Annotated in this window: 61 protein-coding genes, 5 pseudogenes and 2 other annotated features (1 of these 68 cut by a window edge); of the genes and pseudogenes, 31 read left to right on the top strand and 35 right to left on the bottom strand. The window is 61.1% G+C overall.

All coding sequences use genetic code 11. From position 1 onward, the window contains the following. Together istA (ACIDOCELLA78_RS83695) and istB (ACIDOCELLA78_RS83690) are read left to right on the top strand one after the other, a co-directional pair. A protein-coding gene (istA, locus tag ACIDOCELLA78_RS83695) for an IS21 family transposase (protein ID WP_201727833.1) crosses the window boundary here: on the top strand, positions 1-425 show its 3' end. Its footprint begins 1105 nt before the window's first position; the window shows 425 of its 1530 coding nt (coding positions 1106-1530); its start codon lies off the left edge, out of view; it ends in the stop codon at positions 423-425. Further along, positions 415-1209, top strand: a complete 795-nt coding sequence (gene istB, locus ACIDOCELLA78_RS83690) for an IS21-like element helper ATPase IstB (RefSeq protein ID WP_013641220.1) — start codon at positions 415-417, stop codon at positions 1207-1209. Before istA (ACIDOCELLA78_RS83695) ends, istB (ACIDOCELLA78_RS83690) begins: the two co-directional genes overlap by 11 nt. A gap of 72 nt (positions 1210-1281) precedes the next feature. Here the strand turns inward: istB (ACIDOCELLA78_RS83690) and ACIDOCELLA78_RS83685 are convergent. After that, positions 1282-2192 (bottom strand): annotated as a pseudogene (locus ACIDOCELLA78_RS83685) (IS3 family transposase); the annotation flags it as partial. Beyond that, positions 1792-1908: a sequence feature (AL1L pseudoknot), on the bottom strand. (Overlaps the previous pseudogene by 117 nt.) A gap of 51 nt (positions 2193-2243) precedes the next feature. Here ACIDOCELLA78_RS83685 and ACIDOCELLA78_RS83680 point away from each other — a divergent pair. Then, positions 2244-2552: pseudogene (locus tag ACIDOCELLA78_RS83680) on the top strand (transposase); the annotation flags it as partial. Here the strand turns inward: ACIDOCELLA78_RS83680 and ACIDOCELLA78_RS83675 are convergent. From ACIDOCELLA78_RS83675 to ACIDOCELLA78_RS83640, 8 genes are all read right to left on the bottom strand, one after another. Further along, positions 2539-3573, bottom strand: coding sequence for an IS630 family transposase (locus ACIDOCELLA78_RS83675; protein ID WP_201727480.1), 1035 nt, complete (start codon positions 3571-3573; stop codon positions 2539-2541). The pseudogene ACIDOCELLA78_RS83680 and the gene ACIDOCELLA78_RS83675 sit on opposite strands and share 14 nt — an antisense overlap. 176 nt (positions 3574-3749) lie before the next feature. Beyond that, a complete protein-coding gene (gene istB / locus ACIDOCELLA78_RS83670; RefSeq protein ID WP_201727488.1) occupies positions 3750-4496 on the bottom strand; it encodes an IS21-like element helper ATPase IstB in 747 nt (248 codons plus the stop codon). Between the two features lie 17 nt (positions 4497-4513). After that, complete coding sequence (istA, locus tag ACIDOCELLA78_RS83665; RefSeq protein WP_201727680.1) at positions 4514-6040, bottom strand: IS21 family transposase; 1527 nt, start codon at positions 6038-6040, stop codon at positions 4514-4516. Between the two features lie 523 nt (positions 6041-6563). Next, positions 6564-6869 (bottom strand): ABC transporter permease subunit, encoded by a 306-nt coding sequence (locus tag ACIDOCELLA78_RS83660; RefSeq protein WP_201727849.1) that lies wholly within the window; start codon positions 6867-6869, stop codon positions 6564-6566. 6 nt (positions 6870-6875) lie between these two features. Next, entirely contained in the window at positions 6876-7328 is a 453-nt protein-coding gene (locus ACIDOCELLA78_RS83655; protein ID WP_249675089.1) for a hypothetical protein, read from the bottom strand. Positions 7329-7606: 278 nt separating this feature from the next. Continuing rightward, entirely contained in the window at positions 7607-7822 is a 216-nt protein-coding gene (locus tag ACIDOCELLA78_RS83650; protein WP_201727848.1) for a hypothetical protein, read from the bottom strand. Then, the gene (locus tag ACIDOCELLA78_RS83645; RefSeq protein ID WP_201727847.1) at positions 7819-8025 is read right to left on the bottom strand and encodes a hypothetical protein; all 207 of its coding nucleotides are present in this window, start codon (positions 8023-8025) and stop codon (positions 7819-7821) included. The genes ACIDOCELLA78_RS83650 and ACIDOCELLA78_RS83645 overlap by 4 nt, the downstream gene beginning before the upstream one ends. Positions 8026-8256: 231 nt before the next feature. Continuing rightward, positions 8257-8463, bottom strand: a complete 207-nt coding sequence (locus tag ACIDOCELLA78_RS83640; RefSeq protein WP_201727846.1) for a cold-shock protein — start codon at positions 8461-8463, stop codon at positions 8257-8259. Between the two features lie 129 nt (positions 8464-8592). On the opposite strand from ACIDOCELLA78_RS83640, the gene ACIDOCELLA78_RS83635 reads away from it, so the two are divergent. Further along, positions 8593-8769 carry a hypothetical protein gene (locus ACIDOCELLA78_RS83635; RefSeq protein ID WP_214006272.1) on the top strand — a complete coding sequence of 59 codons (177 nt, stop codon included), beginning with the start codon at positions 8593-8595 and terminating at the stop codon, positions 8767-8769. Positions 8770-8841: 72 nt separating this feature from the next. On the opposite strand, the gene ACIDOCELLA78_RS83630 is transcribed toward ACIDOCELLA78_RS83635, so the two are convergent. Both ACIDOCELLA78_RS83630 and ACIDOCELLA78_RS83625 read right to left on the bottom strand, forming a co-directional pair. Continuing rightward, the gene (locus ACIDOCELLA78_RS83630; RefSeq protein ID WP_201727483.1) at positions 8842-10575 is read right to left on the bottom strand and encodes an IS1634 family transposase; all 1734 of its coding nucleotides are present in this window, start codon (positions 10573-10575) and stop codon (positions 8842-8844) included. Positions 10576-10678: 103 nt separating this feature from the next. Further along, a pseudogene (locus ACIDOCELLA78_RS83625) lies at positions 10679-10828 on the bottom strand (transposase); the annotation flags it as partial. A gap of 173 nt (positions 10829-11001) precedes the next feature. Here ACIDOCELLA78_RS83625 and ACIDOCELLA78_RS83620 point away from each other — a divergent pair. Continuing rightward, entirely contained in the window at positions 11002-12678 is a 1677-nt protein-coding gene (locus ACIDOCELLA78_RS83620) for an IS1634 family transposase (RefSeq protein ID WP_201727475.1), read from the top strand. 235 nt (positions 12679-12913) lie between these two features. Here the strand turns inward: ACIDOCELLA78_RS83620 and ACIDOCELLA78_RS83615 are convergent, their stop codons facing one another. The 7 genes and pseudogenes from ACIDOCELLA78_RS83615 to ACIDOCELLA78_RS83585 form a co-directional block, all read right to left on the bottom strand. Further along, positions 12914-14623 carry an IS1634 family transposase gene (locus ACIDOCELLA78_RS83615; protein ID WP_201727845.1) on the bottom strand — a complete coding sequence of 570 codons (1710 nt, stop codon included), beginning with the start codon at positions 14621-14623 and terminating at the stop codon, positions 12914-12916. A gap of 247 nt (positions 14624-14870) precedes the next feature. Then, on the bottom strand, positions 14871-16547 hold the full coding sequence (locus ACIDOCELLA78_RS83610; RefSeq protein WP_201727475.1) for an IS1634 family transposase: 1677 nt from the start codon (positions 16545-16547) through the stop codon (positions 14871-14873). 117 nt (positions 16548-16664) lie between these two features. Beyond that, positions 16665-16928, bottom strand: coding sequence for a hypothetical protein (locus ACIDOCELLA78_RS83605; protein ID WP_249674923.1), 264 nt, complete (start codon positions 16926-16928; stop codon positions 16665-16667). Further along, the gene (gene tnpC, locus ACIDOCELLA78_RS83600) at positions 16889-18496 is read right to left on the bottom strand and encodes an IS66 family transposase (RefSeq protein ID WP_201727518.1); all 1608 of its coding nucleotides are present in this window, start codon (positions 18494-18496) and stop codon (positions 16889-16891) included. The genes ACIDOCELLA78_RS83605 and tnpC overlap by 40 nt, the downstream gene beginning before the upstream one ends. A gap of 81 nt (positions 18497-18577) precedes the next feature. Beyond that, positions 18578-18925, bottom strand: coding sequence for an IS66 family insertion sequence element accessory protein TnpB (tnpB, locus tag ACIDOCELLA78_RS83595; protein WP_201727519.1), 348 nt, complete (start codon positions 18923-18925; stop codon positions 18578-18580). Then, positions 18922-19347 (bottom strand): IS66-like element accessory protein TnpA, encoded by a 426-nt coding sequence (tnpA, locus tag ACIDOCELLA78_RS83590; RefSeq protein WP_201727520.1) that lies wholly within the window; start codon positions 19345-19347, stop codon positions 18922-18924. The genes tnpB and tnpA overlap by 4 nt, the downstream gene beginning before the upstream one ends. Positions 19348-19561: 214 nt before the next feature. Continuing rightward, positions 19562-19670: pseudogene (locus ACIDOCELLA78_RS83585) on the bottom strand (transposase); the annotation flags it as partial. Between the two features lie 141 nt (positions 19671-19811). Between ACIDOCELLA78_RS83585 and ACIDOCELLA78_RS83580 the strand changes: the two are divergent. Both ACIDOCELLA78_RS83580 and ACIDOCELLA78_RS83575 read left to right on the top strand, forming a co-directional pair. Next, complete coding sequence (locus ACIDOCELLA78_RS83580) at positions 19812-20246, top strand: glycosyltransferase family 2 protein (protein WP_201727844.1); 435 nt, start codon at positions 19812-19814, stop codon at positions 20244-20246. Positions 20247-20311: 65 nt separating this feature from the next. Then, positions 20312-20719, top strand: a complete 408-nt coding sequence (locus tag ACIDOCELLA78_RS83575) for a hypothetical protein (protein WP_201727843.1) — start codon at positions 20312-20314, stop codon at positions 20717-20719. A gap of 139 nt (positions 20720-20858) precedes the next feature. On the opposite strand, the gene ACIDOCELLA78_RS83570 is transcribed toward ACIDOCELLA78_RS83575, so the two are convergent. Continuing rightward, on the bottom strand, positions 20859-21416 hold the full coding sequence (locus tag ACIDOCELLA78_RS83570; protein WP_249675087.1) for a hypothetical protein: 558 nt from the start codon (positions 21414-21416) through the stop codon (positions 20859-20861). Here ACIDOCELLA78_RS83570 and ACIDOCELLA78_RS83565 point away from each other — a divergent pair. Together ACIDOCELLA78_RS83565 and ACIDOCELLA78_RS83560 are read left to right on the top strand one after the other, a co-directional pair. Beyond that, positions 21390-21527 (top strand): hypothetical protein, encoded by a 138-nt coding sequence (locus ACIDOCELLA78_RS83565; RefSeq protein WP_201727842.1) that lies wholly within the window; start codon positions 21390-21392, stop codon positions 21525-21527. The genes ACIDOCELLA78_RS83570 and ACIDOCELLA78_RS83565 overlap by 27 nt on opposite strands. A 130-nt stretch (positions 21528-21657) precedes the next feature. Continuing rightward, positions 21658-23334, top strand: coding sequence for an IS1634 family transposase (locus tag ACIDOCELLA78_RS83560; protein ID WP_201727475.1), 1677 nt, complete (start codon positions 21658-21660; stop codon positions 23332-23334). 63 nt (positions 23335-23397) lie between these two features. Here ACIDOCELLA78_RS83560 and ACIDOCELLA78_RS83555 read toward each other — a convergent pair whose 3' ends face one another. The 10 genes from ACIDOCELLA78_RS83555 to ACIDOCELLA78_RS83510 form a co-directional block, all read right to left on the bottom strand. Next, positions 23398-24225: an IS5 family transposase gene (locus tag ACIDOCELLA78_RS83555; protein WP_201727504.1), complete on the bottom strand. Its 828-nt coding sequence runs from the start codon at positions 24223-24225 to the stop codon at positions 23398-23400. A 326-nt stretch (positions 24226-24551) separates the two neighbouring features. Next, positions 24552-24722: a hypothetical protein gene (locus tag ACIDOCELLA78_RS83550; protein ID WP_201727841.1), complete on the bottom strand. Its 171-nt coding sequence runs from the start codon at positions 24720-24722 to the stop codon at positions 24552-24554. A gap of 52 nt (positions 24723-24774) precedes the next feature. Next, positions 24775-25869 (bottom strand): IS630 family transposase, encoded by a 1095-nt coding sequence (locus tag ACIDOCELLA78_RS83545; RefSeq protein WP_201727840.1) that lies wholly within the window; start codon positions 25867-25869, stop codon positions 24775-24777. 64 nt (positions 25870-25933) lie between these two features. After that, on the bottom strand, positions 25934-26812 hold the full coding sequence (locus ACIDOCELLA78_RS83540) for a type II toxin-antitoxin system RelE/ParE family toxin (RefSeq protein WP_201727839.1): 879 nt from the start codon (positions 26810-26812) through the stop codon (positions 25934-25936). Further along, on the bottom strand, positions 26809-27246 hold the full coding sequence (locus ACIDOCELLA78_RS83535; RefSeq protein WP_201727838.1) for a DUF6508 domain-containing protein: 438 nt from the start codon (positions 27244-27246) through the stop codon (positions 26809-26811). Before ACIDOCELLA78_RS83535 ends, ACIDOCELLA78_RS83540 begins: the two co-directional genes overlap by 4 nt. Further along, entirely contained in the window at positions 27243-27881 is a 639-nt protein-coding gene (locus ACIDOCELLA78_RS83530) for a hypothetical protein (protein ID WP_201727837.1), read from the bottom strand. Before ACIDOCELLA78_RS83530 ends, ACIDOCELLA78_RS83535 begins: the two co-directional genes overlap by 4 nt. 19 nt (positions 27882-27900) lie before the next feature. Further along, positions 27901-28413, bottom strand: a complete 513-nt coding sequence (locus ACIDOCELLA78_RS83525) for a hypothetical protein (protein WP_201727836.1) — start codon at positions 28411-28413, stop codon at positions 27901-27903. 121 nt (positions 28414-28534) lie between these two features. Then, the gene (istB, locus tag ACIDOCELLA78_RS83520; protein WP_201727488.1) at positions 28535-29281 is read right to left on the bottom strand and encodes an IS21-like element helper ATPase IstB; all 747 of its coding nucleotides are present in this window, start codon (positions 29279-29281) and stop codon (positions 28535-28537) included. 17 nt (positions 29282-29298) lie between these two features. Next, entirely contained in the window at positions 29299-30825 is a 1527-nt protein-coding gene (istA, locus tag ACIDOCELLA78_RS83515) for an IS21 family transposase (protein ID WP_201727680.1), read from the bottom strand. 138 nt (positions 30826-30963) lie between these two features. After that, the gene (locus ACIDOCELLA78_RS83510; protein ID WP_214006271.1) at positions 30964-31551 is read right to left on the bottom strand and encodes a hypothetical protein; all 588 of its coding nucleotides are present in this window, start codon (positions 31549-31551) and stop codon (positions 30964-30966) included. Between the two features lies 1 nt (position 31552). On the opposite strand from ACIDOCELLA78_RS83510, the gene ACIDOCELLA78_RS83505 reads away from it, so the two are divergent. The 4 genes from ACIDOCELLA78_RS83505 to ACIDOCELLA78_RS83490 all read left to right on the top strand — a co-directional run bounded on the left by ACIDOCELLA78_RS83505 (position 31553) and on the right by ACIDOCELLA78_RS83490 (position 35262). Then, positions 31553-32344: an IS5 family transposase gene (locus ACIDOCELLA78_RS83505; protein WP_201727834.1), complete on the top strand. Its 792-nt coding sequence runs from the start codon at positions 31553-31555 to the stop codon at positions 32342-32344. A 107-nt stretch (positions 32345-32451) separates the two neighbouring features. After that, positions 32452-33981, top strand: coding sequence for an IS21 family transposase (gene istA / locus ACIDOCELLA78_RS83500; RefSeq protein WP_201727833.1), 1530 nt, complete (start codon positions 32452-32454; stop codon positions 33979-33981). Further along, positions 33971-34765, top strand: a complete 795-nt coding sequence (gene istB, locus ACIDOCELLA78_RS83495) for an IS21-like element helper ATPase IstB (RefSeq protein ID WP_013641220.1) — start codon at positions 33971-33973, stop codon at positions 34763-34765. The genes istA (ACIDOCELLA78_RS83500) and istB (ACIDOCELLA78_RS83495) overlap by 11 nt, the downstream gene beginning before the upstream one ends. A gap of 77 nt (positions 34766-34842) precedes the next feature. Beyond that, complete coding sequence (locus ACIDOCELLA78_RS83490) at positions 34843-35262, top strand: hypothetical protein (protein ID WP_201727832.1); 420 nt, start codon at positions 34843-34845, stop codon at positions 35260-35262. Positions 35263-35298: 36 nt separating this feature from the next. Here the strand turns inward: ACIDOCELLA78_RS83490 and istB (ACIDOCELLA78_RS83485) are convergent, their stop codons facing one another. The 5 genes and pseudogenes from istB (ACIDOCELLA78_RS83485) to ACIDOCELLA78_RS83465 form a co-directional block, all read right to left on the bottom strand. Continuing rightward, positions 35299-36051: an IS21-like element helper ATPase IstB gene (istB, locus tag ACIDOCELLA78_RS83485; RefSeq protein ID WP_201727831.1), complete on the bottom strand. Its 753-nt coding sequence runs from the start codon at positions 36049-36051 to the stop codon at positions 35299-35301. Positions 36052-36062: 11 nt separating this feature from the next. Next, positions 36063-37604, bottom strand: coding sequence for an IS21 family transposase (istA, locus tag ACIDOCELLA78_RS83480; protein ID WP_201727830.1), 1542 nt, complete (start codon positions 37602-37604; stop codon positions 36063-36065). Between the two features lie 142 nt (positions 37605-37746). Then, positions 37747-38411: pseudogene (locus tag ACIDOCELLA78_RS83475) on the bottom strand (transposase); the annotation flags it as partial. Positions 38412-38516: 105 nt separating this feature from the next. Beyond that, the gene (locus ACIDOCELLA78_RS83470; protein WP_201727829.1) at positions 38517-39911 is read right to left on the bottom strand and encodes a hypothetical protein; all 1395 of its coding nucleotides are present in this window, start codon (positions 39909-39911) and stop codon (positions 38517-38519) included. Positions 39912-39972: 61 nt separating this feature from the next. Then, a protein-coding gene (locus tag ACIDOCELLA78_RS83465) for an IS3 family transposase (protein WP_201727828.1) occupies positions 39973-41204 on the bottom strand; the annotation gives its coding sequence in 2 pieces (ribosomal slippage) (positions 39973-40913 and positions 40913-41204; 1233 coding nt in all). Then, positions 40804-40920: a sequence feature (AL1L pseudoknot), on the bottom strand. (Overlaps the previous gene by 117 nt.) Positions 41205-41775: 571 nt before the next feature. Here ACIDOCELLA78_RS83465 and ACIDOCELLA78_RS83460 point away from each other — a divergent pair. From ACIDOCELLA78_RS83460 to ACIDOCELLA78_RS83375, 18 genes are all read left to right on the top strand, one after another. After that, positions 41776-43008: a phage integrase central domain-containing protein gene (locus ACIDOCELLA78_RS83460; RefSeq protein ID WP_201727922.1), complete on the top strand. Its 1233-nt coding sequence runs from the start codon at positions 41776-41778 to the stop codon at positions 43006-43008. A gap of 104 nt (positions 43009-43112) precedes the next feature. Further along, positions 43113-43304, top strand: a complete 192-nt coding sequence (locus ACIDOCELLA78_RS83455; RefSeq protein WP_201727827.1) for a hypothetical protein — start codon at positions 43113-43115, stop codon at positions 43302-43304. Further along, the gene (locus ACIDOCELLA78_RS83450) at positions 43301-43708 is read left to right on the top strand and encodes a hypothetical protein (RefSeq protein ID WP_201727826.1); all 408 of its coding nucleotides are present in this window, start codon (positions 43301-43303) and stop codon (positions 43706-43708) included. Before ACIDOCELLA78_RS83455 ends, ACIDOCELLA78_RS83450 begins: the two co-directional genes overlap by 4 nt. Continuing rightward, a complete protein-coding gene (locus ACIDOCELLA78_RS83445) occupies positions 43705-43956 on the top strand; it encodes a hypothetical protein (RefSeq protein WP_174503950.1) in 252 nt (83 codons plus the stop codon). Before ACIDOCELLA78_RS83450 ends, ACIDOCELLA78_RS83445 begins: the two co-directional genes overlap by 4 nt. 173 nt (positions 43957-44129) lie before the next feature. Then, complete coding sequence (locus ACIDOCELLA78_RS83440) at positions 44130-44603, top strand: hypothetical protein (protein WP_201727825.1); 474 nt, start codon at positions 44130-44132, stop codon at positions 44601-44603. 101 nt (positions 44604-44704) lie between these two features. Further along, positions 44705-44893, top strand: coding sequence for an AlpA family transcriptional regulator (locus tag ACIDOCELLA78_RS83435; protein WP_043509204.1), 189 nt, complete (start codon positions 44705-44707; stop codon positions 44891-44893). A 139-nt stretch (positions 44894-45032) separates the two neighbouring features. Beyond that, positions 45033-45296, top strand: coding sequence for a hypothetical protein (locus ACIDOCELLA78_RS83430; protein WP_174503948.1), 264 nt, complete (start codon positions 45033-45035; stop codon positions 45294-45296). Beyond that, positions 45296-46066, top strand: coding sequence for a bifunctional DNA primase/polymerase (locus ACIDOCELLA78_RS83425; protein WP_174503947.1), 771 nt, complete (start codon positions 45296-45298; stop codon positions 46064-46066). Before ACIDOCELLA78_RS83430 ends, ACIDOCELLA78_RS83425 begins: the two co-directional genes overlap by 1 nt. Then, on the top strand, positions 46063-47550 hold the full coding sequence (locus tag ACIDOCELLA78_RS83420; protein ID WP_201727824.1) for a YfjI family protein: 1488 nt from the start codon (positions 46063-46065) through the stop codon (positions 47548-47550). The genes ACIDOCELLA78_RS83425 and ACIDOCELLA78_RS83420 overlap by 4 nt, the downstream gene beginning before the upstream one ends. Next, the gene (locus tag ACIDOCELLA78_RS83415) at positions 47547-48020 is read left to right on the top strand and encodes a hypothetical protein (protein ID WP_174503945.1); all 474 of its coding nucleotides are present in this window, start codon (positions 47547-47549) and stop codon (positions 48018-48020) included. Before ACIDOCELLA78_RS83420 ends, ACIDOCELLA78_RS83415 begins: the two co-directional genes overlap by 4 nt. Positions 48021-48352: 332 nt before the next feature. Further along, positions 48353-48577: a hypothetical protein gene (locus ACIDOCELLA78_RS83410; protein ID WP_201727823.1), complete on the top strand. Its 225-nt coding sequence runs from the start codon at positions 48353-48355 to the stop codon at positions 48575-48577. 11 nt (positions 48578-48588) lie between these two features. Then, complete coding sequence (locus ACIDOCELLA78_RS83405; protein WP_174503943.1) at positions 48589-49236, top strand: hypothetical protein; 648 nt, start codon at positions 48589-48591, stop codon at positions 49234-49236. Further along, on the top strand, positions 49233-49538 hold the full coding sequence (locus tag ACIDOCELLA78_RS83400) for a hypothetical protein (RefSeq protein WP_174503942.1): 306 nt from the start codon (positions 49233-49235) through the stop codon (positions 49536-49538). Before ACIDOCELLA78_RS83405 ends, ACIDOCELLA78_RS83400 begins: the two co-directional genes overlap by 4 nt. Before the next feature lie 90 nt (positions 49539-49628). Continuing rightward, the gene (locus ACIDOCELLA78_RS83395; RefSeq protein WP_201727822.1) at positions 49629-51470 is read left to right on the top strand and encodes a hypothetical protein; all 1842 of its coding nucleotides are present in this window, start codon (positions 49629-49631) and stop codon (positions 51468-51470) included. A gap of 103 nt (positions 51471-51573) precedes the next feature. Continuing rightward, on the top strand, positions 51574-51834 hold the full coding sequence (locus tag ACIDOCELLA78_RS83390; RefSeq protein WP_012039945.1) for a hypothetical protein: 261 nt from the start codon (positions 51574-51576) through the stop codon (positions 51832-51834). Between the two features lie 79 nt (positions 51835-51913). Further along, positions 51914-52120 carry a hypothetical protein gene (locus ACIDOCELLA78_RS83385; RefSeq protein ID WP_155856378.1) on the top strand — a complete coding sequence of 69 codons (207 nt, stop codon included), beginning with the start codon at positions 51914-51916 and terminating at the stop codon, positions 52118-52120. 4 nt (positions 52121-52124) lie between these two features. Further along, positions 52125-52451 carry a hypothetical protein gene (locus ACIDOCELLA78_RS83380; RefSeq protein WP_155856377.1) on the top strand — a complete coding sequence of 109 codons (327 nt, stop codon included), beginning with the start codon at positions 52125-52127 and terminating at the stop codon, positions 52449-52451. Further along, positions 52444-52635: a hypothetical protein gene (locus ACIDOCELLA78_RS83375; protein WP_043509195.1), complete on the top strand. Its 192-nt coding sequence runs from the start codon at positions 52444-52446 to the stop codon at positions 52633-52635. Before ACIDOCELLA78_RS83380 ends, ACIDOCELLA78_RS83375 begins: the two co-directional genes overlap by 8 nt. A 19-nt stretch (positions 52636-52654) precedes the next feature. On the opposite strand, the gene ACIDOCELLA78_RS83370 is transcribed toward ACIDOCELLA78_RS83375, so the two are convergent. Beyond that, positions 52655-52915 carry a hypothetical protein gene (locus tag ACIDOCELLA78_RS83370; protein ID WP_012039943.1) on the bottom strand — a complete coding sequence of 87 codons (261 nt, stop codon included), beginning with the start codon at positions 52913-52915 and terminating at the stop codon, positions 52655-52657. Positions 52916-54106: the final 1191 nt, after the last annotated feature.

Below are 54106 nucleotides of genomic sequence, written 5' to 3'. Positions count from 1 at the left end.
ACCGGACGCACAACGGCCCAGGGCGCACTGTGTATGACTGGCGGCATTATCTGGCGGTGATCCAGCGCAAGCCGGGCGCCTTGCGCAACGGTGCGCCGTTCCTGGAATTGCCCGATGCCTTCAAGCGGCTGCAGCAACATCTCCTGCGCCGTCCTGGCGGTGACCGGGAGATGGTGGAGATCCTGGCCCTGGTGCTGCACCATGACGAGCAGGCGGTGTTGGTGGCGGTGGAACTGGCGCTGGAGGACGGCGTGCCGTCCAAGACGCATATCATCAACCGGCTCCACCGGCTGATCGACGGCAAACAGGCTCCGCTTCCGGTCATCACCGCGCCACAGGCACTGACATTGGCCAATGAACCCAAGGCTGACGTCGAGCGCTACGATAGCTTGCGCCAATCTGAGGAGGCCCGCCATGCGTCATGATCCCGCCACCGGCGCGCTCGTCATCATGCTGCGCAGCCTCAAAATGCACGGCATGGCACAGGCCGTCGATGAACTGGCCCAGCAGGGTGCCCCGGCCTTCGAAGCCGCCATCCCGGTACTCTCCCAGTTGCTCAAGGCCGAGACCGCTGAGCGCGAGGTCCGCTCCATGGCCTATCAGTTCAAGGCCGCCCGCTTCCCGGCCTATCGCGACCTGGCCGGCTTCGACTTCGCCAGCAGCGAGGTCAATGAGGCCCTGGTCCGCCAGTTGCATCGTTGCGACTTCATCGAACCCGCCGACAATGTCGTGCTCGTCGGCGGCCCGGGCACGGGCAAAACCCACATCGCCACCGCGCTCGGCGTGCAGGCCGTCGAGCATCACAAAAAGCGCGTCCGCTTCTTCTCCACCGTCGAGCTGGTCAATGCTCTGGAGCAGGAAAAAGCTCAGGGAAAGGCTGGGCAAATCGCCGGCCGTCTGATCCATGCCGACCTCGTCATCCTCGATGAGCTTGGCTATCTGCCCTTCAGCGCCTCAGGCGGAGCTTTGCTGTTCCATCTGCTCAGCAAGCTCTACGAGCGCACCAGCGTCGTCATCACCACCAACCTGAGCTTCAGCGAATGGTCCGCCGTCTTCGGCGACGCCAAGATGACCACCGCGCTCCTCGATCGCCTCACCCACCACTGCCATATCCTCGAGACCGGAAATGACAGCTTCAGGTTCAAAAATAGCTCCGTGCAGAAATCCCAAAAACGAAAGGAGAAAAATCCAGCCTTGACCCCATCATGAAACTCAAATCATAAACTATGGGCGGGTCAAATCTCGATGGAATTCCCGGGTCAGATCTCAGCGGAAATCAACAACGAGACCGCCGCTACGTACCGGGCGTCTGTCGTGAAGAGCCTGTTCCAGGGCATCGAGGACGAAACCGGCATGCGCGGTGCGGCTTACCCGCCAGCCAACGATACGCCGGGCGAATGTATCGATGACAAACGCCACATACACAAAGCCCTGCCAGGTCGCGACATAAGTGAAGTCGGAGACCCAGAGCATATTCGGCGCCGGCGCCTGGAACTGGCGGTTGACGCGGTCCTGTGGGCAGGGTGTCGCCCTGTCGCTGATCGTCGTCCTGACCGGCTTGCCGCGGATCACGCCCTGCAGGCCGATGATCCGCATCAACCGCTCCACCGTGCAGCGGGCAACAGCGCATCCTTCCCGCTGCAACTGCCGCCAGACCTTGCGAGCACCGTAGACCTCGAAATTCTCCGCGAACACGCGCCGGATATCCGCCTCGAGCGCCTCATCCCGCCGGGCCCGTTCTGACCGCCTCTCGGGGTTGGCCCGCTTCGCGACATGCTCGTAGTAGGTCGATGGGGCGATCGGCAGGACCCTGCAGATCGGCTCGACCCCATAAGCCCCGCGGTGATCATCGATGAACGAGATCATGGTTTGAACCGGCGGTCGAGCTCCGCCTGGGCAAAATATGCCGACGCCTTGCGCAGGATCTCATTCGCCTGGCGAAGCTCGCGGTTCTCGCGTTCCAGTGCCTTCAGCTTCGCCGACACTTCCGACGGAACACCAGGCGAGCGGCCGCTGTCGCGATCCACCTTCTGCACCCATTCACGCAGCGTATGCGGTGAGCAGCCAAACTTCGCGGCTATCGACACCATCGCCGCCCACCGCGAGGGATGTTCGCCCTCGTGCTCCAGCACCATCCGCACCGCCCGCTCGCGGACTTCAGGAGAAAACTTGTTCGTCGTCGGACTCGTCATGGCTCCATCCTATTTGGGAGTTGGAGCCTCCGGTAAACCCAGGGCGGTTCAAAAGAGCGGAACGTGGAATGGCATTACATCGCGCCCGGCAAGCCCCAGCAAAACGGGTTCGTCGAAAGCTTCAACGCCCGGCTCCGGGACGAGTGCCTGAACGAGACCTTGTTCACGAGCCTGCCTCAAGCGAGGTCCGTGCTGGCCGCCTGGCGTCACGACTACAATCATCACCGCCCCCATTCGAGCCTGGGCAACAAAACCCCGGCAGAGGTGGCGGGAAAAATCAGCGGCGCGCCGGGTTGGGGGTTAACCTGCGGATTCCGGAGAATTCGCCCATGGATTCCGATTTTACTCAGCAGTCGGTAATATAGGCGACAGTTGGTGCTTTGAAGAATGATTGCACGAGACGTGGTTTGCGCTTGATGGCGGCGAGTTGGGCTTCGATTTTGTCCTGAAGCTTTTCGCCTTGGCGTAGCGGAGTCCGGGCGACGCCCGTCCGCTTCATGTGGCTCCAGACCAGTTCATCTGGGTTCAGGTCAGGGGCGTAGCCTGGCAGAAAATGCAACGTCAGCATTCCATTGGTCGACGCCACGTAGGCTTTCACCAGCGCTGTTTTGTGGGCAGGCAGCCCGTCGAGGACCAGGTGCACCGGCCTCGTGCGGTGCCGCATCATCCGGCGTAGCAGCGCTACGAACAACTCAGCATTCAGGCCGCCTTCATAAGTGCAATACCAGAACCCGCCGCGGGCTGTCACCGCCGAGGCGGCGCTGATCGATTGCCGTTGGCCCGGACGCTCGACGATCGGCGTCTGTCCCTTCACGCCCCAGGTCTTGCCATGCACGGCGTCGGCCCGAAAGCCGGACTCGTCCCAGAAAAAGACCTCGCCGCCACAGGACTTGGCCTGCCTGGCGATTTCAGGAAACCGCTCACGTCGCCATGCCTCGATCGCCTCCGGATCGCGCTGATAGGCACGCTGCAACGGCTTTTGCGGCGTCAGGCCCAGTTTCGACAGCAGTTCGCCCACAGCCGTCACACCGAGTTTGATACCAAACTTGCGCTCGATCAGTTCGGCCACAACGTGCCGGGTCCACAGCCCGAAATCCAGGCCGTATTGGCGCGGATCGCGGCCATTGATCCAACGCAACACCTGCTGCTCCTGGCGCGGCGTCAGACGCCGCGGCCGGCCGGTTGCCGGCCGTGACCGCAAGGCTTTCACCCCGACCCCAGGCTTCGATGCCGCGCTGAGCCATTTATAGATTGTTGTGCGGCTGAACCCGTATGAGGCAATCACCAAAGAGGCCGCTTCGCCCTCGCGCACCCGCTCTACAGCCATCAGCCGGATGGTTTCCAGGGTGCGATGATCAAATCTGCGACCGTCCCGTTTCATGCCAGAATTATATCATCCCCGCAAACATACGACTAGCAAAATGTCGTCTTAATTACCGACTGGTGAGTAATTCGCCCACGATTCCGACGTTTATTCGCCCGGGGATTCCGAGATTTATTCGCCCGGGTAGCGGTCTCTGTGGCTGTTGATTTCGTTGCTCTCCTGTTCTCGTTGGGTCAAGCGGTTTTTGGGGTTTGCTTGCGGATCTTGCGCAGGCTTTCGCCGGTGAGTTCGATGCGGTGGGCATTGTGGAGCAGACGGTCGAGAATGGCGTCGGCGTAGGTCGGATCGCCGATCAGCTCATGCCAATGCGCCGGGGGGATCTGGCTGGTGATGATGGTGGCGCGGCGGCCGTAGCGATCCTCGACGATCTCGAGCAGGTCGTGACGGGCGCCGGCGTCGAGTGGAGCAAGGCCGAAGTCGTCGAGGATCAGTAGATTGACGGCACCGAGGGTGCGGATCATCCGGCCGTGACGCCCTTCGGCGCGGGCGACCGCGAGTTCTGCGAAGAGTTTGGGGGCGCGCTGATAGAGCACGGTCCTGTCATCGCGACATGCCTTGTGACCGAGGGCACAGGCCAGCCACGATTTTCCGACCCCTGTCGGCCCGCTCAGGACGAGATTGTCGTGCGCGTCGATCCACTCACCCTGGATCAGCTTCTGGAACAGAGCCCGATCGAGGCCGCGGGCACTCCGGTAATCGACATCCTCGATTGCAGCGTCATGGCGCAGCCTGGCATGGCGCAGCCTTGTGCTCAACCGCTTGTCACGTCGGACGGTGATCTCGCGGTCGAGCAGAAGACCGAGCCATTCGGCGTGACTGAGGCTGGGGGTTTCGGGATTGGCGTGCAGCTCGGTGAACGCGCGGGCCATGCCTGCAAGACCGAGCTGGTGGATCTGATCGAGGGTCGGATGGTTCAGCATGAGGCTTCTCCTTGTCATCAGTGGAAATATCCGCCGCCCCGGATGTTGGGGTGGCGGATCGGGGTGGGATCGGGACTGGCGGTGCCGGCGGCTCGCTCCAGCCGGTTATCGAGGATGGATTTGACCGAGCCGTAGGTCAGGGTGCCGATGGTGAGCGCGCGCTCGGCCGCGGCATCGAGCCGGTCGGCGCCAACACTGCGGGCCAGGCGAAGGATGCCGATGCAGGCGCGGAACCCCTGCTCCGGATGAGGCCGGCGTTCGAGGATCAGGGTGCAGAGTGTCGCGACCGAGGGACCAAGCCGTGCGGCTTCCTGATGGATCCGTGCGATGGTCCAGTCGCCATAACGCCGGTGGCTCGAGGGCATGTGCTCGGCGATCGTCGTGTGTTTGCCGTTACCCGGCCTGCGTGCGTGCACGGCGATCCGTTCGCCACGGAGAAAGATCTCGACCGTGCGCACGGTGAACCGGGCCTCGACCTCGGCGCGGGCGTGCCGGTAGGGGACGGAGTAAAAATGCTTCTCGATCTCGACGTGATAATCGATGCCGACCCGCCGGCGCCGCCATTGCGCCAGCACATAGGGTTCGGCCGGCAGTTCCTTCAGCGCGGGACGATCGAGTGTTTCCAGCAGATGCCGTCTTGTCGCCCCCAGGCGACGGACGACCCGCTCCTCGTTCAGCCAGCGGCAGAATTCAGCGATCGCGGCATTCAGTTCGGCGAGGCCGTAAAATGCCCGGTTGCGCAGCTTGCCCAGCAGCCACCGCTCCGCCAGCAAAACCGCCACCTCGACCTTCGCCTTGTCACGCGGCCGCCGCGGCCGCGCCGGGAGAATGGCCGTGCCGTAATGGCGCGCCATATCGGTGTAGGTCCGGTTGACCTGTGGATCGTAGAGGCAGGCGCGGATGATCGCGACCCTGGCGTTGTCGGGCACCAGCAGCGCCGGCACGCCGCCAATTGCTGCCAGAGTGCGATTATGCGCCTCGATCCAGTCCGGCAGGGTCTGGGTCCAGGTCGCCTCAGCATAGGTGAAGCTCGATGCGCCGAGAACGGCGACGAAGATCTGGGCCGCACGCGTCTCGCCGGTGAGCCGGTCGATCACCACCGGCACCGTGTCGCCGGCATAATCGACGAACAGCTTCTCGCCCGATGCGTGGGTCTGGCGCATCGTCACCGGTAGCCGGGCTTCCCAGCTCCGGTAGAGCTCGCAGAACCGGCTGTAGCGATACCCATCCGGGTGCTCGGCAATATACTCGTCCCACAGGATCGACAGCGTCACGTGCTTGCGCTGCAACTCGCGGCGGATACGCCCCCAGTCCGGCTCATCCACACGTCGATGCCCCGGCCGCTTGCCCACCGCGCCGTCGAACAAGCGCCTTTCCAATGCCGCTTCGGACAGCGCCAGAGCCCCTGGCCCATCGAGCCCGGCCGCCTCCAGTCGCCGCAGCGTCAAGCGCACCGTCGATGCCGCAACCCCGACCCGGATCCCCACCTGGCGGGTCGAAAGCCCCGCCATCCTCAATCTGACAATCTCGCGCACATCGCGCATCGCAATCCGCTCCACTGGCATTCATCCGCTCCCTCGATCAGCCAAAGGGAGGGAACCTGAACCAGCCAGCAGAGACCTCAAGCCAACCCGGCCAACCCCGCCCGCCTGGGCGAATAAAAGTCGGAACAGGTGGGCGAATTAATCTCGGAATAGGTGGGCGAATAATTCCCGGAATCCCGGGCGAGTTAATCTCGGAATCCCGGGCGAATTGAGCCCGGAATCAGCAGGTTAACCCCCAACCCGGCTGTTGCACCTACGCCCAATCGTGGGCATCACTCGGGGATGAGACTCTACTCGTGAATGGCGGGAACTTGGGGCTCAGACCACCGAAATCGCGCTCCGGTTCGGCCGCCCGCGCCCTCTCCGTTTCTGACCCTTCCTCCGCCGCCCCGGCGCTCAATTTCAGCGATAAACTTCCCTTCCCGTGCCGCCGCCCAATGCACCGCGGCCAGATCGACCTCCTGTCCCGGTACCAAAGTGTGAGCCAACGGCATGCTGTGTTCGTTGATGCCCTGGACCATAATCAGGCTGTCCTGCCGCCACTGATCTCGGCTATGAACGGGGCCTCATTCGCCGCGAGTGCCAGCCCCCCGGCCATCAGCGGCGTCAGCTTCAGGCCGAGAAGCGGCAGAGCGTCATAGGCGAAAACCAGTTGCAGGATCAGCGGCGTTCCTCGAAAAATAGCCACATAGGTCCGTCCGAACCCGGCCAGCAGCGCAAAGCGGGAAAGCTGCATCGCCGCGAGCACGACGCCGATCAGCAGGCCGCCACCCAATCCGAGGCATGTCAAGTCGAGCGTGACGATGATGCCCCGGAGCAGATACGGCATGGCCACTTAGTGGAAGAAGAGATCCATCAGCCGGTCGTCACGAGTCTCGGCGTAGCTCTGCATCCAGTCGACACAGGAGCGGTCGGAGCCTGAGACGAACAGCCGGAGCAGTGTGGCGACGAAGACGGCGCGTTCGACGGCAACGCCGAACTGACGGCCTTTGAGGAGATGGTTCAGCACCTCGCCGATGCCGAGCCGGTCCCAGAGGCGGCCGAACAGCAGGGGGGCACCGATCCTGTGGGCGGCGATCCGGCCGGCATCGATATCGGAGAGGATGATGGAACGTTCGGCGTGCCGTGCGATGGAGGCGACGAGCCTGTCGAGTTCGCCGGATGCGGCGAGGACATCCTTGCAACCGAGGGGTTTGATGATGCGCTGGCGGACGGATTTGCCCACGCGGACGCTTTCGACGAGGTAGAGATAGCTGTGGCCGCGGGCGACTCTCTCGACAACGAACATGCTGATGTTGTGACGGCAGAACCATGCCGAATTCAACAAAGAACTGCTATTCCTTCTTCCTGTGATGGGGTGATTTGTGCTGGATCGACCTGAAGTTTGGGCCGCATCCGAACCCGCCGCAGCACCCGCGCGTCATCACCTCAACCTGGCCCGACAGCGCTCGTCCATCAACAAAAAACCGGGCTGCATACCTCCCGGCTGATAACCCGCTGGGGCTCTTTCGCTCGGCTGATCGTCGCCTGCGGCGCAGCAAGCGCATCTCTTGGGAGTCGAGGCATTCAGACGGGGCTGCGCGCAATCGATTTGATCGCCTCTCTGACCTTGCCCGAAGACCGTTCGATTTCGCGATCCTGCGCCTCTATCTCGGCCTTGACCGCTGCCTCGCTGCCGGGACCATCGGCAATTGATTTCAGGATCTTGCGGCGGGAACTGCGGCTGCCATCGGCATAGGTGACGTCGAACAGGACAATGGCCCGATCGATTCGGCGCTTCATTGCTTTACCGCTTCTACCGAGAAGTCCGACGCATCTGCGTCCGCTGCGTCAGGGGTGTTCGCCTGGATCGGAAGATCGCCTTCTTGGCCCGACTTGCGTCGCAACGCCGCGTCACGCCTCTCCAGATCCTTGGCTTCTTTTTTCGCCTGCTTGAGGCGGTTACGCTCTGCGCGTTGCAAGCCGTAATTTTGCCTGAAGACCACTCGCTATTTTCCTTTTGTCTTCGGAACGCGACAGCATCCGAGACGAATTGACCCATTTCGTCGCTCTTGCTCGGAAGCCATACAGCGTCATGGCATCATCAACGGCCAGGCAGATGTTTATCCGGGGCGTGCATATGTTACCGGGCGCGCAAACTTCGGTCATGGCACATTCGCGTTGTGCGGTCAGCGACACCCCATCGGCTGACCGATGGGGGCGCTATAGATTGAAGGTTAGGCGGCCTGCAAATTCACGGCCGACATTTTGCCCTGCTGGCCGCGCTGCAATTCATAATTGAGCTTCTGTCCTTCATTGAGGGAACCCAGACCCGCACGCTCGACGTCGGACACATGGACGAATACGTCCTTCGAGCCGTCGTTTGGCATGATGAATCCATAACCTTTTTGGGAATTGTACCATTTAACCGTGCCCTGCGACATGGCTTGTCTCCGTCGTTTCGGCGGTCCGCAGGATGCAGACCTATTTACCTTCCAAGAGGGGAAACCGACGGATCAGCGCCGCATGTGAGGGTACACAAACCCCGGCAAGAAAAGTGCCGTTTCGGACTTATGAGCGCTCAGGAAGAAAAACACAACACGGGCCATGATGATAGCGTCCGTCAATGTGGTGGAAATTCTGGTGTAGCTGAAGCGGCCAATGGTCACGCGGCGACGGTGGAAATTCGTGGTGTATCGGCATCGATGGCGGGTGCCATGAGTTCGACCATTCCCTCGATCTGCATATAGCCTGAAGTTTTCACTGATTCGAAAGCAAATTCCCTGTATTTATCGGTGAACTTCGAGATCTGATTTTGCCGCTTACTGGACACGCATGGGGTCGATCCCGATCAGGGCGAAGGCGGTGGTTTGCAGCGACGTGGGGTTTGCCAGAGCGGTGAAGGTGGCGTTCGGCGCCTTGGGTAGGGAGGCGGTGTTGAGGGTCTGTGTGGCGAGATGCGCCATCAGGTCGGTGAAGCTCGAAATCGGCAGGTTCTGGTCGTTGCGGCGTCGCCCGCGCTTGCGATCGGCGGCCGGGGATATCGATGCGGGGGCAACCGGCGATGAGCGTTCAGTTTCCGCGCCTGGCCGGTCGTGATCCTGGAACAGCAGGGGCTTGAGGGCGTCGCGCAGATGCCATTCGACGTAATAGGCCATCATGCAGAGGAAGACGTGGGCACGCACCCGCGGCGAGAGCCAGTGATGCACCGGGCGGATCGCGAGATCGACCGATTTGAGGGACCGGAACGCCCGTTCCACCCGTGAGAGATCCTTGTAGGCTGACACGGCTTCGGTCTCGCTCATGACGTCCGCGCTCACACTGGTGCGGATGACATAGATGCCGTCGAGGGCCGCCTCGCGCGCGATGCTGGCGGCGTTGCGCTGGAAATCGAAGCGGCTGGCGGTGATGGTGAGATCGAAATGCTTGGCCATCTTGCGCTGGTTGATCACCGCCCCCACCGCCAGCCCGATCGCGGCCTCGCCATGAAGAGGAGCGCGTTTGCGCCGTGTCGCATCCCGGATCCGCGCCAGTTCCGTCTCGGTGGCCACGAGCAGCGCCTCGCGCTTGCGCCGTCGTTCGGTCGCCAGGGCGGCGTTGCGACAGGCGATCAGCCGCTCGCCCGGATAATCGGGCGACGTGATCGCGGCGATATCGCGCTCGTCGAACAGCGACATCTGCAGCGGTCCCTCGGCAAGATCCTGGATCTGCCCCGCGCGCAGGCAGCTGATCCAGTCCAGCCCCGCCGGCTTGATCGTCTCGCGGATCCGCGCCGTGGTGATCATTCCGCGATCACCCACCAGGACGACGCGCTCGAGATGGAACCGGCGCTTGAGTTTCTCCACCTGGGCGGCGATCGTCGCCGGATCGGCGGTGTTGCCTTCGAACACTTCCACTGCGATCGGCCGCCCCTCGCGATCGCACAGCAGACCATAGACGATCTGCGGCCGATCGGGCCGGTGATCCCGGCTGTATCCGTGGTGTGCCAGTTCGCAATGCCGGCCTTCGAGGTAGGATGAACTGACGTCGTAGAGCACCAGCGTGCCGTCGCGCAGATGGCGCCTTGCAAACTCCCGTTCGATCCGCCCCTGCTGCGTGCCCAGCCAGTCCAGCGCCGCATAGATCTCGCGCTCTTCAATGACACCGAGATCAAGCATCTGCCCGAGGCTCGATGTTGCGGTCTCCGGGTTCAGGCCGCGCAGGGTCGAGAGCTTCGATCCCGGCGCGATCACCCGGCCGGCGATCAGCGCCAGGGCGAGACTGCGCTCGCGCGACGCCCTCCGGCCCAGCAGGCGGGGTATCCCGAGCTTGCGCATCATCCCGAGTGCCGCCGCCACATGACCATGCGGCAGCGAACGCCGGATCTCCAGCGCCTGATCGGCACCACCAACCACCGCGCCACCCGCGAGCAGCGCTCGTAGGCCATCGATCAACGCGGGCGGCATCTGGCTCAGATTGGCGATGGTACGCTTGTGAACCTTCCGCCCCTCGCGGAAACTCTCCCGCAACAGCACGGCCGGCGCCGATCGGCCATTCGGAACCACATCGATGAACATAACCCGAGCGAATCACAGATCGAGTCGCACCGCAAGCCCCATTTATGGACACAAAACGCTCGCAAGAAATCAGCGCTACGCGAGGCTATCCGCCACGTTCAGGTCATTCCCAAGTAAAAACTTCAGTATAGCGGTTCTGTGTCTGCCATTCGTCGTTGGCCTCGAGCAGCACGGCCCCGATCAGGCGGATGATCGAACCTTCATTGGGAAAGATGCCGACGACATCGGCGCGGCGCTTGACCTCCTTGTTCAGGCCCGACTTAAACAGTCAAACCCGGAACGATACGGTATCGTAAGTTGAGATCTTTGATTTCACTCGAGATTTTCGTAGGCACGTCGGGATTTTGCAAAAACGTGGTGCTAAATAATTGCGCAAATTGCTTCTTTTAACTTGATTTATGATTGGTTTTCGGCTGCCAATTCGGCATGTTCGTGCGCGAGAAGCGAATCAACGGCTACAGCTACCTTTATCTGGTCGAGAGCGTCCGTGAGGACGGGCGCAGCAAGCAGCGCATCATCAAGAACCTGGGCCGGAAGGAAGTCGTCCTGGCCGATGGAGGTCTCGACCGCCTCGCCGCCTCGATCGCGCGCTATGCCGACCGTGCCTCGGTCCTGGCCCAGCTGGCGGCAGGCAATCCGGACGGGCTGAGCTGCAAGCGGATCGGCGCGCCGCTGTTGTTCGGCCGACTGTGGCAGGAGAGCGGGATCGCTGCTGTGTTCGAGGAGCTGCTGGCCGGGCGGCAGTTCGAGTTCCCGGTCGAGCGCGCGGTGTTCGCCACCGTGCTCCACCGGATCATGGTCTCGGGCTCGGATCGCGCCTGCGACAAATGGCTCGAGGATTACGACATTCCCGGCACCGAGGAGCTCGGCCTGCATCACCTCTACCGCGCCATGGCCTGGCTCGGCGAAGAGCTGCCGGACGAGGAACAGGGGGATGCCACGCCCTTTGCGCCACGGACGGTGAAGGATCTGGTGGAAGAGCGTCTCTTCGCCCGACGGCATGATCTGTTCACCGACCTCTCGGTCGTGTTCATGGACACCACCTCGCTGTATTTCGAAGGTGCCGGCGGCGAGACGCTGGGCGCGCGGGGCCACTCCAAGGATTACCGCCCACAGCTCGCGCAGATGATCCTCGGCGTGGTGATCGATCAGGACGGAAGGCCAATCTGCACCGAGATGTGGCCAGGAAACACCGCCGATGTCTCGGTGCTGGTGCCGGTGATCGACCGCCTGCGGTCGCGCTTCGGCATCGGCCGGGTCTGCGTCGTCGCCGATCGCGGCATGATCAGTGCCGCGACGATCGCCGCGCTGGAGGAGCGCGGGCTGGAATACGTGCTCGGCGCAAGGGAACGCACCGACCGCATCGTCCGCGAGGTGGTGCTGGCCGATGAGCGCCCCTACACCCCGCTCTGCCTCGAGCGCGCCGGTGGCGACGAGACCCAGCTCTTCATCAAGGAGGTCAAGGTCGCGGGCAAGCGCTATATCGTCTGCCGCAACGAGGCGGTGGCCATCGAAGAGGCCGAGACCAGGCGCAAGGTGGTCGCCGCCCTCGATCGTCAGCTGACGCGCGGCGATAAGGCGCTGATCGGCAACTCCGCCTATCGCCGCTTCCTGCGCCCGGTCAGTGACGCAAAGCCCGGCCGCAAGCACAAGCTGTTCGAGATCGACGCCGGCAAGCTCGCCGAGGAAGCCCGCTTCGACGGCGTCTTCGTGCTGCGCTCCAACGCCCGGATTTCACCGCTGCAGGCGGTGATCCGCTACCGGGACCTGCAGAATGTCGAACGGCTGTTCCGTGTCGCGAAGGCGACAATGCGCACCCGGCCAATCTACCATTCCTCCGACGCCGCCATCCGCGGCCACGTCTTCTGCTCGTTCCTCGCGCTGATCCTGCACCAGGCGCTCGACGAAAAACTCCGCCGGGCCGGCAAGCGCGTCGAATGGGCCGATCTCCTGCGTGATCTCGACCGCCTCCAGGAGGTCACCATCAGCAAGCGCGGGCAGCAGATCGTCCTGCGCACCCCAGCAACCAACTCGATCGGGCCGATCTTCAAGGCCGCCGGCGTCGCCCTGCCAGCCAACGTGCGAGACGCATCCGCTTCCTGATCCAAATCCTCCCGAAAGCCGCAGGGTGTGGTGCTAAGAAACCACGCGCCCACAATACATGGCTGTTTTCATTGGACTATTTTCAGGTCGCTGTTCAAGTCGGGTCAGGCGTTCGAGCGGATTGGTCGAGTGAATTTTGGTTCGGTGCTGGGCCCGGGTTCGCGGTCATGAGGCAGACGTGAGGAAAGTCTGTCTATTTTCCGATGGATTTTCGATGCGGAATCGGAGCGTGTATCTATGAGGCGGCCTTGGCCTGCGGCGGCTCGATGACTGTGAGCAGCTTCTTTGGCTTTGATATTCCAAGATTTTTCAGGATCTCGGCAGCTTCGGGGCTGATTTTCGTGCGCTGAACAATAGTCCGGCCGGCGATCTGATAGCGGACCGCCTTGAGGCCGGCCAGGATGTGGGCGATCCGCGCCCAGGGAAGGCCGCAGCGCAACTCCGCCGAGCGCTGTATCTGCAGGGCAAGGACGCAGAGCCGGACATGCGCCTCGATCCGGCGCGGGCTCCAGTGATACATCGGCCGGACCTCGAGCCCGGTCTGCTTCATCCGCCGGAAGCAGGCTTCGATGATGGTCCCGCCTTTGTAGCCGAGGGCGACGTCCTCGGTGGACAGCGTGTCGTCGTTGGTGATCACGACGAACTTGCCGTCGAAGCGGGCGGCATGGGCGATCTTTCCGGAATCCAGATGCGGCCTGCCGGCCGCATCCGTGCTCAGGTAGCGGCCGTAGCGGCGCGAGGTGAGCAGTGCGCAGGCGGCCTTGGGATGCTCGGCATCACGTGCGGCGAGCAACGCCAGTTCGGCGCGCAGGCCGGCCAGAACCTCGTCGCGATGCTGGCGCTGCCGCTCGGCTTCCTCAGGGTTCAGGCAAAGAACGTAACGCTTGCGCCGCTCACCGTCGCCGACCACGACCTCCTTGGCCTGAAGATTGTCGGCAACCTTCCGATAGCGCCCCGGTCGGGTCAGAACCGCCTCATCCACATCGCGCAGCCGGCGCATCGGCACCGCCAGGATGTAGTGGCCGAGCCCCTTGCTCAGCGCCATCAGATTGTCCGCCGAATACATGCCAGCGTCGCCGACGAACAGGCAGCGCCCAAGGTTCCAGGCGCGCAGATCCTCCTTGATCCTCGCCACCGTCGCGACATCGGCGGTGTCGCCCGGCAGCACCCAGGAGCGAACCGGCATGCTGTCCCGTGTCACCGCCATGGCGATGATCACCTGCGGCTGATTGTCGCGTCCTTCCTTGCTGTGGCCGCGCCGGCGCAGCGGGGCGAACAGCCGCCCGGCCCAGACTTGCTCGGTCTCGTCGGCCTCGTCGATCTCGAAATAGGCCGTCGTGGTGTCATAGAAGATCAGATCGACATCGAGGCGGAACAGGTCGGCGGCCCGCAGGAACACCGCCCGCTCGATCGCGTCGGCCCAGACCGCCAGAACATCGAGGGCGCGGTAGAGGTGGTCGACCGTCAAATCAGTCGCCTCCGGCAGCCAGGCAGTGTCGGTGAGCCACCGCTCCGCGCAGGCACGCTTCGAGCCTGGATCATCGAGCCGGTTCGCCGCCATCGCGAACAACGCCGCCTCATGCGGAGCGGTGAGCTCCGCCTTGCTCAGGCAATCCCTGACCGCCGGGCCGATGCCGAGTTCCTCCCACAGATGCCGCGCTGTCAGCGGAATGCCGAACTCGAAGGCGGCGTCGATCTCGATATCGGGCGGCGCGGTGCCTGCCGGCGCGCCATCACCGACCTGCTCGTCATCGCCCAGCACACGGTTGATGCTGCGCACCAGCCGCTCGAGAGCGGCGCGATCGAGTTGATCCGCACGGCCGAAACTGTGGATCACCTGGGTCTCCGACCGCTTGCTGTCGGTGTTCCAGACGTTCTCCGCGAGCCCATAGTAGCGGACCGTGGAGCCGTCGCGGTTCCGGCGCTGGGTGACACGCAGATACATGCCTATCGAATAGCGTATCTCGTCAGGTTATAAAAGACACAAGGCCGAGAGTCGTGTGTCTATGTGTTGGCGCAGATTCCGCCCACTCCACGATCATTCAATCCAACCAATTCAACCACTTGCCCAAGCCACACACAGCCAAACCCGACTTGAACAGCGACCTGAAAATAGTCCAATGAAAACAGCCATGTATTGTGGGCGCGTGGTTTCTTAGCACCACACCCTGCGGCTTTCGGGAGGATTTGGATCAGGAAGCGGATGCGTCTCGCACGTTGGCTGGCAGGGCGACGCCGGCGGCCTTGAAGATCGGCCCGATCGAGTTGGTTGCTGGGGTGCGCAGGACGATCTGCTGCCCGCGCTTGCTGATGGTGACCTCCTGGAGGCGGTCGAGATCACGCAGGAGATCGGCCCATTCGACGCGCTTGCCGGCCCGGCGGAGTTTTTCGTCGAGCGCCTGGTGCAGGATCAGCGCGAGGAACGAGCAGAAGACGTGGCCGCGGATGGCGGCGTCGGAGGAATGGTAGATTGGCCGGGTGCGCATTGTCGCCTTCGCGACACGGAACAGCCGTTCGACATTCTGCAGGTCCCGGTAGCGGATCACCGCCTGCAGCGGTGAAATCCGGGCGTTGGAGCGCAGCACGAAGACGCCGTCGAAGCGGGCTTCCTCGGCGAGCTTGCCGGCGTCGATCTCGAACAGCTTGTGCTTGCGGCCGGGCTTTGCGTCACTGACCGGGCGCAGGAAGCGGCGATAGGCGGAGTTGCCGATCAGCGCCTTATCGCCGCGCGTCAGCTGACGATCGAGGGCGGCGACCACCTTGCGCCTGGTCTCGGCCTCTTCGATGGCCACCGCCTCGTTGCGGCAGACGATATAGCGCTTGCCCGCGACCTTGACCTCCTTGATGAAGAGCTGGGTCTCGTCGCCACCGGCGCGCTCGAGGCAGAGCGGGGTGTAGGGGCGCTCATCGGCCAGCACCACCTCGCGGACGATGCGGTCGGTGCGTTCCCTTGCGCCGAGCACGTATTCCAGCCCGCGCTCCTCCAGCGCGGCGATCGTCGCGGCACTGATCATGCCGCGATCGGCGACGACGCAGACCCGGCCGATGCCGAAGCGCGACCGCAGGCGGTCGATCACCGGCACCAGCACCGAGACATCGGCGGTGTTTCCTGGCCACATCTCGGTGCAGATTGGCCTTCCGTCCTGATCGATCACCACGCCGAGGATCATCTGCGCGAGCTGTGGGCGGTAATCCTTGGAGTGGCCCCGCGCGCCCAGCGTCTCGCCGCCGGCACCTTCGAAATACAGCGAGGTGGTGTCCATGAACACGACCGAGAGGTCGGTGAACAGATCATGCCGTCGGGCGAAGAGACGCTCTTCCACCAGATCCTTCACCGTCCGTGGCGCAAAGGGCGTGGCATCCCCCTGTTCCTCGTCCGGCAGCTCTTCGCCGAGCCAGGCCATGGCGCGGTAGAGGTGATGCAGGCCGAGCTCCTCGGTGCCGGGAATGTCGTAATCCTCGAGCCATTTGTCGCAGGCGCGATCCGAGCCCGAGACCATGATCCGGTGGAGCACGGTGGCGAACACCGCGCGCTCGACCGGGAACTCGAACTGCCGCCCGGCCAGCAGCTCCTCGAACACAGCAGCGATCCCGCTCTCCTGCCACAGTCGGCCGAACAACAGCGGCGCGCCGATCCGCTTGCAGCTCAGCCCGTCCGGATTGCCTGCCGCCAGCTGGGCCAGGACCGAGGCACGGTCGGCATAGCGCGCGATCGAGGCGGCGAGGCGGTCGAGACCTCCATCGGCCAGGACGACTTCCTTCCGGCCCAGGTTCTTGATGATGCGCTGCTTGCTGCGCCCGTCCTCACGGACGCTCTCGACCAGATAAAGGTAGCTGTAGCCGTTGATTCGCTTCTCGCGCACGAACATGCCGAATTGGCAGCCGAAAACCAATCATAAATCAAGTTAAAAGAAGCAATTTGCGCAATTATTTAGCACCACGTTTTTGCAAAATCCGTACCCATCCGGTCAGAGCCGCGGACGAGTCTATTTGGCTCTATCTCGGTGGATCAGGATGAGCTCGCGCAGATTTTCGATACCAAAGTCGGTGAAGGCTATGACGCCGCCGTCGCTGAGGTTGTAAACCCAGATCAGGCCGTCTTCGGGTTCCATCTCATTGGCGATGTCCGCGAGCCACTCCTCATCCTCGCCGAGGTCCCTGGCGACACGGTCAATCGTGAAGACGTGGTGGATTTTATTGGTCTGCACGATCAGGCGGCCAGGGCCCAGGATTGCGGTGTCCAGTTCCATGGCATCAATTTCTCGATGCTGGCGACTGGATGACTGGCGATGCGCGCGAGGATGTCGGCGAGCCATGCCTGTGGGTCGACGTTGTTCATCTTTGCCGTCGTGATCAGGCTGTACAACATGGCGGCCCTTTGACCACCGCGATCGGAGCCGGCGAATAGCCAGGATTTTCTGCCCAGAGCAAGGGTGCGTAGGGCACGTTCGGCCGCGTTATTGCTGAGACAAATCCGCCCGTCGGTCAGGAACCGGGTAAATGATGACCAACGGTTCAGCATATAGTCGATCGCCTTCGCCACATCGTTGTGGCGTGAGAGTTTGGCGCGCTCGGCGCGCATCCAGATCTCGAGTTCAGCGACGAGCGGGGCGCCGAGTTGCTGGCGCACCGCCAGGCGTTCAGCGGGTGACTGACCGTTGATCTCCCGCTCGATCTCGAACAGCGCGTCGATGCGCTGCACCGCGGCCAAGGCCATCGGCGCCACGAAGGCGGGGGTCTTACCCTGGGCCTTGCGCTTCGCGTTCCGCGCGATATCGGCCAGCTCGAAGAATTTTCGTCGGGCGTGCGACCAGCACGCCGCCTCGATGATCGGTCCAGGAGATCGGTTCAACTCGTAGAGCTTGTTGTAGCCGCCATAGGCATCGGCCTGGAATATGCCGCGGTATCCGGCGAGATGGGTTTGCGGATGAACGCCGGCGCGGTCACGTGAATAGTAGAACACCGCGCTGGGGGAACCCGATCCGCCGAACGGCCGATCATCACGCACATAAACCCACACGCGCGCCGTATCGGTCTGCCCTCGTGCCATCACCGGCACGGTGGTGTCGTCGCCATGCAGGCGCGCACCCGCGAACACCATCGTCTCGATGTGCTTGAACACCGGCTCCAGCGCCACGCAGGTAGCACCAATCAGATCGGCCAGGGTCGAGACGCTGAGGTGGATGCCTTCCAGTGCGAACCGTTCAGATTGACGGTTCAGCGGCTGATGCTGGCCGAATTTATCGTAGGCGATCATCGCGAGCAGGCCGGGACCGGCAAAAGCGCGTGGAATGGTGTGGAAGGGTGCTGGTTCCTGGCTGATCTTCTCACAATCGCGGCAGGTGAATTTCTCCCGCACATGCTGGATCACCTTGTATTGGCGGGGGATGGATTCCAGTGTCTCGGTCACCGTCTCCCCGAGCTTGGCGAGCCGCGATCCACCGCAGCAGGCGCACTGGGTCGGACCTGGCAGCACAACCCGCTCGCGTGGCAGGTGTTCGGGGAAGGGTTGGCGTGATGGGCGGTTGCGAGTGAAGCCGGCGACAGTCGTGGTTTTGGCCTTCGCGGCCACCTGCTCGGCGCGGAGTTCGTCCTCGGTCGCGGTGGTCTCGAGATCTTCGAGTTCCAGTTCCATCTGATCAAGCAGCCGCGCCGTGCGTTCCGCCTTGGGGCCGTAGAGCGCACGCTTGAGCTTCTCGATCTGCAGCTTCAGATGCGCGATATACGCTGCGGTATCGGACCGCCGAGCACGGTCGCCCAGAATGATCGCCTTCAGCGCAGCGATATCATTCGGCAGGGTCGAAGGATCGAGATCCATGCCCCGTATAGAATCACGAATTTCCAGGGTTTCGCTACAGAAATCCGCTCTGGACCAGGATTTTCCCCAGAATCTTCGCGCCTACCCGGCCGCTTGCGGCCGCCAGGTTTGTTGTGGATTTCGCCAGTCGATCCCCTCCAGAAGATAACCGATCTGACCAGCGGTGAGGGACACAACGCCGTCCGCAGTCTGCGGCCAGATAAACCGCCCTCGATCAAGGCGTTTCGAATACAGCGACATCCCCACGCCGTCGTGCCAGATCGCCTTGACCAGCGACCCGCCGCGTCCGCGAAAGAAAAAAACATCCCCGCAGAACGGCTCCCGTCCCAGACCTTCTTGCACTTGCAACGCGAGCCCCTTCATCCCGCGGCGCATATCCGTATGCCCCGACGCCAGCCAGACCCGCACACCGGCCGAGACCGGGATCACCGCCGCACCGCCGTCAGCACCCGACGCAAGGCGGCAACCCCAACTCCATCATCAACCCGAACACACGTCCCGTCCGGCAGCACGATCTCGATCCGGCTCGCATCGCATCGCGTGGCTCGCCTCTGCGACATCGGATCAACGCTCGCGTCGTTCACCGAAGCTGACTTGCCTGCCGCCCGCGGCATCGACAGTGCCGCACTCGCCATTACCCGCACCGGAATGAATTCCGGTACCATCGGCACCGGCACCAACTCACCACGCCGAACCTGACCGCGCCACTTCCACAATTGCCCTCTCGAAATCGCGTGCCGCCGCGCAACCAGCGCAAACACCGCACCCGGCGCCTCAGCCTCCGCCACAATCCGAAGCTTGTCCTCATCCCGCCAGCGGCGCCGGCGCTCTACCCCCGTGATAATCTCCATCCGCCCGCCGCCCCTTACCATGAATCAGCTCGTAGCAGCGCTCTTATGCACGCCTCCTTGCCGTACCGGCAGGCGGTTCACACCGGATGGATACCAAAATCCCGACGTGCCTACGAAAATCTCGAGTGAAATCAAAGATCTCAACTTACGATACCGTATCGTTCCGGGTTTGACTGTTTAAGTCGGGCCAAATGTGCCTCATGACCGCGAACACGGGCGGAGCTGATCCCGTGTCGACGGCAGACCTCCGCCGTCGACATCCCCGACTCCTGCTCTTTGAGGATGCCGATGATCTGCTCCTCGCTAAACCGACTGCTCTTCATATCGTCCGTCTCCCTGATGGGGCGGACTCTACCCATTTCTGGAGGAAATCCAGGGGCTCAGACCAAAAATATTGATAATATCTGGGTTTTATTTTATAAAAAATGTAACAAATTATCTATTATTTATCAAGGGGTTTTGCGATGCCTAATCAAACTCACAGAAGTGGAAAGCTTTGTGATGAATGGAGGGTTGCGGTCATCATAGCCTCTATCGGAAGACGGATCGAGATAGGGCAGTTGTTGCCACATCTCTTGTCGCAAACATTGCCGCCTTGGAAAATCATATTATCGGTCGAAAAGGATGATGATCTACCAGAGCATATTCCGACCGGCGTAGAAATCATAAAAGGCCCACGCGGCTTAACCACCCAGAGGAACCGCGGTCTCGAAGCTGTCATAGATGAATGCGACGTCATTGTATTTTATGATGATGATTTTATTCCTGCAAAAAATTCGATTTCAGAAATAGTAAATATATTCAAGAAATATCCAGATATTATTGCGTCTACAGGTCTTGTTTTGGCCGATGGCGTAAAAAAGGGGGGATTGAATATAGCGTTTCTGTCGAAATATTAAAAAAATCAGAAATTAAATATACAGATGAAAATATCAAGGATGTTGACTCGCTATACGGCTGCAACATGGCATTACGTACCATGGCTATTGGTAGCATCCGTTTTGACGAGACTTTGCCACTTTATGGATGGCAGGAGGATGTCGATTTGGCTGGACAACTTCTAGTCAAAGGCAGAGTTGTATCCGCTGATACGTTTCAGGGCGTCCACCGGGGCGTTAGTAAAGGCCGTACGCCGGGCACTAAGCTCGGATATGCCCAAGTCATTAACCCAGTATATCTCGTAAAAAAAGGAACAATGTGTTGGAAAAAGGCGTATATTCTTATTTTGAAGAATATTATTGCAAATCATACTCGTTTTTTTTTAGCGGAGCCATTCATTGATCGCCGCGGTCGTGCAAAGGGAAACTGGATTGGCCTTTGGCATATTCTAAACGGTAAATTAGACCCACAAGAGATCAATAGGATAAAGTAAAAATAGCTTATCTTTAGAGCATCATCCGATCAGATGGAGTCATCTGATCGGATAAACCCGGGTTCGCGGTCATGAGGCAGACGTGAGGAAAGTCTGTCTATTTTCCGATGGATTTTCGATGCGGAATCGGAGCGTGTATCTATGAGGCGGCCTTGGCCTGCGGCGGCTCGATGACTGTGAGCAGCTTCTTTGGCTTTGATATTCCAAGATTTTTCAGGATCTCGGCAGCTTCGGGGCTGATTTTCGTGCGCTGAACAATAGTCCGGCCGGCGATCTGATAGCGGACCGCCTTGAGGCCGGCCAGGATGTGGGCGATCCGCGCCCAGGGAAGGCCGCAGCGCAACTCCGCCGAGCGCTGTATCTGCAGGGCAAGGACGCAGAGCCGGACATGCGCCTCGATCCGGCGCGGGCTCCAGTGATACATCGGCCGGACCTCGAGCCCGGTCTGCTTCATCCGCCGGAAGCAGGCTTCGATGATGGTCCCGCCTTTGTAGCCGAGGGCGACGTCCTCGGTGGACAGCGTGTCGTCGTTGGTGATCACGACGAACTTGCCGTCGAAGCGGGCGGCATGGGCGATCTTTCCGGAATCCAGATGCGGCCTGCCGGCCGCATCCGTGCTCAGGTAGCGGCCGTAGCGGCGCGAGGTGAGCAGTGCGCAGGCGGCCTTGGGATGCTCGGCATCACGTGCGGCGAGCAACGCCAGTTCGGCGCGCAGGCCGGCCAGAACCTCGTCGCGATGCTGGCGCTGCCGCTCGGCTTCCTCAGGCCCGACTTAAACAGTCAAACCCGGAACGATACGGTATCGTAAGTTGAGATCTTTGATTTCACTCGAGATTTTCGTAGGCACGTCGGGATTTTGCAAAAACGTGGTGCTAAATAATTGCGCAAATTGCTTCTTTTAACTTGATTTATGATTGGTTTTCGGCTGCCAATTCGGCATGTTCGTGCGCGAGAAGCGAATCAACGGCTACAGCTACCTTTATCTGGTCGAGAGCGTCCGTGAGGACGGGCGCAGCAAGCAGCGCATCATCAAGAACCTGGGCCGGAAGGAAGTCGTCCTGGCCGATGGAGGTCTCGACCGCCTCGCCGCCTCGATCGCGCGCTATGCCGACCGTGCCTCGGTCCTGGCCCAGCTGGCGGCAGGCAATCCGGACGGGCTGAGCTGCAAGCGGATCGGCGCGCCGCTGTTGTTCGGCCGACTGTGGCAGGAGAGCGGGATCGCTGCTGTGTTCGAGGAGCTGCTGGCCGGGCGGCAGTTCGAGTTCCCGGTCGAGCGCGCGGTGTTCGCCACCGTGCTCCACCGGATCATGGTCTCGGGCTCGGATCGCGCCTGCGACAAATGGCTCGAGGATTACGACATTCCCGGCACCGAGGAGCTCGGCCTGCATCACCTCTACCGCGCCATGGCCTGGCTCGGCGAAGAGCTGCCGGACGAGGAACAGGGGGATGCCACGCCCTTTGCGCCACGGACGGTGAAGGATCTGGTGGAAGAGCGTCTCTTCGCCCGACGGCATGATCTGTTCACCGACCTCTCGGTCGTGTTCATGGACACCACCTCGCTGTATTTCGAAGGTGCCGGCGGCGAGACGCTGGGCGCGCGGGGCCACTCCAAGGATTACCGCCCACAGCTCGCGCAGATGATCCTCGGCGTGGTGATCGATCAGGACGGAAGGCCAATCTGCACCGAGATGTGGCCAGGAAACACCGCCGATGTCTCGGTGCTGGTGCCGGTGATCGACCGCCTGCGGTCGCGCTTCGGCATCGGCCGGGTCTGCGTCGTCGCCGATCGCGGCATGATCAGTGCCGCGACGATCGCCGCGCTGGAGGAGCGCGGGCTGGAATACGTGCTCGGCGCAAGGGAACGCACCGACCGCATCGTCCGCGAGGTGGTGCTGGCCGATGAGCGCCCCTACACCCCGCTCTGCCTCGAGCGCGCCGGTGGCGACGAGACCCAGCTCTTCATCAAGGAGGTCAAGGTCGCGGGCAAGCGCTATATCGTCTGCCGCAACGAGGCGGTGGCCATCGAAGAGGCCGAGACCAGGCGCAAGGTGGTCGCCGCCCTCGATCGTCAGCTGACGCGCGGCGATAAGGCGCTGATCGGCAACTCCGCCTATCGCCGCTTCCTGCGCCCGGTCAGTGACGCAAAGCCCGGCCGCAAGCACAAGCTGTTCGAGATCGACGCCGGCAAGCTCGCCGAGGAAGCCCGCTTCGACGGCGTCTTCGTGCTGCGCTCCAACGCCCGGATTTCACCGCTGCAGGCGGTGATCCGCTACCGGGACCTGCAGAATGTCGAACGGCTGTTCCGTGTCGCGAAGGCGACAATGCGCACCCGGCCAATCTACCATTCCTCCGACGCCGCCATCCGCGGCCACGTCTTCTGCTCGTTCCTCGCGCTGATCCTGCACCAGGCGCTCGACGAAAAACTCCGCCGGGCCGGCAAGCGCGTCGAATGGGCCGATCTCCTGCGTGATCTCGACCGCCTCCAGGAGGTCACCATCAGCAAGCGCGGGCAGCAGATCGTCCTGCGCACCCCAGCAACCAACTCGATCGGGCCGATCTTCAAGGCCGCCGGCGTCGCCCTGCCAGCCAACGTGCGAGACGCATCCGCTTCCTGATCCAAATCCTCCCGAAAGCCGCAGGGTGTGGTGCTAAGAGCCCGAATCTGAATGGTAGTGCGACTATCGGTGACGGGCGATTTTTCGTGTGAGCAGGCGGATATGGGCGAGGAAGAGCCATGCGGTGGCGCTGGTAACGGTGGCCTCGAAATCCCTTGCGAGACGTCGGCATCTGCCGAGCCAGGCGAAGGTTCTTTCTACCACCCAGCGCCGCGGCAGGAGTTCAAACCCGCTCGCGGCGTCGGAGCGCTTTACGATCTGTATGGTCCATTTGCCGATTTTGGCGAGGCGTCCATTGAGTTTAGGACCGGCATAACCGCCGTCAGCGAATATGTGCCGCAACCAGGGATACAGGGATTTGACGGATTTGAGCACGTCGGGCGCCCCGTCGCGGTCCTGAATACCGGCATGATGAACGACGGCACCGACGAGGTGGCCGATTGTATCTGTGATGATGTGGCGCTTGCGGCCCTTGATCTTCTTTCCGGCATCGAACCCGCGCGGCCCGCCGGCTTCGGTGGTCTTGACCGACTGACTGTCGATCACACCGGCTGTGGGCGAAGCCTCGCGTCCGGCCATTTCCCGCGCCTGCATGACTAGGACGTGATTGATGCGATCGAACGTGCCGTCACGACAGAAGCGGTAGAAATACCCCTGCACGGTGGTGAACGGAGCGAATTCCTTCGGGATCTGGCGCCACTGACAGCCGGTTGCCAGCATGTAGAAGATGGCCTCCACAATCCTTCGAAGCGCCACCCTTCGGGGTCGGCCTCGATGCTGCGGAGCGGGCATGAACGGCTCGATCATGGCCCATTCAGCGTCGGTGAGGTCGCTTGCGTAGCGCAATCCGGCCCGGCAATATCGTCGCCGAGCGATTTCAGTCCAGGTCATCGTGTCTCCGTCCGTCTTCGCAAACGAACTGAATCACAACTTACTGAAATCGCTCAACTATCTTTTTCGGTCCGGCTCTAAGAAACCACGCGCCCACAATACATGGCTGTTTTCATTGGACTATTTTCAGGTCGCTGTTCAAGTCGGGCCTGACGTGTCGAAAGCGACGCGCTCCAGAAGGCTGACGGAGAATAGGTCTGCATTGATAATATACAACAAAATCATCTAAATTACAATAAAATTTCTAATAATATCAATATTTTGATGGCCAGTTCGGCAAGCCCGCCCGTTCGTGGCGGTCTTGGTTTTTCGCGGTGAACACGCGACTATCGGGACCGTCGGATCTTGCCGAGGCGCTCGCGGTTCTCCGCTTCCTGTGTCGCCTTGAGCAGATACTCGTGAAAGATCTCGGTCGCGACGATACCGTCCGCGCGGTTGTAGTGCTCGGCCATTACGTCCTCGCACTCGGGGGCAAGAACACGCACCTTCTTCGACATGGCGTCCGCCAGCGGCTGTGAAAAACTCGCTAGTGTGCCGATTCCGAAGTTCCTATGCAGAGTGATCGTGGATGGCGTTGGTGCGCTGGCAGAAGCGTTGGACGGCGGCGAGGATTTCGTCGGCTGACTTGACCCAGCGGAATGGCTTAGGGTCGGCGTTGCGGGCGTCGATATAGGCGGTGATCGCCGCCTCCAGTTCTCGGACGGAGCGGTGCGCGCCGCGGCGGATCTGGTCATCGGTGAGCATGCCGAAGAAGCGTTCGACCTGATTGATCCAAGACGCCGAGGTGGGGGTGAAGTGCACATGCCAGCGGGGCCGTTTGGCGAACCAGTCGCGGATCAGCTTGGTCTTGTGGCTCGACGCGTTGTCCATCACCACGTGCACGTCGAGATCAGCGGGGACATTCTTCTCAACCATGTCCAGGAAGCGGCGGAAGTCTGCGGCACGGTGGCGTGGCATGCACTTGCCGATGATCGTTCCGATCTTGACGTCAAGTGCGGCGAACAACGATGTCGTGCCGTGCCGCTTGTAGTCGTGGGTGCGACGCTCGGCTTGCCCGGGACGCAGCGGCAAGATCGGCTGGGAGCGGTCGAGCGCCTGCACCTGTGTCTTCTCGTCGACGCAGAGCACCACCGCACGGTCGGGCGGGTTCAAGTAGAGCCCAACAATGTCGCGCACCTTCTCGATGAACAGCGGATCGGTCGAAAGCTTGAATGTCTCGCTTCGATGAGGCTGCAGAGAGAAGGCCCGCCAGATGCGGTGCACGGTCGATGGTGCCAGTCCGGACGCCCGCGCCATCGACCGAGTGCTCCAGTGCGTCGCCGCCGCGGGCAGCTTCTCCAGCGTCGTCGTTATCACCTCGGCAATCTTGTCATCGCCGATCTTGCGCGGCGCGCCGGGGCGAGGTTCGTCGAGCAGGCCATCCAGACGCTTCGCGGCAAACCGCGTCCGCCAGGTCGCCACCGTTACCCGCGTGATCCGGAGTTTCTCGGCGATCCCGAGATTGCTCATGCCGTCGGCGGCCAGCAGTATAATCTCGGCGCGCATTGCGTCCCCGCGAGCGATTTTGCGCCGTCGGATGCGCGTCTGAAGTTCAATGCGCTCCTCGTCACTCAACTCGATCCGAACCGCCTGTCCCCACGCCATCCTGACACCCTCCGAGATCTTCAGCGATCACAGAATCACCTTTAGGGGCTTATGGCTAGATATTTCAGAGACGGCACACTAGCAAGACACGTGCATTGGGGTTCTCACGCGCCAGCCGGACGGCCCGATGGATCGCCACAATGGTCTTGCCGGTTCCGGCCGAGCCGGCAACGCGTGCCGGTCCAGCAAAGGAACGCTCAACGAGCGATCGCTGAGAGGGATGAAGAAACACCCCCCATTTTTCCCACGGGAACGCGAGCGCCTGCTCCAGCTCCTCCTGGTCGGCGATAGGCCTGATACGCCGCAGAGCGTCGGGATGCGCGAAAGGATCAGCGGAAGCCGGAGCAGGCGCGGGGGCAGGAAGCCGGCCCGTGGTTGCGTATTCGAGCAACGCCTCCACCGCTTCGGCCGGCAGGTGATCGGCGAGTGCAAAGAAGCGATCCTCGCTCGCCTGGCGCACATCAAACAGCCAATCTGGCGGCACGCCAATCGACAACAGGGCATCGTCCGCCACGTTTCCAAACAGCATCGCCGCGTTTCCTGGCGCTGTCGCCATATCGGGAGCATCTGGCGAAGCGGCAGCACGCGGCGGCACGACATCCTCGACAAGCTCGCGCATCTCAACAATCTGAATTGCACCGGTCCGCGGGTGTGCCACGATTCTACGCCGCTCAGCCCATGCATACGCATCGTCATGATGGCCGACATAGGCCAGCAGCAGGTCTGCTCCAGTCTTGTGAATGACGATGCGGATATCCTGGCTTACGCGCACGGACCAGAAATGCGGGTCCTTCGACCGATCGATCCTGTGAAGCTTCAGCCCAGGCCGCGATGGGTCGACCTGCAGGTCGAATACCGCTGTCTTCACGGCCTTTTGCTCCGGCGCGGCAAGACGCGCGAGGGCTGCGGTAAAGGCGTCGGCGATTCGGAATGTCGCGGTCACCCGGGCCGAGACTCCTTCGACAAGGCGTCGATCCTGCCGACGATCCGCAGGATGAGGCCGGAGTTGAACGCATCCAGCAGAGCGCCATCACAGAACCGATCCTGGCGAATCACGACGGTCAGCAGCCGTGCGATTTGCTCCGGCGTGGCCTTGGCGAGGACGCTCTCATCGTCGCGCAGCGACTCTGCTTCCTCGCTCCCCGACCAGGATGGCCAGTCGAAACTACCCACGACCCAATTGTTGTCATAGGCCGCCTGGACGAATGACGTCGCTTGGTCACTCAGAACTGCATAAGGAACCGAAAAGCTTCCATCCGGATTTGGCTCCGTCCCGCTCATCCTGCCTGGATCGAAATGCGGCGACTCAAATTCTGGAAGGAACCGGGCGAGAGCATCGATATTTTCCTGGCTGAAAGTGCCGCTATCCATGGTCATTCCCAATTGATCAGAGGCTCGGGTTCGTACGGTCTTCTTGGCGTTCGCCTGAACGCTTGGAAATCAAGAGAGCGCATCATGCCTCCCATCAAATCTTTTAAGCAATCGCAAACACCTCCAATAATTTCCCTTTCGTGTGCATCGGGAAACATCCTTCTGGCTTGCAACAGATGCTGCCAGAAAATCATATCAAATGCAGATGACTGTATCCAATCAACACTTTCACCATAGCCAGCTATCCACTCTACACTACGCCGGATTCCAACATCCCTCTCAAAGAAAAATCCAGCGTTATTCTCGTTTCCAAACAGGCACGCCCCAAAAAATATCCCTTTTATACTTCCACCGATACTATTTCTTAAAATATTATTTAGTTGTGTTCTGCTTATCCGATCAACTGAACCATGAATCCCATTATCGTCTCCATGCGCACCAATATAAATATAGTTTTTTCTTGTATTATTTCCACATACATGGCCTAATATTGAACGAAGCGTTTCGTTTGTGGCAAAATTTTCAAAATGATATTCATGGATATTTTCAAATTGCATTTCCATGAGTAAATCAAAAAGTCCTTTAACAGATATATTTCTATTATTTTCCCAGCGACCTTCAAGTACAACCAATCCACTCACTGTCTATTTTCCCCCTGTTTTATAAACCAAAAACCTTCATCACCTCATCGCCGAAGTGATTGATCACCTTTACTGCAATTCTTCCGCTCGCCGGTCGCTCGAACGGGCGGGACGTGTCCGAATAGAGGGTTGCCCATGCGTCTTCGTCGATATCGGCCTGTAGCGCCGTCTTGAGGCTCTTGTAGGGGTCGTTGGCGCCGAGGAAGTAGGCGTGGCGGACAAAGAAACTCTCTTCGTCATAATCGGTATCGATGAACCAGGCCGCGATGCCGGCTGTGTCGTTCGAGCGGATTTCGCCGGTGTTGGGGTCGAACACGTCGACGCCGTTTACCTTGACCCGGATTTTTTCGCCGCCATCGTCGAGGATTTCCACGTCCGGCTCGCCGAACACGACAAACATGTTGCCGCGCCCGGTGTTCTTCAGTTCGGCCGACATGTGCATGTCCGGATTGATCCGCGCCTTGATGATCTTCAGGCTGCCGAGATTGCCCAATTCGGTGGAGTGGGTGCGGATTCCGGAGAATTCGCCCATGGATTCCGATTTTAATTCGCCCACGATTCCGACGTTTATTCGCCCGGGGATTCCGAGATTTATTCGCCCGGGTAGCGGTCTCTGTGGCTGTTGATTTCGTTGCTCTCCTGTTCTCGTTGGGTCAAGCGGTTTTTGGGGTTTGCTTGCGGATCTTGCGCAGGCTTTCGCCGGTGAGTTCGATGCGGTGGGCATTGTGGAGCAGACGGTCGAGAATGGCGTCGGCGTAGGTCGGATCGCCGATCAGCTCATGCCAATGCGCCGGGGGGATCTGGCTGGTGATGATGGTGGCGCGGCGGCCGTAGCGATCCTCGACGATCTCGAGCAGGTCGTGACGGGCGCCGGCGTCGAGTGGAGCAAGGCCGAAGTCGTCGAGGATCAGTAGATTGACGGCACCGAGGGTGCGGATCATCCGGCCGTGACGCCCTTCGGCGCGGGCGACCGCGAGTTCTGCGAAGAGTTTGGGGGCGCGCTGATAGAGCACGGTCCTGTCATCGCGACATGCCTTGTGACCGAGGGCACAGGCCAGCCACGATTTTCCGACCCCTGTCGGCCCGCTCAGGACGAGATTGTCGTGCGCGTCGATCCACTCACCCTGGATCAGCTTCTGGAACAGAGCCCGATCGAGGCCGCGGGCACTCCGGTAATCGACATCCTCGATTGCAGCGTCATGGCGCAGCCTGGCATGGCGCAGCCTTGTGCTCAACCGCTTGTCACGTCGGACGGTGATCTCGCGGTCGAGCAGAAGACCGAGCCATTCGGCGTGACTGAGGCTGGGGGTTTCGGGATTGGCGTGCAGCTCGGTGAACGCGCGGGCCATGCCTGCAAGACCGAGCTGGTGGATCTGATCGAGGGTCGGATGGTTCAGCATGAGGCTTCTCCTTGTCATCAGTGGAAATATCCGCCGCCCCGGATGTTGGGGTGGCGGATCGGGGTGGGATCGGGACTGGCGGTGCCGGCGGCTCGCTCCAGCCGGTTATCGAGGATGGATTTGACCGAGCCGTAGGTCAGGGTGCCGATGGTGAGCGCGCGCTCGGCCGCGGCATCGAGCCGGTCGGCGCCAACACTGCGGGCCAGGCGAAGGATGCCGATGCAGGCGCGGAACCCCTGCTCCGGATGAGGCCGGCGTTCGAGGATCAGGGTGCAGAGTGTCGCGACCGAGGGACCAAGCCGTGCGGCTTCCTGATGGATCCGTGCGATGGTCCAGTCGCCATAACGCCGGTGGCTCGAGGGCATGTGCTCGGCGATCGTCGTGTGTTTGCCGTTACCCGGCCTGCGTGCGTGCACGGCGATCCGTTCGCCACGGAGAAAGATCTCGACCGTGCGCACGGTGAACCGGGCCTCGACCTCGGCGCGGGCGTGCCGGTAGGGGACGGAGTAAAAATGCTTCTCGATCTCGACGTGATAATCGATGCCGACCCGCCGGCGCCGCCATTGCGCCAGCACATAGGGTTCGGCCGGCAGTTCCTTCAGCGCGGGACGATCGAGTGTTTCCAGCAGATGCCGTCTTGTCGCCCCCAGGCGACGGACGACCCGCTCCTCGTTCAGCCAGCGGCAGAATTCAGCGATCGCGGCATTCAGTTCGGCGAGGCCGTAAAATGCCCGGTTGCGCAGCTTGCCCAGCAGCCACCGCTCCGCCAGCAAAACCGCCACCTCGACCTTCGCCTTGTCACGCGGCCGCCGCGGCCGCGCCGGGAGAATGGCCGTGCCGTAATGGCGCGCCATATCGGTGTAGGTCCGGTTGACCTGTGGATCGTAGAGGCAGGCGCGGATGATCGCGACCCTGGCGTTGTCGGGCACCAGCAGCGCCGGCACGCCGCCAATTGCTGCCAGAGTGCGATTATGCGCCTCGATCCAGTCCGGCAGGGTCTGGGTCCAGGTCGCCTCAGCATAGGTGAAGCTCGATGCGCCGAGAACGGCGACGAAGATCTGGGCCGCACGCGTCTCGCCGGTGAGCCGGTCGATCACCACCGGCACCGTGTCGCCGGCATAATCGACGAACAGCTTCTCGCCCGATGCGTGGGTCTGGCGCATCGTCACCGGTAGCCGGGCTTCCCAGCTCCGGTAGAGCTCGCAGAACCGGCTGTAGCGATACCCATCCGGGTGCTCGGCAATATACTCGTCCCACAGGATCGACAGCGTCACGTGCTTGCGCTGCAACTCGCGGCGGATACGCCCCCAGTCCGGCTCATCCACACGTCGATGCCCCGGCCGCTTGCCCACCGCGCCGTCGAACAAGCGCCTTTCCAATGCCGCTTCGGACAGCGCCAGAGCCCCTGGCCCATCGAGCCCGGCCGCCTCCAGTCGCCGCAGCGTCAAGCGCACCGTCGATGCCGCAACCCCGACCCGGATCCCCACCTGGCGGGTCGAAAGCCCCGCCATCCTCAATCTGACAATCTCGCGCACATCGCGCATCGCAATCCGCTCCACTGGCATTCATCCGCTCCCTCGATCAGCCAAAGGGAGGGAACCTGAACCAGCCAGCAGAGACCTCAAGCCAACCCGGCCAACCCCGCCCGCCTGGGCGAATAAAAGTCGGAACAGGTGGGCGAATTAATCTCGGAATAGGTGGGCGAATAATTCCCGGAATCCCGGGCGAGTTAATCTCGGAATCCCGGGCGAATTGAGCCCGGAATCAGCAGAGTGGGCGTCGAAATTGAAGGCGCAGGCGATCAGCACGTCGAACCGCGCATCCGCGGCCTCGCGCGCGGCGGCGACGATGTCCTGCCGGCCGACGGTGCCGTATTCCGGGCCGATCAGGATGGCGGCGCGGCGCTCTGCGCCGCTTTCGCCTTCGATGAACGTGCCCTCCGCGCCGATATATTTGCCTGGCCAGGGCGAGAGGCTCTCGAAGCTGATGCGGTCCCCTTTGGCATGCTGCTTGACGCCCTCCGCCTTGAGATAGTCGATGACGATGGCGGCAAAATCCTGGCCTGCGCGGGTGGCGTCCGCCGGTGCGGCATCGCTGAGCAGCTCCTCCTCGCTGGCGGGCAGCACGCGGTGGGGCGAGAGGCTTTCCACTGTGAACGGGCCGGCGACGCGCACGCGGGCATTGTCGGTGTAAGAGCCGGACCGAAAAAGATAGTTGAGCGATTTCAGTAAGTTGTGATTCAGTTCGTTTGCGAAGACGGACGGAGACACGATGACCTGGACTGAAATCGCTCGGCGACGATATTGCCGGGCCGGATTGCGCTACGCAAGCGACCTCACCGACGCTGAATGGGCCATGATCGAGCCGTTCATGCCCGCTCCGCAGCATCGAGGCCGACCCCGAAGGGTGGCGCTTCGAAGGATTGTGGAGGCCATCTTCTACATGCTGGCAACCGGCTGTCAGTGGCGCCAGATCCCGAAGGAATTCGCTCCGTTCACCACCGTGCAGGGGTATTTCTACCGCTTCTGTCGTGACGGCACGTTCGATCGCATCAATCACGTCCTAGTCATGCAGGCGCGGGAAATGGCCGGACGCGAGGCTTCGCCCACAGCCGGTGTGATCGACAGTCAGTCGGTCAAGACCACCGAAGCCGGCGGGCCGCGCGGGTTCGATGCCGGAAAGAAGATCAAGGGCCGCAAGCGCCACATCATCACAGATACAATCGGCCACCTCGTCGGTGCCGTCGTTCATCATGCCGGTATTCAGGACCGCGACGGGGCGCCCGACGTGCTCAAATCCGTCAAATCCCTGTATCCCTGGTTGCGGCACATATTCGCTGACGGCGGTTATGCCGGTCCTAAACTCAATGGACGCCTCGCCAAAATCGGCAAATGGACCATACAGATCGTAAAGCGCTCCGACGCCGCGAGCGGGTTTGAACTCCTGCCGCGGCGCTGGGTGGTAGAAAGAACCTTCGCCTGGCTCGGCAGATGCCGACGTCTCGCAAGGGATTTCGAGGCCACCGTTACCAGCGCCACCGCATGGCTCTTCCTCGCCTGTTGATTTCCGCTGAGATCTGACCCGGGAAGGCCGGATTTTTCCACTGAGATTTGACCCATGTTTGACTGTTTCCCCGTCTGGAAGAGGCGGGGGCGAACGGAGTGTTGGACATGGCGTTTTTGAGCATTATCCGCCGGTGGCATAAGCGTGAGCATGTGCCGATCCGAGAGATTTCCCGGCGCACAGGCGTGTCGCGGAACACGATCCGCAAATATCTTCGGTCTGATGTGATTGAGCCGAAGTTTCAGGTTCTGGACCGGCCGAGCAAGCTTGATCCTTATGCCGAGAAGCTTTTGGCGTGGCTGCGCCGTGAAGCTGGCCGGCCGCGCAAGCAGCGGCGGACGGTCAAGCAGCTATACGGTGATCTCGTCAGCCTGGGCTATGACGGTTCCTACAATCGTGTGGCGGCCTTTGCCCGGGCTTGGAAGGGGGAGTGCCAACGGCTGCAGCAGACCGCCGGCCGGGGAACCTTCGTGCCCTTGGCCTTTGCGCCTGGCGAGGCGTTCCAGTTTGACTGGAGCGAAGATTTTGCGATCATCGGTGGCGTCCGCGTCAAGTTGCAGGTGGCGCACACCAAACTGTCGCATAGCCGGGCGTTCATTGTTCGGGCCTATCTGCTGCAGACACATGAGATGTTGTTCGACGCGCATAACCACGCCTTCCAAGCTCTCGGCGGCGTACCGCGGCGCGGGATTTACGACAACATGCGCACCGCCGTTGACAAGGTCGGCCGTGGCAAGGAGCGCAGCGTCAACGCCCGCTTCCTGGCGATGACCAGCCATTATCTCTTCGAGGCCGAGTTCTGTAATCGGGCCGCCGGTTGGGAGAAGGGGCAGGTTGAGAAGAACGTCCAGGATGCACGCCACCGCCTGTGGCAGTCCATGCCTCCGTTCGAAAGCTTGGACGCCCTGAACGACTGGCTGGAGCGGCGCTGCCGGGAGCTGTGGGAGCAGACCGCGCATGGCAACGAGCCGGGAACCATTGCCGATGTCTGGGCCAGCGAGGTTGAGAGCCTCATGCCTGTGGGCCGTCCGTTCGATGGGTTCGTGGAACACACCAAGCGGGTCTCCTCGACCTGCCTGATCCACTTGGAGCGTAACCGCTACAGCGTGCCGGCCTCTTTTGCCAACCGGCCGGTCAGCCTGCGGGTCTATCCCGACAGGCTGGTGGTGGCGGCGGAGGGGCAAATCATCTGCGAGCATCCGCGCATCATCGACCGGACGCACAACGGCCCAGGGCGCACTGTGTATGACTGGCGGCATTATCTGGCGGTGATCCAGCGCAAGCCGGGCGCCTTGCGCAACGGTGCGCCGTTCCTGGAATTGCCCGATGCCTTCAAGCGGCTGCAGCAACATCTCCTGCGCCGTCCTGGCGGTGACCGGGAGATGGTGGAGATCCTGGCCCTGGTGCTGCACCATGACGAGCAGGCGGTGTTGGTGGCGGTGGAACTGGCGCTGGAGGACGGCGTGCCGTCCAAGACGCATATCATCAACCGGCTCCACCGGCTGATCGACGGCAAACAGGCTCCGCTTCCGGTCATCACCGCGCCACAGGCACTGACATTGGCCAATGAACCCAAGGCTGACGTCGAGCGCTACGATAGCTTGCGCCAATCTGAGGAGGCCCGCCATGCGTCATGATCCCGCCACCGGCGCGCTCGTCATCATGCTGCGCAGCCTCAAAATGCACGGCATGGCACAGGCCGTCGATGAACTGGCCCAGCAGGGTGCCCCGGCCTTCGAAGCCGCCATCCCGGTACTCTCCCAGTTGCTCAAGGCCGAGACCGCTGAGCGCGAGGTCCGCTCCATGGCCTATCAGTTCAAGGCCGCCCGCTTCCCGGCCTATCGCGACCTGGCCGGCTTCGACTTCGCCAGCAGCGAGGTCAATGAGGCCCTGGTCCGCCAGTTGCATCGTTGCGACTTCATCGAACCCGCCGACAATGTCGTGCTCGTCGGCGGCCCGGGCACGGGCAAAACCCACATCGCCACCGCGCTCGGCGTGCAGGCCGTCGAGCATCACAAAAAGCGCGTCCGCTTCTTCTCCACCGTCGAGCTGGTCAATGCTCTGGAGCAGGAAAAAGCTCAGGGAAAGGCTGGGCAAATCGCCGGCCGTCTGATCCATGCCGACCTCGTCATCCTCGATGAGCTTGGCTATCTGCCCTTCAGCGCCTCAGGCGGAGCTTTGCTGTTCCATCTGCTCAGCAAGCTCTACGAGCGCACCAGCGTCGTCATCACCACCAACCTGAGCTTCAGCGAATGGTCCGCCGTCTTCGGCGACGCCAAGATGACCACCGCGCTCCTCGATCGCCTCACCCACCACTGCCATATCCTCGAGACCGGAAATGACAGCTTCAGGTTCAAAAATAGCTCCGTGCAGAAATCCCAAAAACGAAAGGAGAAAAATCCAGCCTTGACCCCATCATGAAACTCAAATCATAAACTATGGGCGGGTCAAATCTCGATGGAATTCCCGGGTCAGATCTCAGCGGAAATCAACAGATCATGGCGAAGGATCGCTATGGCTGCGCGACACACCGGCGGAAGGGAACATGCGCGAACGGCGCAACGATTTCCCGACAGAGGATCGAGGCGCGGGTGCTTGGCGCGCTCAAGGAGAAGATGGTCACGCCGGACCTGGTCGAGGACTTCATTCGCACCTTCGAGGAGGAGGTCAGCAAGGCCGGCCAGGAGCGGGTGAAGCGTGAGCAGCGGACCCGCGATCGCCTCGGAGAGATCGAGCGCAGCATCAAACGGATCATCCGGGTGATCGAGGATGGCGGTTATGTCCGCTCAATGACCGACCAGTTACGCGCGCTGGAAGCCGAGCAGGATGCGTATTCCGATGAAGCCGGCCATGCATTCCGAAACGAAGCCGGCCACCGTTCCGATTTGAAGCCGGCCACCTGCGCGTCGTTCGGTTAGGTCACATGTTAAAGATCGTCTTGTCCTTTCCTGGGGTCAAGCTTGCATGGTGACGGTAGCGGGGTTTTTCTTTTTGCGGAGGCTCTCGCCGGTCAGTTCGATCCGGTAGGCGTTGTGGACCAGTCGATCGAGAACGGCGTCGGCGATGGTGGGATCGCCAATGATTTCGTACCAGCGATCGACCGGCACCTGGCTGGTGATGATGATGGATCGGCGGTCGTGGCGGTCCTCGACGATTTCGAGCAGGTCACGGCGCTGATCCGCGTTCAATGTCTCCGGCCCCCAATCGTCGAGGATAAGCAGATCGACCCGCGCGATCTGGCGGAGCGTTGCGGCGTACCGGCCATCGCCGCGCGCCAGAGCCAATGCGGCGAACAGTCGCGGGACACGGTGATAGGCGGTGGACAAATCCTCACGGCATGCTTTCTGACCGAGGGCGCAGGCGATCCAGCTTTTGCCGACGCCGCAGGGACCGGTGATGATCAGATTATGCTTGGCGCGGATCCAGTCGCATCCGGCGAGTTTGAGGAACATCGCGCGATCCAGACCACGTGCGGTCCGATAATCGATATCTTCGACGGTGGCCGCCTGGCGCAGCTTGGCCACGCGGGCCAGCCGCTCAAAACGCTTCTGCCGCCGCAGCGTTGTCTCGTGATCGAGCAGCAACGCCAGCCACGCGGCATGATCGAGGCTGGCGGTCTCGGGATGCGCCCCAAGATCCTTGAATCCCTTGGCCATGCCATGCAGGCCAAGGTCGTGCAGTTGATCGAGGGTCGGATGGGTCAGCATGGTTGGTCCTTTCAATGAAAATAGCCGGAACCACGGAGATTGCCGTGGGTAATGACCGCCTGGGGCTCGCCCGCCGCGGCGGTTGAACGATCGAGCTTGTTGGCGACGATCGAGGCGAGACTTTTGTAGGTGAACGCACCGATCGCGACGGCGCGGTCGGCTACGGCCTCAGCGCGGGCGGGTTCGAGGTCCTTGAACAATCGGAGAATCCCGAGACAGGTCCGGAACCCCTGTTCGGGATGCGGCCGGCTGGCGAGGATGGCGGTGATCAGCCCTTCGGTATGCGGGCCGATGGAGGCGCCCCAGCGGCGGAATCGCTCCGGCGTCCATTCGGCGTAGCGCCGGTGGGCACTCGGCATGTGCTCGATATCGGTGCCATGCTTGCGGCCGCCGTAGCGCCGCTGGTGAACCGCAATGCGCTTGCCGTGGTGGAATATCTCAATGCCGCGTTCGGTCGCGCGGGTATTGACCTGCTGGCGGATCAGTTCATGCGGCACCGAATAGAAAAACCCGCAGACCTCGACGTGATAATCCAGCGCGACCCGTGCCAGACCCCATTCGGCGAATTCATAGTCGGATGCCGGCAACGCCGCGAGCGCGGGCCGCTCGATCGTCTCGAAGAGATGCCGGCGGCTGACGCCGATCCGGCGCATGACATAGTCGTTGATCCGATCGACCATGCAGGCGATCGCCTGGTTGGCTTCGGCCAGCGAGAAGAACGTCTGCCGGCGCAGGCGCCCCAGGATATAGGTTTGAGCAAAGCGTACCCCGGATTCCACCTTCGCTTTATCGCGGGGCCGGCACGGACGCGCAGGGAGCACGCCGACCCCGTAATGTGACGCCATGCGCCCGTAGCTGAGGTTGATCTCGGGATCGTAGAACGATGGCTTGTTGACGCCGGACTTCAGATTATCCGGCACTATCAGCCGCGGAACACCGCCAAATGCGCGGAACATGCGGACATGCGCGCCAATCCAGTCCGGCAGCGTCTGGGTCCAACTCGCCTCCGCATAGGTGAAGCTCGATGCGCCGAGCACGCCGACGAAGATCTCCGCCTGTCGAACTTCGCCACTCGCCCGATCGACAATGCCAATCCGCTTGCCGGAATAATCGACGAAGACCTTGTCGCCAGCACGATGATCCTGGCGCATGACCGGTGACAGGCGGGCCTCGAATTCCCTGAACAGTTCGCAGAACCGCGAATATCCGTAACCGTCCGGGTGCTGGTCACGGTACTCCTCCCAAAGCACCTGCAGATTCACCCCAGGCCGCTTCAGTTCGCAGACCAGTTCGTCCCAGGCCGGCTCGGCACGGCGCCGCCCCCCCTGCTTGTAGCCACTGCGGGCAAACAGCCGCTCTTCGATCGCCGCATCGGTCAGCTCGGCCGGCACCGGCCACGCCAACCCCGCCTCCTGTGCCCGCTTCAAGTTATCCTGGATCGTACTGCGCGCCACACCGAGCATCCGCCCGATCTCCCGCGCGCTGATGCCGTCCCCGGCAAGCCGTAACATCTGTCGTATCTGCCGCATCGTCAGCTCTCTCCTGGCCGGCATCCAATCCTCCACGTGGTTGATCACGAGAAGGCAGATGCCCGAGTCGCTGACCCAGCCAAATAACGCTCAAAACCTCAGCCAGGTGGCCGGAATGAAATCGGAATGCCGGCCGGCTTCAAATCGGAACGGTGGCCGGCTTCACCTCGGAATACCTGGCCGGCTTCAATCGGAATCCGCACTCGGATTGCTCCAGCGCCATCTCGACGATCTGGTCCTGCACCTCGGGCGCGATGCGGTTCCACACCCGGCCAGGCGCGCAAGGCCGATCCTCCAGCCCCTCCGGTCCCCCATCGAGATAGCGGTCATACCAGCGGTAGAACGTCCGCCGGGCGATGCCGAGTTGGTCCAGCGTGCGCTTGGCGGGCAGGTGCGCTTGCTCGACGATCCGGATGATTTCGAGTTTCTCCGATGCGGGATACCTCATGCGTCGTCGTCCCCATCCGCGATCATGCTTTTTTTGAGCAGGCGGTTTTCGAGCGTCAGATCGGCAACGCATTCCTTCAGGGCACGGGCTTCGCGGCGCAGGTCCTGCACCTCGCCGGTGGTCGCGGCACGGGCGGTGTCGCCAGCCAGGCGGCGCTTGCCGGCTTCCATAAATTCCTTCGACCAGGTGTAATACAGGCTCTGCGCGATGCCTTCCTTGCGGCATAGCTCGGCGATGCTGTCCTCGCCGCGCAGGCCATCAAGCACGATGCGGATCTTGTCCTCAGCCGAAAAATGCCGCCGGGTCTGCCGCCGGATGCCCTTCACCACCGCTTCCGCAGGGGACTTGGCTGGCGATCTTTTCAAGGAGGGTTGGGGCTTCATCTTCGTTCCTTCGTCACGGCGACGAAGCCCCAACCCTCCTTAAATCACAACCTCAAATCTGTGCCATTGGTGCTGACGCGGGACACTTATATTAAAAATTAATATCTAAAAAACTTTTTTATATAAATAAGTTCCTTCACCAACTTCTGAATATATCAATCTATATCCATAATTATACATATAATCATCTATTGATAAACTATAGTTTTTTTCAATCAAAATTGATTGACTATTAAAAAGAAAATGTCTTATAATATCAATTTTTTTATTGAAATTTAATATGTTTATTACCACTAAATCAAAATATTTTATATTTTTTATGTAATCATTTAAATTTTTATTACCATCAGAAGCAAGATCTTCAATGGTCATTTCTAATACGTGAAAATTAATATGATTCACAATTAAGTTTTTCTGAAAATTTAAAAAATTTTTGTTTTTAAAATCTACCGTCCACACTTCGTAATCGTCGATACCACAAAGACCAACCGAAAAATATCCAATATCCCCGGATAAATCTAAGATTTTTTTAGGAGTTATATTTCTTTTTATAAAACTTAGCAACCTTTCATTATGAAATATTCCATGATTTTTTATAAAAAATCCAATATCATCATTTTGCAATATCAGAGGTCGGCCAAACTTTAATTTTGTAAAATACTCATTTTTTCTAACAATTTTACAAAAATTATCTATAAAAAATTCAGTAATTTTTGGAATGCCGAATTTATTTATCATATTTTTAATTTGATCGTCATTTTTTCCTCTTACATTTATATTAAAAAGACTTTTATTTTGATCTGGATTTATATCTATAAAATATCTGTCTCCAATAACAGAAGCACAATTACCCTTCATTGTATGCATAAACCAAAACCAAATATCATCTGCAGTAGGGCATAGTTCCATTGCTAAATAAATATCTAAGATGCGGTCATCAAAAGATTCGGGGGGGTATAATACACCCCCTACTCCCGTTGGAAAAACCAACGGCGATTTTATTTGGCAAAAATTTTCTTCTGGAGTATCTATAATCCATTTATTGTATTCTTTTAGTTGTCCATTACAATCATATTGAATTAGATGCGCTCTATGGGCAACAATACCATTTATATTTTTAAAAGATAAAATTAATTCTTCAAGCCAAGTTGGCTTATATAATACATCATCATCTGCTGTTACTAAGTATTCATTTGGAAACTCAATTATAGAAGGTATAAGTTTATTATAAGATTTCCAATCTTCATTTAATTTTCTAACTTCAAAAGTACCATTTATTAATTCAATAATTTTTCTTGGCAATAAATTATATTCATTTTTGAATACCCATAATATAATTTTATCTGGTTTAATGCTCTGATTTAATAGAGAAATAATTGTAAAATAAACAGTTTGAAATCTGTCCGGATAAGATGTAAGACTGATGATTATTTTACTTTTCAAATCGTGATTTTTAATTATATTTGGCTTAATTATTTTGAGTAGATTTTCAATGTTCATGCTGCGATCTCACTCTCATGATTGAACCGCCCCGGGTTTACCGGAGGCCATTTGGGTTAAGCTAAGCGGCGATCTTCATCTGATCGAGTGTGGCGAAATATCGTTGTTCGGCTTCGGCGGGCGGGATGTTGCCGATCGGCTCGAGAAGGCGCCTGTGGTTAAGCCAGTCGACCCATTCGAGCGTTGCGAACTCGACGGCTTCCAACGATTTCCACGGCCCGCGACGACGGATGACCTCGGTCTTGTAAAGGCCGTTGATGCTCTCGGCGAGAGCGTTGTCGTAGCTATCGCCGACACTGCCGACGGACGGTTCGATGCCGGCCTCCATCAGGCGCTCGGTGTATTTGATCGAGACATACTGGCTGCCCCGATGGCTATGATGGACGAGACCGCCGCTACGTACCGGGCGTCTGTCGTGAAGAGCCTGTTCCAGGGCATCGAGGACGAAACCGGCATGCGCGGTGCGGCTTACCCGCCAGCCAACGATACGCCGGGCGAATGTATCGATGACAAACGCCACATACACAAAGCCCTGCCAGGTCGCGACATAAGTGAAGTCGGAGACCCAGAGCATATTCGGCGCCGGCGCCTGGAACTGGCGGTTGACGCGGTCCTGTGGGCAGGGTGTCGCCCTGTCGCTGATCGTCGTCCTGACCGGCTTGCCGCGGATCACGCCCTGCAGGCCGATGATCCGCATCAACCGCTCCACCGTGCAGCGGGCAACAGCGCATCCTTCCCGCTGCAACTGCCGCCAGACCTTGCGAGCACCGTAGACCTCGAAATTCTCCGCGAACACGCGCCGGATATCCGCCTCGAGCGCCTCATCCCGCCGGGCCCGTTCTGACCGCCTCTCGGGGTTGGCCCGCTTCGCGACATGCTCGTAGTAGGTCGATGGGGCGATCGGCAGGACCCTGCAGATCGGCTCGACCCCATAAGCCCCGCGGTGATCATCGATGAACGAGATCATGGTTTGAACCGGCGGTCGAGCTCCGCCTGGGCAAAATATGCCGACGCCTTGCGCAGGATCTCATTCGCCTGGCGAAGCTCGCGGTTCTCGCGTTCCAGTGCCTTCAGCTTCGCCGACACTTCCGACGGAACACCAGGCGAGCGGCCGCTGTCGCGATCCACCTTCTGCACCCATTCACGCAGCGTATGCGGTGAGCAGCCAAACTTCGCGGCTATCGACACCATCGCCGCCCACCGCGAGGGATGTTCGCCCTCGTGCTCCAGCACCATCCGCACCGCCCGCTCGCGGACTTCAGGAGAAAACTTGTTCGTCGTCGGACTCGTCATGGCTCCATCCTATTTGGGAGTTGGAGCCTCCGGTAAACCCAGGGCGGTTCAGTGACAGCTTGTTGACGACTCGGGCCATGGCTGAATCTTACCCACAAAGTTACCCACGTGGAAACTCTGGATTCGGGCAAAATGGGGTGGATGAGCGTGGACGGAAATCTGTTTTAAGTCGCTGATATCAAAGATTTTATGGGATGATGCCGGACAGTGCTGGATGTAGGGGTGGCGGAGGGGATGTCCGCCTTACCTCGTGATCTAGCCTCAGAGAAACGGCGGCATACACCCAGCGATATAGCCAAAGTTTGCCCTATAACGTCCATTGACGTCCTAGGACGTGCGGGATTATGGTGTATCCATGAAGGCCCGAGCATGTAGCCGGACAGTTCGACGGAGAGTCTGACGTGATGAGCCCAGCGACCACGGCACATAGACCCCCTGCGGTTTCTGCGGTTTTTGCGGTTCCTGAGTGTCGGCCAAATGAAATCAATGGTTTAAGTGCCAAACAAAACCGCAAACGGGTTGCGGTTCGGTTGCGGTTTTCTGCGGTTTTCTGCGGTTCGGGGTGCTGACGATGCCCAAAACCGTCTCAAAACGCTTGAACGCTCTCGCCATTACGAACGCGAACCGCGAGGGCAACCTGCACGATGGGGGCGGTTTGTATTTGCGCGTTCGGGCTGACGGCTCGAAAAGTTGGGCGTTCCGCTACACGATGGCCGGGCGCAAGCACTGGATGAGCCTTGGGCCGCTGCGTGATGTATCCCTAGCGGAAGCCCGCGAGCAGGCCCGCCAGCTACGTAATCTTGTGCGGGATGGGTTCGATCCGCTCGCCCAGCGCCGCGAACGCCAGCACCTCGCCGCCGAGCAGACTGCCAGAACCTTCGATGCCGTCGCCGCGGCCTATGTCGAGGCGCACAAGGCCGAGTGGAAGAACGCAAAGCACCGGCAGCAGTGGGAGAACACGCTCGCCACCTACGCCAGCCCGATCATCGGCAAGCGGCCGATAAGCGAGATCAGCCTGCTCGACGTCCGCCGGGTGCTCGATCCGATCTGGGCCGAAAAGCCGGAGACGGCTAGCCGGCTGCGCGGCCGCGTTGAGGCCGTGCTGGCATATGCGACCGTCAACGGCTGGCGCAGCGGCGACAACCCGGCGCGGTGGCAGGGGTTCCTCGATCAGATTTATGCACCGAAAACGAAGGTGCGGGCGGTCAAGCATCACGCCGCGCTCGATTACCACGACATGCCGGCCTTCATGGCCGAACTGCGCGAGCGTGAAGCCGTTTCGGCGCGATGCCTAGAGTTCGCCATCCTGACGGCTACACGCTCCGGCGAGGCGCGCGGTGCACGATGGGATGAGGTCGATTTTGACGCGGCCGTGTGGGTGATCCCGGCAGCCCGCATGAAGATGAAAAAGGAACACCGCGTGCCGCTGGCACCGCGTGCCGTCGAGATATTGCGCGAGATGGCAGAACGCTCGCCCCGCCGGGATGGGCTGATCTTCCCCGGCGGCGCACCTGGCAAGCCCATGACCGACGTTGCGCTCGCAAAGGCCGTTGCCGTGCTGCGGCCGGGATACACGGCGCATGGGATGCGGTCATCGTTCCGCGATTGGGCCGCCGAGATGACCAGCTTTCCGCGCGAGATCGCCGAGGTTGCGCTGGCGCATATCAACAAGGACCGAACAGAGGCGGCGTATCAGCGTGGCGATTTGCTCGCGAAGCGCCGGCAATTGATGGAAGCCTGGGCGAACTACTGCGCCGGGCTGGCCGAGGAATCTGGAAGGGTGGTGGCCATGCGCCGCGCCTGAGCCGGGAACCGTGCCGGCCGGATGCCGGCGAGAGGTGGCCCGGCGGTGTTACAGCACCGCCGGGCAATGGCCTCGATTGAATGGTCCGAAGGAGGACAAAAACGATGACCGAGAAGGTCTATACCACGAATCGCGGCGCAAATGACAACGCCGCCACGCTGGGCGCCCTGCAAGCCGTCCTGAGCCGGCAGGCGGCAGAACTCCGCGCGCTGGCCGTAACACCCGTGCAGCGCGCCATCGTCGCCCGCGCGGCGGTGCAGATGATCGAGCGGACGATGGCCGAGGTGCGGTCATGAACCGGCGCAGCACGATCCGGGCCGCGATGGCAAGCGCCGCCGCCGCCATGGTCGCCCCTGCCGTGGCGAACGCTGCCGGCAACCCCGATGACGAGCTGATCGCCATGGCCGACCGCTACATCGCCCTCGATGCACAATACAACGCAGCCTATCGGGTGCCGGACCTCACAATGGAGACCGAGGAGAAGATCGACCAGCAGACCGCCCCGATGCAGGATGAGATGAACGACATTCTCGACCGCATCACGCGCACCGAGGCGAAGACGCCCGCCGGGGTGGCCGCAATCGCCCGCGTTGTCACTGCCTACCTTGACCCGAGCGAACGCGACCCCGAGGACGAAGACCGATATCTGAGCGACCGGCTGATCTCGCGCCTCACACGCGAAGCGGGGAGGCTGGCATGACGCGCCCCGTCAAGAGCGTGGTTGAAATCCGCGTTGCCGATGTAGAGGACAGCACCACCCGGATGCAGGATGCCGCCCGCGCCTTGCGGTTGTTCATGACCAATCTTCCAGCCGCGCCCGACGAATACAGGTTGCGCTCCCTGCGCTGGCTGGCGGATGCGGTTGAAACCGAGGCAGACGTGTTGCGGGATAACTGGCAGAAATTCTGCGACGATGCGGGCATGAACTCCGGCGAGCAGGCAGCATGAGCGGGGGCAAGAGAAAAGGCGGGGAGCAATCCCCGCCCGAGCCTCAATTTGCCGAAATCGTTAAGGCGGATGGAACAATAATATTCCGGGCGGAGGTTCCACCTCCACGGTTTCGCCAACTAGACGCTGAGGCGCAATCGCGCATCGTCTCCGCAGTTAGACTGCCTCTTGCGGTGTCCGACGAACTGGCCGCAGCAGCTTGGCGCAATGTGCACATGGTGATGTTCTCACTTGCTCACGCGATTGAACCTCGTCCTGACACGTTCAAGAAATCTGACTGGCTGAAAATGAAAAAGTTGGCTGGCGAGCTTAAGCACTTATGCGCTCGGCACGTTCGAGAGCAGCCAGAAACAGCCGAGCAAGACCCCTGTTTTGATCTAATTGGGCGGCTCGACCATCTAGAAAATTGGTCGAAGCGACAATCTGCGATGTCTGGCCGAGCGCGCGGCCAGCCTCGCCCAAATTGGCTTAACGGCGCGTTGGAAGACTTTCGCCTTTCATTTGCTCACTTGTTCGGTGTCGAACCAACAGACGCGCCGAAAGCCCCGTTCAATAGGTTTGTTCAGGCAACGTTGCGAGAACTCTCGGGCATTGAAATCGGCAATGATTGGCTGCGCGACAAGCGCAGAAAACAAGGCGGGAAGTAATCTGAAAAAAACTGCTTTGTTCCCGCAAAAGGACTTTGTCAGTACGATACGCGACCTGATAACTGGATCGTCAGTCCATTAACATCCGTATGGAGTAAGGAATGACGACTGACACAAAACTTCTCTACCGGCCAGCCGAGGCGCAGGCCGCCCTAGGCGTCAGACACGCAAAGTTCTGGGAGCTGGTGAAGGCCGGGACGTTCGACGTCCGCAAGCTGGGCCGCTCGACGTTCATCACCGCTGAGAGCCTCCGCCGGTTCGCTGAGAACCTGCCCAAGAGCGCGGCCTGATCCCCAAAATGCAAACCGCCCCGAAAACCTACTGGCTCCGGAGCGGCGCGGAAATCTTTGGATTGCTTGGCGGCGATCAAGAGATAGACGTGCCGGCGCTCGGCTGCAAGCGGTTTTTCGGGCAGAAAGGATGCCCTAAATGGTTGACCGCAAAACCGCTGCCGACCGGCAGCACGACCGACTCATCGACGACATCGAAACCCGTTCCCGCCGCCGCATTTTGACAATTGAGATGCCCGAGGCTGATCTGCGCCGGGCCGCCCGCTCGCTCGCCAGCCGGGCGGACTGGATCATGGCGAAGCGCGAGAGGGACAGTGTTCTTCGCGCAGCCGCCGACATCGAGGCCCGCCATTGTCGCCGCATCGCCGAGGCGCTGGCTGGGCTGATCAGGGAGGGCAACTAATGGCCTCGCTGGACACCGCGCTCGACCTCGCCGCCGCCGGCCGCGCCGTTTTCCCCGTAGGCAACGACAAGTCGCCTCGCTGCCCGCGCGGTCACCTTGCCGCCTCGACCGATCCCACCACGATCCGCGCTCTGCACCGCGATTACGGATTCGTCCTGATCGGGATCGCGACCGGCGAACGCTCCGGCATCGCCGCGCTCGACATCGACAACAAGCCCGGCGGCCTCGAATGGTTCGCCGCGAACCGCGACAAGTTGCCCGCGACCCGGACGCATCGCACCCGCTCCGGCGGGCTGCATCTGTGGTTCAAACACCGGCCCGGATTGCGTTCCAGCGTAGCGGCAATTGCGCCCGGTATCGACGTCCGGGCGGACGGGGGATCGTGCATCTGGTGGCCAGCCGCCGGCCTCCCTGTCCTGTCTGCCGGCCCGCTGGCCGAGTGGCCTAACTGGCTGGTACCGCCGCCGAAACCGGCCTGGACGCCGCCCCCTGCCGCCCCCTGGACTGGCGGCGATCACCGCAGCCGCCGCTATGCCGAGGCGGCCCTACGGCGCGCAATCGAGCGTGTCGCCGGCGCCGCGCCTGGCACCCGCAACGCCACGTTGAACGCCGAGACTTACGGGTTGTTGCGCCTGACCACGACAGGCGGCCTGTCCTCCGGCGAGGTGGCGGAGGCGATGGCACACGCCGCCATCGTCGCCGGCCTCGAACGGCGCGAGATCGAGGCGACTCTCAAATCGGCACTATCGGCGCGCGGGGGTGCAGCATGAACCATTTCAACGCCGAGCAGATAGCCCGCGATGCCGCCGCGAAGGCGAGCACGCCACCGGAGTTGAAACGCCCGCTCCGGCGCGAAACGCCGCCGCCTGAACCGTATCCGATGGACGCACTACTTGGGCTGCGCCCAGCCGTCGAGGCCATCCAGCGCCGCACGCAAGCGCCGGGCGCGCTCTGCGCTGCATCGGTGCTCGCGGCCGCCGGTTTCGCTGCCGCGATTCATCACGATGTTGAAATCCCAGTCATCGGGACGCGGCCGTTACTCACCGCGTTCATGACGGTTGGCCAATCTGGTGAGCGCAAATCTACCGTTGACCTGCTGGCCAGCCTCCCGATCACCCGCGCCGAGGCCGCACTGGCGGCGCAATTCGAGGTGGATCAGGACAAATTCGGTCGCGATAAAGAGGCTTTTGACGCTGCCCGGATCGAGGCCCGCAAGGCTGCCAAAGACGGCCGCGCCGCCGCCGAGCGCGCGCTGGCGGATGTTGGATCGGAACCGAAGGCGCCGGCTCCGCCGATCCTGACCGCGCAGGAAGGGACCATTGAGGGGCTGATTAACCTCCTGACGCTGAGGCCCTACGCCTCGATTTTTTCAGCCGAGGGCGGCCAGTTTCTCGGCGGCCATGCGATGAGTGAGGACGCAGCGTTAAGGACGATGACCACGCTAAACGCATTGTGGGACGGCGCCCCGATCAAGCGGCTGCGGGCAGGCAAGGCCACATTCGCACCCGGCCGCCGCGCCTCCCTTAGCTTGTTCGTTCAACGCAGCGTTGCTGCTCTCCTGCTGGGAAACGCCAGCGCGAGAGATAACGGCCTGCTCGCCCGGATGCTGATATCGGAGCCGGAGAGCACCATCGGCTCACGCATGTGGCGTGAGCGAGAACCGGACTTCGATGAGTTCCTCGACGAATACAACGACCGTTTGGGCTACATGCTCGCCAAGCAGCCGCGCCGCCTCGAAGGATCGGACGGCCTCGATCCGGAGCCGTTGCCCTTCAACGTCGAGGCCGAACGGCGGCTGATCGCGTATTACAACGACGTCGAGCGCGACCTGGCGGACGGCCGCCGCTACGCCTCACTCCGTGGTTTCGGCTCGAAGATGACCGAACATGCCAGCCGCCTCGCCGGCATCCTCGCCGCCTATGCCGGGCGGGATATGATCGACGCCGAGACTTTCGAGGCCGGCGCAACGCTGGCGACCTGGTATGCCGGCGAGCAGTTGAGACTCGGCGAGACGGTTGCGCCTGATCCCGAACTGGACGCCGCTGCGGAACTGCTCGCCTGGTGGCAGGCCCAGCCCGATCCACGCCTTTACCTCACTGCGCTTTACAAGTCCGGGCCGAACCGGCTGCGAAAAGCCGATGACGCAAAGCGCGCCGTTGCCATTCTCGAAGATCACGGATGGATCGAGCGGCTGCCGGCCGGAACGGTGCTCGACGGAAGCCCGAGGCGTGAAGCCTGGGGACTCATCCAATGATGCAGGTAAGGACAAAAGCCGAGTTCAGCCGCGTCATCGAGGTTGCTTCGCGCCTCGTGCCGTGGCGCCTGCCGCTCTATGCAGCCGCAGCCGAGGGGCTGGTCCAGCTTGTCGAGGTAACGCCCGGCGCCGGGCTTCCCAAATCCCTCGACCGGGCAGCGCGGCCGCTGGTCATCCTCGTTGGTGACGATGGCGATGCACCCATCGGCCCGGCTGGCTGGCGATGCACGCCAAGGCTGCGGCGGATGGCCCGCAGTGCCGTGATCCACGCGACGGGCGGTGAACCGCTGCATTATCGAAACGCAGTCAATGCCGCTGTATCGGGCGCGGCGCCGCTCGCCCTGATCGAGACAACGACCCAGCAGGCCCAAGCCTGGCGTGCAGTATTCGGGCAGCGGCCTCAAATATTGATCCTCCCGCCGCCGGGCGACCGTCACCCGCGCGTCACGCCGGCCCAGCCGACACACTGACGGCATACAGGCGCCCGTAAACGTATCCAAGACGGGCGCCAAATCCCCAAACGACTGACATAAACAAGCCTATTGCTGGAATGGATCAGCGATAGCGGCGGAAACCACGTCCGCCGTATATCGTTGAGATGGCACCTGCGGCGCAATCGGTGCAGATGTAGTGCGCAAGCCGGTTCAAATAATGATCGTCTATGATCCATAGTAATTCATAGTAATATGCTACCGTATGCCGAACAGTATATTTAATATTTCTTGTCTCCTATCCGCCATTTCTGCTATTATTTGAAAAGTTGACTATAGGAATGCAGTAAATGGGCAAGCCGTTTTCAGAGATGACCCCGATTGAACAGCACGTGAACCGGCGGCGGATGCGCGCCGGCTTCGATGCGGGATGGACCGAGGAAATCGGCGTTCGCGATCTGGCTGGGCGCGAGGGCGATATCGTCTCTGCCGCGATCCTCGATCACGTTCAGCGCGTCCAGCGAGCAACTGATTCCGCCCGGCAGAACGAAAATGCGCTGAACGGCACGTTGAAGCGTCTCGGGCTCGACCGTTGAAAGGAAATCAGATGGACCTTCAGGACATTCTCAACCTCCGCGATGCAGGCCTGCCGCAGCGGGCGCGCGAAGCCTATCAGGCGGCGATCAGCCGGGTTGCGACCGCGACCACGGCAATCAGCGATGCCGAGGCCGCCGTTGCCGCAGCCCGCGCCACCCGCGCCAACCTCGTGCAGCGGGCCGCCGAAGGCGAGGCTATCGACACTGGCGAACTCATGAAGGCCGAGGCCGCCATCCGCGCCGCCGAGGATAGCGTCCTGTTCCGGCGCGAAAGCGTTGCCGCTGCCGAGGCCGCCGTCACGAAGGCCGGCGATGATCTCCGCACCGCAGAGCAGCGCGCTTGGGAGCCTGTTCTCGCTGCCGGGATCAAGCTGCGGATCGAAGGCGCGGCTATGATCGTTGAGGCAAAGCGACTGCTCGCAAACGGCGAGGCGGCTTTCAGTGCCGGCGTTGAAGCGGTCGGGCGGGCAATGGCCGGTGGCGTCAATCTCCGGCTGGGCTTCATGCCGGGGGCCAACCCCGAGATGTTCAACGGCGTTCTCAGCCCCGAGCATCCGAACCCGGACGCGGAGCGCCGCACGTGGTCCGCGCATCTCGACGCAGAGGGCGACGTGATCCTGCCGGATACCGCCCGCAAGCTGCTGGAAGCCGCCGAATGACCGTTGGAAGCGTCAACCCGTTCAATCCCGCCGGCACGGTCGCCATTGCCGCGACCTCGACCAGCGCGAGCACGGCATTGCCGGCGAAGGGCGATACGGTGGTGGTGACGAACCCCACGGCCTCGCTTGCCTTCGTCCGCGTCGGCAATGGGCCGCAGATCGCCAGCGAGAGCGATATGCCGGTGGCGGGTGGAACGCGGGCACGCATCTTTGCCGGGCCCTACGTCAACCAGATCGGCGCCGTCATGCCGGGCGGCTCCGGCACGATCTACGCGACGGTAGGTGATGGCACCGAATTCTGAGACCGCGCCGCCTATCCAGCGCGCCCGGCCCGGCGAGGTTTGCTCCATTTCCTCGCCGGGCCACCCCGTCGCGTCGAAAGGAACTGACCGATGCTGAAAAGTTACAAAATCGGGATCGAGATAGCCGCGATCAATTCGGTCGGCCCGGTGCTCAAGCTGATCTCGAAGGACATGATCGGCCTCGGCAAGCAGGCAAAGTATGTCAGCAGCCAGATCAAGGGCGTCCGCATGGCCGCCATCGGCGCGGCGGCGGCGCTGGGCGGCATGGCGATCCTCAAGGCGTCGTCTGACCTCGCCACCTACGGCAACCGGCTGGCGAACGTCCAGAGCCGGCTGCAGCAGATGGGCGTCTCGGCCCGCAATGTCGGCGACCTGACCAATGCCGCGTTCACGCAATCCATGCGGACGCCGAACGTGGACTGGTCCGACGCGCTGGCCGCACTCACCAAGGGCCGCACGGTGCTGGGATCGAGCGCCGAGGCCGTGCGCGCTGCGCCGCTGATCGTCCGCGCCGAAGGCGTCCTGTCGAACTGGGGCATGGGTGGTCCGACCGCGCTGGGCGAACTCCTGAAGGCCATCGAACTGCGCGGCGGCACGTATGGCCCGGACGGCAAGACGTTCTCGGTCGGCGCGCTGGGGCGCAACCTGAATTACGCGCTCGAGGCGCAGAACATCGCCGGCAAGCTGCTGACGCCGAACCAGATCATGCGGGCCACGAAACTCGCCGGCGCGGCGTCGCAAATGATGAGCGGCTTCGCTTGGTGGTCCAGCATGGCGGAAGCCGTGCAGCAGATGGGACCGACCGGCGGTCGCGGTTTCGGCATGGTCATGAAGGCGCTTTCCGGCGGTCCGATCAGCCGGATGTATGCCTACAACATGAAGCGTTACGGCCTCGTCGCGCCCGGCGGTTTCATCCATATCCCGCACACCTTCCAGACCGCCATCAAGCCCGGCGCGCTCAAAGGATCCAAGATCCTTTACAGCCAAGGCTTGTTCGCCTGGACGCAGAAGGTGCTGGTGCCGACGCTGGAAGCGCACGGCGTTCACGGCAAGAAGAACCTGCTCGCCGCGGTCTATCAGACGATCAGCAGCCAGACCGGCTCGCGTCTCGTCGCGAACATGATCACGAACGCGCTATCCTACATCCGCACGCAGAAGCAGATGCGGCAGGCCGGGCGCGTGTCGGTCTACGGCGTCCAGATGGCGACCTCCATGACCGGGCCGCTGCACGCCTTCGAGGGGGCATGGACAAGCCTGCTGGAAGCCCTCGGCACGCCGTTGGTCAAGCCGGCGATCGCCATCCTCAACGCCATGACCAGCGCCGTAACCGGCGTGACGAAATGGTCGAAGGTGCATCCGGCGATGGTCCGCGACATTGTGGGCGGCATAGCCGGTCTGGGCGTGGCACTGGTGGGCCTCGGGACGGGCGCCGTGCTGGTCGGCCTCGCAACCGCCGGCGCCATCCCGGCGACGATAGCGGGCGCGGTGGCGGCAATTGCTACCGGAACCGGCGCGATCATCGCCAACTTCAACGGGATCAAGACCGTCTTCCACGACCTCGGCAACGACTTCAGGCAGTTCAATCACTGGCTGCTCGGGCTCGAGCGGACGATCAACGGCTTTCTCGAACATCCGATCCGAAGTATCGGCAGCGGCCTCGCATCCGCTGGTCACGCGCTGGCAACCGACATTGCCAACCATCCACACGGCATGCTGCCGGCGTGGGATACGGCAGGCAGGCAGCCTGCGGTGCCGTATGGGTCGGGTGTGGGTGCGCTGGTGCACGGCGTCCACATCACCAACCCGCACGATATCGCCAAGGCGGTCAAAAGCGGCCTCGGCGCGTCCCTGAACCGCAACCAGAGCGGCACCACGGGCTTTAACGGGCGCGTCTCGCCCGCTGGCTCGCCTGCCTACGCGGACGGCCTATAAGCAAGCACCGCACCCCCAGCCGAAAGAGCATCCGCGCCTGGCGCCGGTTTCTTGCCGGGGCCAAGGCCGGGCGAATCCGCACGCCGAGGCGGAAAAAGAGCCGATGACCGCAATCGACGACGCCGCCATTGTGCTGCTGCTGGCCCGCGCCTTGGCCGCTGCATCCGGCGAGGGGCGGGTGGCGACACCTGCCCTTCACGCCGCTTGCCGGGCCGCGTTCCCGTCTTGGCACGTCACGCCCGCCGAGATCGGCGCGATCCTGTCCGCCGCCGGCTGGAAGCATAAGCAATGGCGCGAAAGGCGCGGAAATCCTGACAATCGGATGCGCGGATACATGCCGCCAATGCCGGAGGGGCAACGATGAGTGCCGAACCGCTTAACCGGTGCGCGCGCGTCTATATAGACGAAGGCGTGACGCGGCACCGCAGACCGGAGACCTGCAGATGACTGAAACATTGCGCGCCAAAATGGCCGCCAAGGCCGGCGGCGACGTTGTCCGCACCGCCTGCAGGAATGACCTGATCGCCGCCCGCCGCAAGCTCTATGCCGGCGCCAAGGCGGTTGACGCCGCGTTGAAGCTGGGCACGGATGAGATGATCGACGCCGCGCGCCCGCTGGTGGCCGCTGCACGGCTGCTGCCCGATGCCTGACGCCATGACCGAGGATCAGATCGAGATGGTCGCCCTGGTGGCCGTGGCAGCCGCCGCCGCTCTGGGAGACAACAAGATCAGCACCGCCCGCCTCGTTGCCGCGTGCCGCACGGTGCCGCAACTTTCCACTGTCACACGATTCGGAGTTGGCCGCGCCATGAAGGGCGCCGGCTTTCAACGGGCGCAATGGCGTGAGTTCGGTGCAAAGTGCTCATTCTGCTCGGATCGAGTGCGAGGATACCGCATTGAGCGTAGCCGCAAGGCGCAACAGTGTGACGAAAACGCAACAAAGGGATACAACCATACGCGCACGGGAGAGGTCCATGACTGACGCCGAGATTGCCGAACTGCGCCGCGTAGCCGAAAACCAGCTGGTGCGGCCATCTGAGCGTGTGGAAGCCCGGCGCAAGCTGGTGGAGATGGGCGAGGTGCGGCAGCGCCGGATCAGCGCCAAGGACAAGTCATATGCCCTGATCGAAGCACGGCAGATGCTGCGGGAAATGGGCTTCGAATAGAATGGCGCCAAGTCGACTTCTAACCGTGCCCGGAATGCATCCGGAACAGCGCGAACAAGGTGAGGCCGATCAGGCTGGCGCCTCCCATCAGCAGAACGCCAATGGCCTCGGATCGGTTCTCGGATTTCGTCTTTTGCGGATAGGTGTGATGCATCGAATGTCTCCTGTCCAGGCGCTCTACCGATTGCCGGATAAAGGGGTTGATTTGTGCTGATCCGGCCGGTTTTGCATGTTGAACGCGGCGAGCCATGCGCAGGGCGTACCTGACACGGTCAGACATACGTCCTCATTGAAGCCGGTCGTGCTGATTGGAAGGCTACTGACGATGAGTATCTTTTTTCTTTCGCCGTAGCGGATGGTATAGCGAATTATTCAGATATAGCAAGGTTTCTAAAAATAATATGAAAATTGATGCGATACAAACTATAATTAAAACCAAAATAATAGGGTGAGCTATCAGATCATAATACCAAGACAGGAATTTTATCATTTGAATTTTTCCAGACAAACAAACTGAGTTTTCACAAATTTATCGAAATAAATATACTTTTTAATTGTAAATTAATGTGCAGTTATGCCGCGCGAGCGCGCGCTGTTCACGCAGCGCCGCAAGGAGGCATACGAGGCGCTCCATCCCGAGACGAAATACGAAAACACGCTTCACAAAGGCTCGGGTCGCCAACTTGGCGACCCGGAAGATCGGGCGCCCCGTTTCACAGCCGACACCGCAGTCCGCACCGGCCAGTCAGAGCGCAGCGTGCAGCCAGCACCCGCCCGGTTATCTCGCACTGCGTGGCGGGCCGCTCTGCGGCGATACGTGAGCCTGTAGAGGCGTCCCAGCCGGCGGATCGTCAATGCTTCCGTCACCGCCTGGCGACGGGCTGGGCGAGGCCGCAGGCCGGGCGCCGGCTTCCATGCCGACGATGCCCGAAACCGCCCCCAGATCGAGCGCCGGTCAATGCGCCATCGCCCTGCATCCTGCCGCCGGTCGGGTGCCGGTCATGGGGCGGTCGCCGCGCGCCGGATTGCACGCCAGTTATCGACCCAATAGGGGAGACATAGATAGCGGATGAGGCATAGATAACCGGCATATAAAGGCTATTGCATTGCCATAGGGCATGAATTGACCGCGCATCACCCGAAAAACCGCAGAAAACCGCAAGGAACCGCAAGTGGGTTGCGGTTTTTCGAGGCCACCAACTCGACTAAATACCTGCATTTTTTCCAAGCATAGCCTCAAAACCGCAGGAACCGCAGGAACCGCAAGGGGTGCCAATCGCCCGAAACCGCGCAAACCGCCTCTCTAGGCTAAACACAAATTAAAATAGGACAGTATTACTGTCATATTATATATCTTATAGATATATTCTGCGGTTTTTAGAACAACTTTCAATACATCGTGTCTATGGCTTGGGCTTTTGAAAAGTAACATTCCGATTGGTGCGGGACGTCCATAGACGTCCGACAAGAT

This window comes from Acidocella sp. C78 (assembly GCF_907164655.1).
This window is presented reverse-complemented; position numbering and strand designations above follow the sequence as displayed.

Bases quoted from the DNA above. Each gene is read 5' to 3' on its own strand.
- istB (WP_013641220.1), top strand. From the start codon at position 415: ATGCGTCATGATCCCGCCACCGGCGCGCTCGTCATCATGCTGCGCAGC.
- ACIDOCELLA78_RS83675 (WP_201727480.1), bottom strand. From the start codon at position 3,573: ATGAAACGGGACGGTCGCAGATTTGATCATCGCACCCTGGAAACCATC.
- istB (WP_201727488.1), bottom strand. From the start codon at position 4,496: ATGCTGAACCATCCGACCCTCGATCAGATCCACCAGCTCGGTCTTGCA.
- istA (WP_201727680.1), bottom strand. From the start codon at position 6,040: ATGCGCGATGTGCGCGAGATTGTCAGATTGAGGATGGCGGGGCTTTCG.
- ACIDOCELLA78_RS83660 (WP_201727849.1), bottom strand. From the start codon at position 6,869: ATGCCGTATCTGCTCCGGGGCATCATCGTCACGCTCGACTTGACATGC.
- ACIDOCELLA78_RS83655 (WP_249675089.1), bottom strand. From the start codon at position 7,328: ATGTTCGTTGTCGAGAGAGTCGCCCGCGGCCACAGCTATCTCTACCTC.
- ACIDOCELLA78_RS83650 (WP_201727848.1), bottom strand. From the start codon at position 7,822: ATGAAGCGCCGAATCGATCGGGCCATTGTCCTGTTCGACGTCACCTAT.
- ACIDOCELLA78_RS83640 (WP_201727846.1), bottom strand. From the start codon at position 8,463: ATGTCGCAGGGCACGGTTAAATGGTACAATTCCCAAAAAGGTTATGGA.
- ACIDOCELLA78_RS83635 (WP_214006272.1), top strand. From the start codon at position 8,593: ATGAGCGCTCAGGAAGAAAAACACAACACGGGCCATGATGATAGCGTC.
- ACIDOCELLA78_RS83630 (WP_201727483.1), bottom strand. From the start codon at position 10,575: ATGTTCATCGATGTGGTTCCGAATGGCCGATCGGCGCCGGCCGTGCTG.
- ACIDOCELLA78_RS83620 (WP_201727475.1), top strand. From the start codon at position 11,002: ATGTTCGTGCGCGAGAAGCGAATCAACGGCTACAGCTACCTTTATCTG.
- ACIDOCELLA78_RS83615 (WP_201727845.1), bottom strand. From the start codon at position 14,623: ATGTATCTGCGTGTCACCCAGCGCCGGAACCGCGACGGCTCCACGGTC.
- ACIDOCELLA78_RS83610 (WP_201727475.1), bottom strand. From the start codon at position 16,547: ATGTTCGTGCGCGAGAAGCGAATCAACGGCTACAGCTACCTTTATCTG.
- ACIDOCELLA78_RS83605 (WP_249674923.1), bottom strand. From the start codon at position 16,928: ATGGAACTGGACACCGCAATCCTGGGCCCTGGCCGCCTGATCGTGCAG.
- tnpC (WP_201727518.1), bottom strand. From the start codon at position 18,496: ATGGATCTCGATCCTTCGACCCTGCCGAATGATATCGCTGCGCTGAAG.
- tnpA (WP_201727520.1), bottom strand. From the start codon at position 19,347: ATGGAGATTATCACGGGGGTAGAGCGCCGGCGCCGCTGGCGGGATGAG.
- ACIDOCELLA78_RS83580 (WP_201727844.1), top strand. From the start codon at position 19,812: ATGCCTAATCAAACTCACAGAAGTGGAAAGCTTTGTGATGAATGGAGG.
- ACIDOCELLA78_RS83575 (WP_201727843.1), top strand. From the start codon at position 20,312: ATGGCATTACGTACCATGGCTATTGGTAGCATCCGTTTTGACGAGACT.
- ACIDOCELLA78_RS83565 (WP_201727842.1), top strand. From the start codon at position 21,390: ATGCTCGGCATCACGTGCGGCGAGCAACGCCAGTTCGGCGCGCAGGCC.
- ACIDOCELLA78_RS83560 (WP_201727475.1), top strand. From the start codon at position 21,658: ATGTTCGTGCGCGAGAAGCGAATCAACGGCTACAGCTACCTTTATCTG.
- ACIDOCELLA78_RS83555 (WP_201727504.1), bottom strand. From the start codon at position 24,225: ATGACCTGGACTGAAATCGCTCGGCGACGATATTGCCGGGCCGGATTG.
- ACIDOCELLA78_RS83550 (WP_201727841.1), bottom strand. From the start codon at position 24,722: ATGTCGAAGAAGGTGCGTGTTCTTGCCCCCGAGTGCGAGGACGTAATG.
- ACIDOCELLA78_RS83545 (WP_201727840.1), bottom strand. From the start codon at position 25,869: ATGGCGTGGGGACAGGCGGTTCGGATCGAGTTGAGTGACGAGGAGCGC.
- ACIDOCELLA78_RS83535 (WP_201727838.1), bottom strand. From the start codon at position 27,246: ATGACCATGGATAGCGGCACTTTCAGCCAGGAAAATATCGATGCTCTC.
- ACIDOCELLA78_RS83525 (WP_201727836.1), bottom strand. From the start codon at position 28,413: ATGGGCGAATTCTCCGGAATCCGCACCCACTCCACCGAATTGGGCAAT.
- istB (WP_201727488.1), bottom strand. From the start codon at position 29,281: ATGCTGAACCATCCGACCCTCGATCAGATCCACCAGCTCGGTCTTGCA.
- istA (WP_201727680.1), bottom strand. From the start codon at position 30,825: ATGCGCGATGTGCGCGAGATTGTCAGATTGAGGATGGCGGGGCTTTCG.
- ACIDOCELLA78_RS83505 (WP_201727834.1), top strand. From the start codon at position 31,553: ATGACCTGGACTGAAATCGCTCGGCGACGATATTGCCGGGCCGGATTG.
- istA (WP_201727833.1), top strand. From the start codon at position 32,452: ATGGCGTTTTTGAGCATTATCCGCCGGTGGCATAAGCGTGAGCATGTG.
- istB (WP_013641220.1), top strand. From the start codon at position 33,971: ATGCGTCATGATCCCGCCACCGGCGCGCTCGTCATCATGCTGCGCAGC.
- ACIDOCELLA78_RS83490 (WP_201727832.1), top strand. From the start codon at position 34,843: ATGGCGAAGGATCGCTATGGCTGCGCGACACACCGGCGGAAGGGAACA.
- istB (WP_201727831.1), bottom strand. From the start codon at position 36,051: ATGCTGACCCATCCGACCCTCGATCAACTGCACGACCTTGGCCTGCAT.
- istA (WP_201727830.1), bottom strand. From the start codon at position 37,604: ATGCCGGCCAGGAGAGAGCTGACGATGCGGCAGATACGACAGATGTTA.
- ACIDOCELLA78_RS83470 (WP_201727829.1), bottom strand. From the start codon at position 39,911: ATGAACATTGAAAATCTACTCAAAATAATTAAGCCAAATATAATTAAA.
- ACIDOCELLA78_RS83460 (WP_201727922.1), top strand. From the start codon at position 41,776: ATGCCCAAAACCGTCTCAAAACGCTTGAACGCTCTCGCCATTACGAAC.
- ACIDOCELLA78_RS83455 (WP_201727827.1), top strand. From the start codon at position 43,113: ATGACCGAGAAGGTCTATACCACGAATCGCGGCGCAAATGACAACGCC.
- ACIDOCELLA78_RS83450 (WP_201727826.1), top strand. From the start codon at position 43,301: ATGAACCGGCGCAGCACGATCCGGGCCGCGATGGCAAGCGCCGCCGCC.
- ACIDOCELLA78_RS83445 (WP_174503950.1), top strand. From the start codon at position 43,705: ATGACGCGCCCCGTCAAGAGCGTGGTTGAAATCCGCGTTGCCGATGTA.
- ACIDOCELLA78_RS83435 (WP_043509204.1), top strand. From the start codon at position 44,705: ATGACGACTGACACAAAACTTCTCTACCGGCCAGCCGAGGCGCAGGCC.
- ACIDOCELLA78_RS83430 (WP_174503948.1), top strand. From the start codon at position 45,033: ATGGTTGACCGCAAAACCGCTGCCGACCGGCAGCACGACCGACTCATC.
- ACIDOCELLA78_RS83425 (WP_174503947.1), top strand. From the start codon at position 45,296: ATGGCCTCGCTGGACACCGCGCTCGACCTCGCCGCCGCCGGCCGCGCC.
- ACIDOCELLA78_RS83420 (WP_201727824.1), top strand. From the start codon at position 46,063: ATGAACCATTTCAACGCCGAGCAGATAGCCCGCGATGCCGCCGCGAAG.
- ACIDOCELLA78_RS83415 (WP_174503945.1), top strand. From the start codon at position 47,547: ATGATGCAGGTAAGGACAAAAGCCGAGTTCAGCCGCGTCATCGAGGTT.
- ACIDOCELLA78_RS83410 (WP_201727823.1), top strand. From the start codon at position 48,353: ATGACCCCGATTGAACAGCACGTGAACCGGCGGCGGATGCGCGCCGGC.
- ACIDOCELLA78_RS83405 (WP_174503943.1), top strand. From the start codon at position 48,589: ATGGACCTTCAGGACATTCTCAACCTCCGCGATGCAGGCCTGCCGCAG.
- ACIDOCELLA78_RS83400 (WP_174503942.1), top strand. From the start codon at position 49,233: ATGACCGTTGGAAGCGTCAACCCGTTCAATCCCGCCGGCACGGTCGCC.
- ACIDOCELLA78_RS83395 (WP_201727822.1), top strand. From the start codon at position 49,629: ATGCTGAAAAGTTACAAAATCGGGATCGAGATAGCCGCGATCAATTCG.
- ACIDOCELLA78_RS83390 (WP_012039945.1), top strand. From the start codon at position 51,574: ATGACCGCAATCGACGACGCCGCCATTGTGCTGCTGCTGGCCCGCGCC.
- ACIDOCELLA78_RS83385 (WP_155856378.1), top strand. From the start codon at position 51,914: ATGACTGAAACATTGCGCGCCAAAATGGCCGCCAAGGCCGGCGGCGAC.
- ACIDOCELLA78_RS83380 (WP_155856377.1), top strand. From the start codon at position 52,125: ATGACCGAGGATCAGATCGAGATGGTCGCCCTGGTGGCCGTGGCAGCC.
- ACIDOCELLA78_RS83375 (WP_043509195.1), top strand. From the start codon at position 52,444: ATGACTGACGCCGAGATTGCCGAACTGCGCCGCGTAGCCGAAAACCAG.
- ACIDOCELLA78_RS83370 (WP_012039943.1), bottom strand. From the start codon at position 52,915: ATGTCTGACCGTGTCAGGTACGCCCTGCGCATGGCTCGCCGCGTTCAA.